This window comes from Chromatium okenii, assembly GCF_016583745.1.
Classification (GTDB): domain Bacteria; phylum Pseudomonadota; class Gammaproteobacteria; order Chromatiales; family Chromatiaceae; genus Chromatium; species Chromatium okenii.
The window spans coordinates 57,672-115,342 of sequence record NZ_NRRQ01000002.1 but is presented as its reverse complement, the minus strand read 5'-3'; the positions used below and the strand labels follow the sequence as shown (position 1 = coordinate 115,342).

At 52.0% G+C, this 57,671-nt stretch carries 45 protein-coding genes, 1 tRNA gene and 1 pseudogene (2 of these 47 cut by a window edge); 29 read left to right on the top strand and 18 right to left on the bottom strand.

Features of this window, described 5'->3' with window-relative positions; all coding sequences use genetic code 11:
- A protein-coding gene (gene glgC / locus CKO12_RS01265) for a glucose-1-phosphate adenylyltransferase (protein ID WP_200152913.1) crosses the window boundary here: on the bottom strand, nucleotides 1–1,090 show its 5' portion. Its footprint begins 182 nt before the window's first position; only the first 1,090 of its 1,272 coding nucleotides appear in the window; the start codon lies at nucleotides 1,088–1,090; the stop codon falls past the left edge of the window.
- Between the two features lie 135 nt (nucleotides 1,091–1,225).
- Here glgC and glgB point away from each other — a divergent pair, with 135 nt between their 5' ends.
- The 7 genes from glgB (at nucleotide 1,226) to dnaE (ending at nucleotide 10,619) form a co-directional block, all read left to right on the top strand.
- On the top strand, nucleotides 1,226–3,496 hold the full coding sequence (gene glgB, locus CKO12_RS01260) for a 1,4-alpha-glucan branching protein GlgB (RefSeq protein WP_200152912.1): 2,271 nt from the start codon (nucleotides 1,226–1,228) through the stop codon (nucleotides 3,494–3,496).
- A complete protein-coding gene (locus tag CKO12_RS01255; protein ID WP_200152911.1) occupies nucleotides 3,483–3,818 on the top strand; it encodes a DUF2288 domain-containing protein in 336 nt (111 codons plus the stop codon). The genes glgB and CKO12_RS01255 overlap by 14 nt, the downstream gene beginning before the upstream one ends.
- Nucleotides 3,819–3,830: 12 nt before the next feature.
- Nucleotides 3,831–4,403 (top strand): NnrU family protein, encoded by a 573-nt coding sequence (locus tag CKO12_RS01250; protein WP_200152910.1) that lies wholly within the window; start codon nucleotides 3,831–3,833, stop codon nucleotides 4,401–4,403.
- Nucleotides 4,404–4,862 (top strand): molybdenum cofactor biosynthesis protein MoaE, encoded by a 459-nt coding sequence (locus tag CKO12_RS01245; RefSeq protein WP_200152909.1) that lies wholly within the window; start codon nucleotides 4,404–4,406, stop codon nucleotides 4,860–4,862.
- Complete coding sequence (locus CKO12_RS14615) at nucleotides 4,846–4,992, top strand: hypothetical protein (protein ID WP_207146203.1); 147 nt, start codon at nucleotides 4,846–4,848, stop codon at nucleotides 4,990–4,992. Before CKO12_RS01245 ends, CKO12_RS14615 begins: the two co-directional genes overlap by 17 nt.
- A 24-nt stretch (nucleotides 4,993–5,016) precedes the next feature.
- Nucleotides 5,017–6,906, top strand: a complete 1,890-nt coding sequence (locus tag CKO12_RS01240; protein ID WP_200152908.1) for a hypothetical protein — start codon at nucleotides 5,017–5,019, stop codon at nucleotides 6,904–6,906.
- Between the two features lie 176 nt (nucleotides 6,907–7,082).
- Nucleotides 7,083–10,619 (top strand): DNA polymerase III subunit alpha, encoded by a 3,537-nt coding sequence (gene dnaE / locus CKO12_RS01235; protein WP_200152907.1) that lies wholly within the window; start codon nucleotides 7,083–7,085, stop codon nucleotides 10,617–10,619.
- Between the two features lie 8 nt (nucleotides 10,620–10,627).
- Here the strand turns inward: dnaE and CKO12_RS14610 are convergent, their stop codons facing one another.
- Nucleotides 10,628–10,765, bottom strand: coding sequence for a hypothetical protein (locus tag CKO12_RS14610; RefSeq protein WP_207146202.1), 138 nt, complete (start codon nucleotides 10,763–10,765; stop codon nucleotides 10,628–10,630).
- A gap of 127 nt (nucleotides 10,766–10,892) precedes the next feature.
- Here CKO12_RS14610 and CKO12_RS01230 point away from each other — a divergent pair, with 127 nt between their 5' ends.
- From CKO12_RS01230 to CKO12_RS01190, 9 genes are read left to right on the top strand one after another with little or no spacing between them, the layout of a single operon-like run.
- Nucleotides 10,893–12,326: a Do family serine endopeptidase gene (locus CKO12_RS01230; RefSeq protein WP_200152906.1), complete on the top strand. Its 1,434-nt coding sequence runs from the start codon at nucleotides 10,893–10,895 to the stop codon at nucleotides 12,324–12,326.
- On the top strand, nucleotides 12,326–14,128 hold the full coding sequence (gene lepA / locus CKO12_RS01225) for a translation elongation factor 4 (RefSeq protein WP_200152905.1): 1,803 nt from the start codon (nucleotides 12,326–12,328) through the stop codon (nucleotides 14,126–14,128). The genes CKO12_RS01230 and lepA overlap by 1 nt, the downstream gene beginning before the upstream one ends.
- A gap of 48 nt (nucleotides 14,129–14,176) precedes the next feature.
- Nucleotides 14,177–15,025, top strand: coding sequence for a signal peptidase I (lepB, locus tag CKO12_RS01220; protein ID WP_200152904.1), 849 nt, complete (start codon nucleotides 14,177–14,179; stop codon nucleotides 15,023–15,025).
- Between the two features lie 28 nt (nucleotides 15,026–15,053).
- The gene (locus CKO12_RS01215; RefSeq protein WP_200152903.1) at nucleotides 15,054–15,449 is read left to right on the top strand and encodes a DUF4845 domain-containing protein; all 396 of its coding nucleotides are present in this window, start codon (nucleotides 15,054–15,056) and stop codon (nucleotides 15,447–15,449) included.
- 42 nt (nucleotides 15,450–15,491) lie between these two features.
- Complete coding sequence (gene rnc / locus CKO12_RS01210) at nucleotides 15,492–16,163, top strand: ribonuclease III (protein WP_200152902.1); 672 nt, start codon at nucleotides 15,492–15,494, stop codon at nucleotides 16,161–16,163.
- Entirely contained in the window at nucleotides 16,160–17,068 is a 909-nt protein-coding gene (era, locus tag CKO12_RS01205; RefSeq protein WP_200152901.1) for a GTPase Era, read from the top strand. Before rnc ends, era begins: the two co-directional genes overlap by 4 nt.
- 25 nt (nucleotides 17,069–17,093) lie before the next feature.
- Nucleotides 17,094–17,834: a pyridoxine 5'-phosphate synthase gene (gene pdxJ, locus CKO12_RS01200; protein WP_200152900.1), complete on the top strand. Its 741-nt coding sequence runs from the start codon at nucleotides 17,094–17,096 to the stop codon at nucleotides 17,832–17,834.
- 25 nt (nucleotides 17,835–17,859) lie between these two features.
- Nucleotides 17,860–18,522, top strand: coding sequence for a DUF2499 domain-containing protein (locus tag CKO12_RS01195; protein WP_200152899.1), 663 nt, complete (start codon nucleotides 17,860–17,862; stop codon nucleotides 18,520–18,522).
- A gap of 44 nt (nucleotides 18,523–18,566) precedes the next feature.
- The gene (locus CKO12_RS01190) at nucleotides 18,567–20,204 is read left to right on the top strand and encodes an ATP-binding protein (RefSeq protein WP_200152898.1); all 1,638 of its coding nucleotides are present in this window, start codon (nucleotides 18,567–18,569) and stop codon (nucleotides 20,202–20,204) included.
- Here the strand turns inward: CKO12_RS01190 and crp are convergent.
- Nucleotides 20,201–20,854, bottom strand: a complete 654-nt coding sequence (crp, locus tag CKO12_RS01185) for a cAMP-activated global transcriptional regulator CRP (RefSeq protein WP_200152897.1) — start codon at nucleotides 20,852–20,854, stop codon at nucleotides 20,201–20,203. The two genes, CKO12_RS01190 and crp, sit on opposite strands and share 4 nt — an antisense overlap.
- 178 nt (nucleotides 20,855–21,032) lie before the next feature.
- Here crp and CKO12_RS01180 point away from each other — a divergent pair, with 178 nt between their 5' ends.
- The gene (locus CKO12_RS01180) at nucleotides 21,033–22,271 is read left to right on the top strand and encodes a GlgC family sugar phosphate nucleotidyltransferase (protein WP_200152896.1); all 1,239 of its coding nucleotides are present in this window, start codon (nucleotides 21,033–21,035) and stop codon (nucleotides 22,269–22,271) included.
- A 129-nt stretch (nucleotides 22,272–22,400) separates the two neighbouring features.
- Here CKO12_RS01180 and CKO12_RS01175 read toward each other — a convergent pair whose 3' ends face one another.
- Nucleotides 22,401–22,886 (bottom strand): cyclic nucleotide-binding domain-containing protein, encoded by a 486-nt coding sequence (locus CKO12_RS01175; protein ID WP_200152895.1) that lies wholly within the window; start codon nucleotides 22,884–22,886, stop codon nucleotides 22,401–22,403.
- Between the two features lie 206 nt (nucleotides 22,887–23,092).
- On the opposite strand from CKO12_RS01175, the gene rpsF reads away from it, so the two are divergent.
- The 5 genes from rpsF to dnaB all read left to right on the top strand — a co-directional run bounded on the left by rpsF (nucleotide 23,093) and on the right by dnaB (nucleotide 27,894).
- A complete protein-coding gene (rpsF, locus tag CKO12_RS01170; protein ID WP_200152894.1) occupies nucleotides 23,093–23,479 on the top strand; it encodes a 30S ribosomal protein S6 in 387 nt (128 codons plus the stop codon).
- A 58-nt stretch (nucleotides 23,480–23,537) separates the two neighbouring features.
- The gene (gene rpsR / locus CKO12_RS01165; protein ID WP_105072465.1) at nucleotides 23,538–23,762 is read left to right on the top strand and encodes a 30S ribosomal protein S18; all 225 of its coding nucleotides are present in this window, start codon (nucleotides 23,538–23,540) and stop codon (nucleotides 23,760–23,762) included.
- Nucleotides 23,763–23,818: 56 nt separating this feature from the next.
- Complete coding sequence (locus CKO12_RS01160) at nucleotides 23,819–24,730, top strand: hypothetical protein (RefSeq protein ID WP_200152893.1); 912 nt, start codon at nucleotides 23,819–23,821, stop codon at nucleotides 24,728–24,730.
- Nucleotides 24,731–24,867: 137 nt separating this feature from the next.
- Entirely contained in the window at nucleotides 24,868–25,317 is a 450-nt protein-coding gene (rplI, locus tag CKO12_RS01155; RefSeq protein WP_200152892.1) for a 50S ribosomal protein L9, read from the top strand.
- Between the two features lie 141 nt (nucleotides 25,318–25,458).
- Nucleotides 25,459–27,894 carry a replicative DNA helicase gene (dnaB, locus tag CKO12_RS01150; RefSeq protein ID WP_200152891.1) on the top strand — a complete coding sequence of 812 codons (2,436 nt, stop codon included), beginning with the start codon at nucleotides 25,459–25,461 and terminating at the stop codon, nucleotides 27,892–27,894.
- A 13-nt stretch (nucleotides 27,895–27,907) separates the two neighbouring features.
- On the opposite strand, the gene CKO12_RS01145 is transcribed toward dnaB, so the two are convergent.
- The 3 genes from CKO12_RS01145 to CKO12_RS01135 are packed head-to-tail and all read right to left on the bottom strand — an operon-like array spanning nucleotide 27,908 to nucleotide 32,229.
- Nucleotides 27,908–30,160 (bottom strand): hypothetical protein, encoded by a 2,253-nt coding sequence (locus CKO12_RS01145; RefSeq protein ID WP_200152890.1) that lies wholly within the window; start codon nucleotides 30,158–30,160, stop codon nucleotides 27,908–27,910.
- Between the two features lie 25 nt (nucleotides 30,161–30,185).
- Nucleotides 30,186–31,232 carry a hypothetical protein gene (locus tag CKO12_RS01140; protein ID WP_200152889.1) on the bottom strand — a complete coding sequence of 349 codons (1,047 nt, stop codon included), beginning with the start codon at nucleotides 31,230–31,232 and terminating at the stop codon, nucleotides 30,186–30,188.
- Nucleotides 31,233–31,266: 34 nt separating this feature from the next.
- The gene (locus tag CKO12_RS01135) at nucleotides 31,267–32,229 is read right to left on the bottom strand and encodes a hypothetical protein (RefSeq protein ID WP_200152888.1); all 963 of its coding nucleotides are present in this window, start codon (nucleotides 32,227–32,229) and stop codon (nucleotides 31,267–31,269) included.
- Between the two features lie 228 nt (nucleotides 32,230–32,457).
- Here CKO12_RS01135 and CKO12_RS01130 point away from each other — a divergent pair, with 228 nt between their 5' ends.
- The gene (locus CKO12_RS01130) at nucleotides 32,458–32,730 is read left to right on the top strand and encodes a ribbon-helix-helix domain-containing protein (protein WP_200152887.1); all 273 of its coding nucleotides are present in this window, start codon (nucleotides 32,458–32,460) and stop codon (nucleotides 32,728–32,730) included.
- Between the two features lie 2 nt (nucleotides 32,731–32,732).
- Entirely contained in the window at nucleotides 32,733–33,020 is a 288-nt protein-coding gene (locus CKO12_RS01125) for a type II toxin-antitoxin system RelE family toxin (protein WP_105074770.1), read from the top strand.
- A gap of 187 nt (nucleotides 33,021–33,207) precedes the next feature.
- Here the strand turns inward: CKO12_RS01125 and CKO12_RS01120 are convergent, their stop codons facing one another.
- From CKO12_RS01120 to smc, 8 genes are all read right to left on the bottom strand, one after another.
- Nucleotides 33,208–35,025 (bottom strand): Lcl domain-containing protein, encoded by a 1,818-nt coding sequence (locus CKO12_RS01120; protein ID WP_200152886.1) that lies wholly within the window; start codon nucleotides 35,023–35,025, stop codon nucleotides 33,208–33,210.
- Between the two features lies 1 nt (nucleotide 35,026).
- Complete coding sequence (locus CKO12_RS01115; protein WP_200152885.1) at nucleotides 35,027–36,856, bottom strand: dynamin family protein; 1,830 nt, start codon at nucleotides 36,854–36,856, stop codon at nucleotides 35,027–35,029.
- Between the two features lie 18 nt (nucleotides 36,857–36,874).
- Entirely contained in the window at nucleotides 36,875–38,512 is a 1,638-nt protein-coding gene (locus CKO12_RS01110; protein WP_200152884.1) for a dynamin family protein, read from the bottom strand.
- A 211-nt stretch (nucleotides 38,513–38,723) separates the two neighbouring features.
- Nucleotides 38,724–38,799: transfer RNA gene (locus tag CKO12_RS01105), tRNA-Thr, on the bottom strand.
- A gap of 28 nt (nucleotides 38,800–38,827) precedes the next feature.
- Nucleotides 38,828–39,088, bottom strand: a complete 261-nt coding sequence (locus CKO12_RS01100; RefSeq protein WP_200152883.1) for a segregation and condensation protein A — start codon at nucleotides 39,086–39,088, stop codon at nucleotides 38,828–38,830.
- Between the two features lie 34 nt (nucleotides 39,089–39,122).
- Nucleotides 39,123–41,162 (bottom strand): NAD-dependent DNA ligase LigA, encoded by a 2,040-nt coding sequence (gene ligA, locus CKO12_RS01095; protein WP_200152882.1) that lies wholly within the window; start codon nucleotides 41,160–41,162, stop codon nucleotides 39,123–39,125.
- Between the two features lie 22 nt (nucleotides 41,163–41,184).
- A complete protein-coding gene (zipA, locus tag CKO12_RS01090) occupies nucleotides 41,185–42,039 on the bottom strand; it encodes a cell division protein ZipA (RefSeq protein ID WP_200152881.1) in 855 nt (284 codons plus the stop codon).
- Nucleotides 42,040–42,113: 74 nt separating this feature from the next.
- Nucleotides 42,114–45,716, bottom strand: a complete 3,603-nt coding sequence (gene smc, locus CKO12_RS01085) for a chromosome segregation protein SMC (RefSeq protein WP_200152880.1) — start codon at nucleotides 45,714–45,716, stop codon at nucleotides 42,114–42,116.
- A gap of 211 nt (nucleotides 45,717–45,927) precedes the next feature.
- Between smc and CKO12_RS01080 the strand changes: the two genes are divergently transcribed.
- Complete coding sequence (locus CKO12_RS01080) at nucleotides 45,928–48,288, top strand: DNA translocase FtsK (protein WP_200152879.1); 2,361 nt, start codon at nucleotides 45,928–45,930, stop codon at nucleotides 48,286–48,288.
- A gap of 109 nt (nucleotides 48,289–48,397) precedes the next feature.
- Nucleotides 48,398–49,018, top strand: a complete 621-nt coding sequence (gene lolA, locus CKO12_RS01075; RefSeq protein WP_242466142.1) for an outer membrane lipoprotein periplasmic chaperone LolA — start codon at nucleotides 48,398–48,400, stop codon at nucleotides 49,016–49,018.
- 89 nt (nucleotides 49,019–49,107) lie between these two features.
- Here the strand turns inward: lolA and CKO12_RS01070 are convergent, their stop codons facing one another.
- From CKO12_RS01070 to apbC, 3 genes and pseudogenes are all read right to left on the bottom strand, one after another.
- Complete coding sequence (locus tag CKO12_RS01070; protein WP_200152877.1) at nucleotides 49,108–49,974, bottom strand: lectin-like domain-containing protein; 867 nt, start codon at nucleotides 49,972–49,974, stop codon at nucleotides 49,108–49,110.
- 363 nt (nucleotides 49,975–50,337) lie between these two features.
- A pseudogene (locus CKO12_RS01065) lies at nucleotides 50,338–50,613 on the bottom strand (P-loop NTPase); the annotation flags it as partial.
- A gap of 110 nt (nucleotides 50,614–50,723) precedes the next feature.
- On the bottom strand, nucleotides 50,724–51,815 hold the full coding sequence (gene apbC / locus CKO12_RS01060) for an iron-sulfur cluster carrier protein ApbC (protein ID WP_200152876.1): 1,092 nt from the start codon (nucleotides 51,813–51,815) through the stop codon (nucleotides 50,724–50,726).
- Between the two features lie 212 nt (nucleotides 51,816–52,027).
- Between apbC and metG the strand changes: the two genes are divergently transcribed.
- The 3 genes in view from metG to CKO12_RS01045 are tightly spaced (each overlapping or abutting the next) and all read left to right on the top strand, a layout consistent with a single transcriptional unit that may run on beyond the window.
- Complete coding sequence (metG, locus tag CKO12_RS01055) at nucleotides 52,028–54,061, top strand: methionine--tRNA ligase (protein ID WP_200152875.1); 2,034 nt, start codon at nucleotides 52,028–52,030, stop codon at nucleotides 54,059–54,061.
- The gene (locus tag CKO12_RS01050; RefSeq protein WP_200152874.1) at nucleotides 54,058–55,140 is read left to right on the top strand and encodes an efflux RND transporter periplasmic adaptor subunit; all 1,083 of its coding nucleotides are present in this window, start codon (nucleotides 54,058–54,060) and stop codon (nucleotides 55,138–55,140) included. Before metG ends, CKO12_RS01050 begins: the two co-directional genes overlap by 4 nt.
- On the top strand, nucleotides 55,137–57,671 hold the 5' portion of the coding sequence (locus CKO12_RS01045; protein ID WP_200152873.1) for an efflux RND transporter permease subunit. 537 nt of this gene lie beyond the right edge of the window; 2,535 of the gene's 3,072 nt are visible here — the first part of the coding sequence; its start codon is at nucleotides 55,137–55,139; its stop codon lies off the right edge, out of view. Before CKO12_RS01050 ends, CKO12_RS01045 begins: the two co-directional genes overlap by 4 nt.

Here is a 57,671-nt window from a genome sequence, read left to right as displayed (position 1 = left end):
CCACATCCGGCAGGATAACTGAATCCGACACGCAGGCAAAAGAATTGACGCGGACATTGGAAAAGAGCAGCGAATGGCGCACGGTAGCACCAGAAATCACGCAGCCACCAGAGACCATTGAATCCACCGCCATTCCCCGTCGATCAATATCATCAAACACAAATTTTGCCGGTGGCAATTGCTCTTGATACGTCCAGATTGGCCAATTCTTATCGTACAAATTGAGCGGTGGCGTGACGCCTATTAATTCCAAATTCGCTTCCCAAAACGCATCCACCGTACCGACATCACGCCAATACGCAGCATCGCCACTGCGCGGATCGCGGAAGGTGTACGCCATCACGCGATGATCTGCCAAAATGCCGGGAATGATGTCTTTGCCGAAATCGTGACTGGAATCTGCAATCGCTGCATCTTTATTCAATTGCGCAAATAAAAATTCACGATTAAACACATAAATTCCCATTGACGCGAGACAGCGATTCGGTTGTCCGGGCAGCGTTTCTGGATCGCTGGGTTTTTCTACAAATCGCTGCACCCGATGCAGCGCATCTACTGCCATCACGCCGAATTCATTAGCGCGTTCAACATCCACTTGAATACAGCCAACCGTCATCTCTGCGCCGCTTTCAACGTGATAAGCGATCATCGCGCCATAGTCCATTTTATAAATGTGATCGCCAGCAAGAATTAACACATATTCGGGGCTGTGATCGCGGATGATGTCTAAATTCTGAAAGACCGCATCGGCAGTGCCGGAATACCACGCCGTTTCTGCAACGCGCTGTTGTGCGGGCCATAATTCCACAAATTCGCCGAATTCACCGCGCAAAAATCCCCATCCTTTTTGAATATGCAGAATGAGTGAATGCGCTTTGTATTGCGTAATGACACCAATTTGGCGAATGCCAGAATTCAAACAATTGGATAACGGAAAATCAACAATGCGAAATTTTCCGCCAAAAGGTACCGCCGGCTTGGCACGCCACGCAGTGAGATGTTTTAACCGCGACCCGCGTCCACCGGCGAGAATTAAGGCGAGGGTATCGCGGGTGAGGCGACTGACAAATCTCGGATGAGAATGGGGCATAGCGTTTCCTGCTCGTTATCGTCGAGTCCGCGTGAGAATGATCGACTTGTCGGATCAATGCTAACATTAAGCCACTTGCAACCCTTGCATCTGTGGATCACAGGTTGCGTCAAATTCGTACAGGTATGAACCCTTATGGCACTCGCTTCCAGCTCTGCATCACGACTCCCAGAACCTCTGTTGCGCATTATCGAGGCGCGTCATTATGACCCATTTGAGGTTTTGGGGCGGCACGTCACCGACAAGCACGCCATCGTGCGTGCCTTTTTGCCGCTGGCGGAAAGCGCCACCCTCGTGGAAGCCAAAGCGCCCTTCACCCGCATCGACGGCACCGATTTTTTCATCTGGGAAGGCGATGCCGCGCTGGTGCCCGCACGGTATCGCATTGCATGGCAAGACGCCGCTGGCAATGAACATTGCACCTATGATCCCTATTGTTTTCCGCTGCAATTAGAAGATTTTGATCTCCATTTATTCGGTGAAGGTCGTCATTGGCACGCCTATCGTTTTCTCGGTTCGCATTTGCGCACAGTCGAAGGAATTACCGGCGTGCAATTCGGCGTTTGGGCACCGAATGCCGAGCGCGTGAGCGTCGTTGGTGATTTTAATAATTGGGATGGACGCGCACATCCAATGCGCGTGCGCGGTGGCGCTGGCGTGTGGGAATTATTCATTCCCGGCTTAGAAACTGGCGGCTTTTATAAATACGAAATTCGGGATCGCGCCACCAACATTCACATTAAAATTGATCCGTATGCGCAGGCATTTCAAGAACGCCCGCAAACTGCCGGCTTAATTTGTCCCGCCACAACCTTTGAATGGACTGATGCGAAATGGCTGCAAGCCCGCGCAGAATCCAATTGGCAACATCAAGCCTTTTCCGTCTATGAAGTGCATCTCGGCTCATGGCAACGCGACGCTGATGGCAACTTTTTGAATTATCGCGTATTGGCAAAACAACTCGGCGATTACGTCACCGAATTGGGCTTCACGCACATTGAACTCTTGCCAATTACCGAGCATCCATTAGACGCTTCTTGGGGCTATCAATGCACCGGTTATTTCGCACCGAGTGCGCGGTTTGGTACTCCTGATGATTTCCGCTTTTTCGTTGATTATCTGCATGAACAAGGAATTGGCGTCTTATTGGATTGGGTGCCCGCGCATTTCCCCAAAGATGCGTATGCGTTAGCGCGGTTTGATGGCACTGCGTTATATGAACATGCCGATCCGCGTATGGGCGAGCACAAAGATTGGGGCACCTTAATTTTTAATTTCGGTCGCAATGAAGTGAAAAACTTCCTGCTGTCTAGCGCCCTGTATTGGCTGGATGAATTCCATTTGGATGGGCTGCGCGTCGATGCAGTGGCGTCCATGTTGTATCTTGATTATTCGCGCAACGCTGGCGAATGGATTCCGAATAAATACGGCGGCAATGAAAATTTAGAAGCGGTCGATTTCATTCGTCAATTAAATATGGTGACGCATGAACAGCACCCCGGTACGCTGATGATTGCTGAAGAATCAACTGCTTGGCCAGCAGTATCGCGCCCCACCTATCTCGGCGGTTTGGGGTTTAGTATGAAATGGAACATGGGCTGGATGCACGATACGTTATCGTATATGCAGAAAGACCCTATTTATCGTCATTTCCACCATGATTTATTAACCTTTGGTTTGCTATACGCCTTCACTGAGAACTTTGTGCTGCCGTTCTCGCATGATGAAGTGGTGCATGGCAAGAAATCCATGCTGGATAAAATGCCCGGCGATGGCTGGCAAAAATTCGCCAGCTTGCGCTTGCTCTATACCGTGATGTTTAGCTATCCCGGCAAAAAACTCCTATTCCAAGGCTGTGAGTTTGGACAGGGTTCTGAATGGGATTTTTCTGCCGCGTTGGATTGGGAGTTATTAGAGCGCCCACAACATCTGGGCTTAAAAACGCTGGTGTCTGATTTGAATCGCTTACATCGGGATTTGCCTGCACTGCATGAATTGGATTTTGATCCCTCTGGATTTGAGTGGATTGATTGCCATGACAGTTCGCAGTCGGTATTGAGTTATATCCGCAAAAATAAGGCTGGTGATGAAATCATTGCCTGTGCGTTTAATTTTACGCCGGTGCCGCGCAATAATTATCGCATTGGCGTTCCTGAACCCGGTTTTTATCGGGAAGCAATGAATTCAGATGCGGAAATCTATGGCGGCAGCAATGTCGGCAATCAAGGTGGCGTCAATTCGGAGCCAATGAGTTGGATGGGGCGTCCGCATTCCATTCCAATTGCACTGCCGCCATTGGGTGGTTTGATTATGGTGTATGCGCCGAATGAAGCGCCGCTGCCCGCTGCTGCCGAGGTTGCGCTTGCTGCGCCAGCAATTGATGAACTGAGCGATGACGACGCTTGAGCGCACGACTTTTGCGCCAACTGAGGCGCTGTACCTGAGTTTGAATCAGGAAGCAGCGCCGCTGGCGTGGTGCGAGTTGCAACGGTTTTTTGCGCAAGGGCGGGTGCTGTGGGTCAGCGAAACGCTTGATTTTATTGCAGTTGCCGCGTTGATCGCGCAGGACGATGTCGCACAGATCGCAGCCCTGACTGCCAACGGAACGCTGGTGCCAGTGTCCGATCAGCAGGCGCGGCAATGGTTGGCGACCGAGGCGCAACTGTGGACGGTGGTCGTTAAGCCTTGGATTTTAGTGCAGGAAATATCTTTGCAATCAGTGAGATAAGGAGAATAACCGATGACGCTCTTTATTATCGGAGTGCTGTTGTTGCTGGGAACCCACAGTGTGACCATCGTTGCCCCGCAGTTGCGCCCGGCGGCAGTGGCGCGACTCGGCGTGCTCGGCTGGCAGGCGCTCTACAGCCTGCTATCACTGCTCGGATTCGGTCTACTGGTGTGGGGTTACGCCGCCGTGCATCCGACCTCGCCGGTGCTGTACACGCCGCCCGCGTGGACGAAACATCTGGCGCTGCTGTTGATGCTGCCGGTATTTCCTTTGTTATTAGCGACTTATCTGCCGGGGCGCATTCAAATCGCCGTCAAGCATCCGATGTTGTTGGCGGTCAAAATTTGGGCGGTGACGCACCTATTGGTGAACGGCACGCTGGTCGATGGGATGTTGTTTGGTTCATTTTTGGTGTGGGCAATCGCAGATCGGATCGCGCTCAAGCGCCACGCCGGGCCGCCAGTGCAAGGTGCGCCGCCTCATGCTTGGAATGATGCGCTGGCTATCGGCGGCGGGATTGGCGCTTACCTGTTGTTTTTATTCTGGTTACATCACGCGCTGATCGGCGTGGCGATTTTGCCTTAAATGTTGCGCGTTCTGATTCAAACTGAACCGCTCGCCATCGCCGCTGAACAGGAACGGCTGTGGCGCGGGCACTCTGGCATCGGTGCCGTCGTGACGTTCATCGGCTTGGTGCGGGATTTCAGCGCCGACGCGGTGGTGACGCAGCTCACCTTGGAACACTATCCGGGGATGGCGCAGCGGGTGCTGGACACGCTGGCGGCGACCGCTACTGCTCGCTGGAATTGTCAACAACTCACGCTCATTCACCGCGTTGGTACCTTTGCCGTGAATGAACCGATTGTGTTGATTGGTATAGCAAGTGCGCATCGCGGCGACGCATTTCGTGCCTGTGAATTCCTGATTGACGAATTAAAAGCTCAAGCGCCCTTGTGGAAACAAGAGCACACCACAACTGGTGCGCATTGGGTCACACCTGCTATTCATCATGCCGCAGCATATCCGGTTGACGCGCAACTATGATGTGCTGATTGATTCAATTAACGCCTGTGTTGTTTATTCCATTCTGCGCATCAACATTCATCTGCATAAACGCTCATTTCTGGTCAATATCGCATCGCACCAGAGCGGCGCAGTGACGGTCGGAGGCTGACCGTAATTTCATTCGGAGCAATCAATGTTTCATCCCGATCCCGATACTATGAGCGAGTTCGATTTGGTGATCGTCCTTGCGGTGCAACGCATTCTCGAAGTCACCGAGCCACAGGACTTTTTGCGCTGGGTACGCGACACCGTTCCCGAAGTGGTGGAGTTTCCCGACCACATGGACGCGCTTGATATTCGGCGGATGGCGACCGTGCTGGGCATCGCCGTGTGGAACGCGACACCGTTGCCGAAATACGGGTTTACGCTGCGTCCCCTCACGCCGCCTGCGCTGCAAGGACGTTGCCACTGCGGGTCGGGATTACGTTACCGCGACTGTTGCGCCAACATCACCAACCTGCCGGAAATGTCCACCGAGGCAATTTGGGGAATCCTGCTCCATGAATTGTCGGATGCGCAGGTGCGCGACGCGCTGGAGCGCAAGGCCGTGCCGCAGCATTTGCTGGCGATGGTGGCAGAACGCTGGTTAGAAGAGCGTCCGCGGCGGGTGTTGACCTTGTTAGAACCGCTGTTTGCGGGCGCACTGGCGGAGTTGGACGGGCGTTATGAGCTGGCGTTTGATATGTTGTGTACCGTCTACGATCTGCTTGATTATCCTCGCAAAAAAGACACCTTGATTCAGCGCATCTGCGCGGAAGGCAGTCGGGAATTGCAGGCGGTGGCATGGCAACAACGCTGCACGATGTTGGCTGATGACCGCGAGTTCGCGCAGGCTGAAGAGGCGTTTGCGATGGCGCTGCGGTGCGATCCTGAAAATACCAACTCGGCGCTGTTAGAAATCACCTTGCTCACCAGTCAACACAAGCTCGCCGTCGCGCAGGAGCGGGCGCAGTTTTGGTTACATCGGCTGCGCCGCGCTGGCTACGATGAGGGGTTGTTGCTGGAGTTTTTGCGCTTGGCAGTCACCGATCCCCAAGCGGCGTTGTTGCGCAGCACGGCGGAGATGGCGGGGCTGCCGGAGTTGACGGCGCTGCGCGATTGGCTGCGTCGACAGTGTCAGCGTCCGGTGCCGGTCTATCAGGCGCAACGGCTCTCGCTGCGACGGGAGCGGGGAAGTGCATCTAAAAGTAAGCACTTCGCACATAAAATGATGCCGCCGTTAGCGATTGCGGCGCTGGAAATGCAATGGCATGAGGTGCTGCCGGTTGGTAAGCCCGTCTCCACGCAGATGGTGCTCAGTGATGAAGATGAAGAGCTGCTGTGGATGCAGATCGACTGGCTGGACATGTTGCTGCAAGAGCCGCTGTTAGCGGACAGCTTGGAAGTGCTGGATGACGTTGCGACCGCAGTGGAGGCATATCCCAACGCGGAAGTGCCTTGGGTGGAAACGGTGTTGCTGTGGCCAATTCTGGAACGGGCGTGGGCGATCATCCTGCGGATGTCGCCGCCGACGGATCAACGCGAATTCCCGTGGCTGGTGGAAGCCAATCGCCCGGCGTTGCGGCTGTTATTTCGCCGCCATGAATTCCAAATTAATCACGATGACGCACCAGGCGCTATCCAAACTTTGGAAACGATGCTGCGCTTAAATGCGCACGATAATCACGGAGCGCGGGCGGAATTGATGAATTTGTATCTGCGCTGCGGACAGGATGCGCAAGCAGCGGCGTTGGCGCAGCGTTATCCCGATGATTTGTTCCCGCAGGTGCTTTACGGCGAGGTGCTGGCGCTGTATCGGCTGGGGCAAAAAGCGCAGGCGCAGGCGATGTTGACGAGCGCGGTGCAGCAATTGCCGCGAGTGCCGACGTATTTAACCCGCAAGCGCATCAAACAGCCGACGCTTGATCCGTTTGGCGTCAGCGTGGGCGGCGATGATCAAGCGTGGTTATATCGTGAGGAAATGCTGGAGGTATGGGCGGCAGAACCCGGCGTGTTGGATTGGTTAAAACGCTTCACTGCTTAACGATTTTTTCAGTTTTTCAGTTGTCAGTGATAAAGCTGTTTTTTAATGACATCCGACAAGGTTTTTCAACTGTTATTGAATTGGTCACAACGCTGTTTTTTACTGACAACTGAAAACCGACAACTTTTTTAACCGCGCCCCTCCTTCATTTTTTAATAGCAGGACACCTTGCCGCTGTGGAACCGCGTTTTATTCATCTGCATCTTCATTCCGAATACGCGCTAGTAGACAGCGTGATCCGGCTCAAATCGCTGGTAAAAGCGGTTGCAGCGGCAGGAATGCCCGCCGTTGCCGTCACCGATCCGGTTAATTTATTTGGGCTGGTGCGGTTTTATAAAGCAGCACTCAGCGCCGGCATCAAACCCATCGCTGGCGCGGATGTGTGGCTGCGCAATCCCGACGATCTCAAACAACCGCATCGCCTCGTATTGCTGGTGCAGGATCAACGCGGTTACGGCAATCTTACGCGCTTGATTTCACGCGCTTATTTAGAAGGACAACACCAAGGCAGCCCGCTGCCGCAGGTTGAATGGACGTGGCTGGAAGCGGCGGCTGACGGGTTGATCGCGCTCTCCGGTGGCGCGGGCGGCGATGTTGCGCAGGCGCTACGCAATGGTCGCCCCGAAGTGGCCGAACGTTTACTTGACCGTTGGCTGGCGCTGTTTGGCGACCGCTATTACTTGGAATTGATCCGCACCGGACGTGACGCGGAAGAGACAGTAGTGGAGTTGAGTGTGGCGCTGGCGCAACGGCGCGGCGTGCCGGTGGTCGCCACGAATGACGTGCGCTTTCTCGCAGGGAGTGATTTTGACGCCCACGAAGCGCGAGTGTGTATTCACGACGGCGCAACCTTGAATGACGCCCGCCGCCCGCATCTTTACAGCACCGAGCAATACCTGCGCACCCCGGCGGAAATGTGCGCACTCTTTGCCGATTTACCCGAAGCACTTGAAAATTCAGTTGAAATTGCCAAACGTTGTAATTTAGAACTCCAGCTCGGCAAGAATTATTTACCGGATTTTCCGGTACCAACGGGAATGACGGTCAATACGTTTTTTAGTGAACAAGCGCAATTAGGATTAGAACAACGGCTCGCGCAAATTCTAAATGCCGCTGCGCCCGAATTCAGCGCCCAACGCCAACAGTATGATGAACGCTTGGCATTAGAATTAACGGTCATTATTCAAATGGGTTTCCCCGGCTACTTTTTAATTGTTGCCGATTTCATTCAATGGGCAAAAGATCACGACATTCCCGTCGGGCCCGGACGCGGTTCAGGTGCCGGTTCATTAGTGGCGTATGCGCTCAAAATTACCGATCTTGATCCGATTGAACATGAATTGTTGTTTGAACGCTTTTTGAATCCTGAACGGGTGTCCATGCCCGATTTTGATATTGATTTTTGCATGGAAGGACGCGACCGCGTTATTGAATACGTCGCCATGAAATATGGACGTGATGCCGTCTCGCAGATCATTACTTTTGGCACAATGGCCGCAAAAGCAGTGGTGCGTGATGTTGGGCGCGTGATGGGACATCCGTATGGCTTTGTTGATCGCATTGCCAAAATGGTGCCTTTTGAATTAGGCATGACTTTAGAAAAAGCACTTGCTGAAGGTGATCTGAAACAAGCCTATCAAAACGATGAAGAAGTGCGCACATTGCTTGATTTAGCGCGGCAATTGGAAGGATTAGCTCGCAATGCTGGCAAACACGCGGGCGGAGTCGTAATAGCGCCTACGCAATTAACTGATTTTGCCCCGCTGTATTGCGAACCGGGCGGCATCAATTTAGTCACACAATTTGATAAAGATGATGTCGAAAAAGTCGGCTTGGTGAAGTTTGACTTTTTAGGTTTGCGCACCTTGACCATTATTAAATGGGCGTTAGACACGATTAACCATCGCCGCGCCGCAGTTGGCGAGCCATTGCTTGCTATTGAACACATTGATGCCCACGATCACAACGCCTTTGATTTATTAAAACAATGCAAAACAACTGCCGTATTTCAGCTTGAATCACGCGGCATGAAAGAACTGATTAAAAAGTTACAACCAGATTGCTTTAATGACATCACCGCATTAGTGGCATTATTTCGTCCTGGCCCGCTGCAATCGGGAATGGTAGATGATTTTATTAACCGTAAACATGGTCGCGCTGCGGTTGCGTATCCGCATCCTGATTTAGAGCCGGTCTTAAAACCCACTTATGGCATCATTTTATATCAAGAACAGGTGATGCAAATTGCGCAGGTATTAGCGGGTTATTCATTAGGCAGCGCCGATATTTTGCGCCGCGCAATGGGTAAAAAGAAACAATCCGAAATGGATCAGCAGCGGGCTATTTTTGAAAAAGGCGCGGTCGCACGCGGCATTGAGCGCAGCGTTGCCAGTTATATTTTTGATTTAATGGATAAGTTTGCCGGTTACGGGTTTAATAGAAGCCACTCGGCGGCGTATGCGCTGGTCAGTTATCAAACACTGTGGTTAAAAACCTATTATCCCGCTGCATTTATGGCAGCCGTTTTATCAGCGGATATGGATCACACTGATAAAATTGTGACGCTGATTGATGAATGTCGCACGATGGACTTAACGATTGAACCACCCAAAATCAACTGTTCTGCATATCGGTTTACAATTGCGGATGAACGCACCATCATTTATGGCATGGGTGCTATTAAAGGTGCCGGTAAAAGTGCGATTGATGCCATCATTGACGTGCGCGAAGCTGGCGGTGCCTTTTCTGATTTATGGGATTTTTGCGGACGCATTGATCTGCATAAAGTGAATCGGCGCGTATTAGAGGCGCTTATTCGCGCCGGGGCGCTAGATGAATTCAATGCGAATCGGGCGTTGTTAATGGCGCAGTTGCCTTTTGCCTTAAAAGCGGCGGAACAGCGTCAAGCCACTAAAACGGCGGGGCAAGTAGATTTATTTGGTACTCAAGAAACGACCGTCACCATTGCGCCTGAATTGCAATTGATCACGGAACAGGATGTCAATTGGGATGATGAACAACGCTTGCTGGGTGAAAAAGAAACCTTGGGGCTTTATCTCACTGGTCATCCCATTGATCGCTACAAAACGGAATTAAAAGCGATGCGCTGCACCCGCATTGCGCGGTTATTAGAATCAGATCAAGAGCTGGGACGACGTGATCGTCGTGACCGTGAAAAATACACGGTGATTGGCATTGTGAATACGGCGCGACACACTAAAACTGGACGTGGTTTTATGGGATCGGTGGTGCTGGATGATGGCAGCGGTCAAGTTGAAATCACGGTATTTTCTGAACTGTATGAAAAAAAGCGTCATTTACTGATTCCCGATCAATTGTTGCGCATTGAAGGAACGTTACATTTTGATGAATTTAGAGATGCGTTTTCACTCCGCGCTGAGGATATTCAACCCTTTGAAGATGCGCGGTTAGTAGAAGCAGAGTATTTATTGTTGATATTAGATATGTCACATCCCGCTGCTTATGCAGAAGGTATAACGCAAGTGCAGAATTTACATCAGACGTTAATGGCATTGCAGGCAAAAACTGGTTTACCAATTCGGTTGCGTTATCGGCGACCGGGGGCAGTCGGTGAGTTAATCTGTGGATCACAGTGGCGGCTGTATCCAGCAGATGCTGCATTAAAAAAATTGCGGCAAATGTTTGGTGCCAGCGCCGTGAAACTCTTTTATAAAAACGGCGCAGTTGTTTGAATCTGTATTTAATTGTACAGGCAAGCAGAACTATTCACTGCCAGCCGCAGAAGAGCTGGACGAGTGAGCGCAGAGCAACGTTTGATGGCGATTGCTGAACGCAGCGGCAGTGGCGGGCGCTCACCCAACCGGCGGCGCTGAATCATTGCAATAAAATTGAATTGAATTACCAAAAAGATTACAGTGACTTAGTTGTTTTTTATCTCAGTACGATTGCGCATTTACCGCTTTGGCGGCAGCGCACCCAACGACCTTAACGCAGCGAATTTAGTTATGACGACAGTTTTTAGAGGGCAACGACTGCATTTGTCGTTGGTATTTACCGTTTTAATGAGTGCTGCGCTGCTGCCGCTGGAGGTGGCGAGTCGGGAATTGCCTGATTTTACGGCGCTGGTGCGCGAGCAGGGCACGGCAGTGGTCAATATCAGCTCGAAACAGGCGGCGGTGCGTCCGCCGGTGCAACGTCCTGAATTGCCAGAATTACCACCGGGCAGCCCGTTGCAGGATTTTTTTCAACGCTTTTTTGGGGAAGAAACGGAAGAAGCGCCGGATGATTTGGCGCAATCGCGCTCGCTGGGTTCTGGCTTCATTATTTCGGCGGACGGTTATGTGTTGACGAATTCGCATGTCGTTGATAGTGCAGAAGAAATTGTGGTGCGCACCAGTGACCGCCGCGAGTTCGTCGCCACCTTGATCGGCACCGATAAACGCAGCGACATCGCCTTGCTCAAGGTCGCCGGCGAAGGCTTGCCAGCGGTGCGCATCGGCACCTCAAAAACGCTGCAAGTGGGCGAGTGGGTGTTGGCGATTGGCTCGCCGTTTGGGTTTGATTCCTCAGCAACGGCCGGCATCGTCAGCGCGTTGGGGCGCAGCTTGCCGACGGAAAATTATGTGCCGTTTATTCAAACCGATGTGGCAATTAACCCCGGCAATTCCGGTGGTCCACTATTCAATTTAGATGGAACGGTAATTGGTGTGAATAGCCAAATTTATAGCCGCACCGGTGGTTTTATGGGACTGTCATTTGCAATTCCGATTGACGTGGTAATGGATGTCGTCAACCAATTAAAAACGAAAGGAAAAGTCAGTCGTGGTTGGCTGGGCGTTTTAATTCAAGACGTGACCCGCGAGCTGGCAGAAACCTTTGGACTGGCGCAACCGCGTGGCGCGTTAGTCGCGCAGGTATTGCCTAATAGCCCGGCGCTGACCGCCGAATTGCGCCCCGGTGACGTGATTCTGCGTTTTAATGGCGAAGAGGTTTTAACATCAAGTGCCTTGCCGCCGTTAGTCGGTGCGACGCCTGTTGGTAAAGCCGTCAAAGTAGAAGTTTTACGCCAAAGTAAAGTGCAATTATTAACGGTGACAATTGAAGAATTGCCCGAAGAAAACACGGCGACTGAAGAAGAAACAACTCCGCCTGCGCCAACCAATCGTTTAGGTTTAGTGGTGCGCGATCTCAGCGCCGAACAACGCAAATTACTTGGCACTGATAATGAAGGCGTTTGGATTGAACATCTTGATGTTGGCGCGGCTGAACAAGCCGGTTTACGCGCAGGTGATTTAATTCTCATGTTTAACAATCAACGCATTACCGATGTTGCCACGTTTAATCGGATTTTAGAATCACTTGCGCCCGGACGTCCGGTTTCTGCATTGATTCAACGGGCGGATAGCCGCATGTTTTACGCCATTCAGATGCCAAAATAATGACTGAGATTAGCCACATTCGTAACTTTTCGATCATTGCCCATATTGATCACGGCAAATCGACGATTGCCGACCGTTTTATTCAAATCAGCGGCGCATTAAGCGAGCGCGAGATGTCAAGCCAAGTGCTCGATTCAATGGACATTGAACGCGAGCGCGGCATTACCATTAAAGCGCAAAGCGTAACGCTGGATTATCGCGCTCGTGATGGTCAGATTTATCAATTAAATTTCATTGATACGCCGGGGCATGTGGACTTTTCTTATGAAGTCTCGCGTTCACTAGCGGCTTGTGAAGGTGCGTTATTGGTAGTTGATGCTGCGCAAGGTGTTGAAGCGCAAAGCGTGGCGAATTGCTACACCGCAATTGAACAAGGATTAGAAGTGCTGCCGGTCTTAAATAAAATTGACCTGCCTTCTGCCGAACCAGAGCGCGTGATTAAAGAGATTGAAGAAATCATTGGTTTAGATGCGCATGATGCGCTGCGCGTGAGTGCTAAAACAGGAGAAGGAATTCCCGATTTATTAGAAGCACTGGTGGCACATATTCCAGCGCCACAAGGTGATCCCGCAGCGCCATTGCAGGCGCTCATTATTGATTCCTGGTTTGATTCTTACGTTGGCGTCGTGTCTTTAGTGCGCGTGATGAATGGCGAAATGCGCAAGCGCGATAAAGTGCTCATTATGTCCACCGGGCGCACCCAACAAATTGATGCCGTTGGTGTATTTACTCCGAAAAAAACTGAGCGCGACGTATTACGCGCCGGTGAAGTTGGCTATATGGTTGCGGGTATTAAAGAGATTGATGGTGCGCCAGTAGGCGATACCATTACGCGCCCCGATCAACCTGCCGCAAAATTGCCGGGATTTAAAGAAATGCGCCCGCGTGTATTTGCCGGTTTGTATACGGTGATTACCGATGATTATGAAGATTTGCGCGAAGCACTGGGCAAATTGCGCTTAAATGATGCGGCGCTGCATTATGAGCCAGAAGTCTCACAAGCATTAGGGTTTGGATTTCGTTGTGGCTTTCTCGGAATGCTGCACATGGAGATCATTCAAGAACGCTTAGAGCGTGAATATGACCTCGATTTAATTACCACCGCACCCACCGTAGTGTATGAAGTGGTGCGCACTGATGGCGAAGTGATTAAAATTGATAATCCGGCAAATTTACCGGAGCCGGGGCAATTCAAAGAAGTGCGGGAACCGATTATCGAAGCGCACATTTTAGTGCCGCAAGATTATCTGGGAGCTGTGATTAACCTGTGCATTGAAAAGCGCGGCGTGCAAAAACAACTGCATTACGTTGGCGGGCAAGTGCAAGCCAGCTATGAATTGCCTCTGAGTGAAGTGGTATTGGATTTCTTTGATCGCTTGAAATCTTGCAGTCGCGGATTTGCTTCTTTTGAATACGAGTTTAAGCGGTTTCAAGCGGCTGATTTAGTGAAACTGGATGTCTTGATTAACGGCGACAAAATTGATTCCTTGTCATCCATTGTACATCGGGCATTGTCACAAAATCGCGGGCGCGATATTACTGAACGCATGAAAGATTTGATTCCGCGACAAATGTTTGAGGTTGCGATTCAAGCGGCTATTGGCGCTAAAATTATTGCGCGTACAACGGTTAAACCTTTGCGTAAAAACGTCACCGCAAAATGCTATGGTGGTGATGCAACGCGCAAGAGAAAGTTGTTAGAAAAACAGAAAGAAGGCAAAAAACGCATGAAGCTCGTTGGCAAGGTAGAGATTCCTCAAGAAGCGTTTTTGGCGGTCTTGCAAGTCAATAAAGACAACTAACATTAGTTGCTGCTGTGTTTAACAACTTCATCGCACAAGGATTCAATAATGACTTTTGATTTCCCAGCCTTTCTTGTTTTAGGATCGGTAGTGACTGGCAGCATTTGGTTGATTGATGCACTGATGTTTGCACCGCGTCGTCGTCGTATTTACGAAGCGATGTTGCTTAAAAATCCTGCTGAAATCTCACCGCAAAATGTCCCGCAGGAATCAGCGTTAGTTGAATACGCACGCTCGTTTTTCCCCGTTATTTTTGCGGTATTGATTCTGCGCTCGTTTTTAGCTGAACCCTTTCGCATTCCCTCGAATTCAATGATGCCAACTTTATTGACGGGAGATTTTATTCTCGTTAATAAATTTGCCTATGGGCTGCGCCTGCCGGTACTGAATCGCAAAGTGGTAGAAATTGGTGATCCACAACGCGGCGACGTGGTGGTATTTAAATACCCACTCAATCCCACCGTTGATTATATTAAACGGGTCGTGGGATTGCCGGGTGACGACATTCATTATCGCAATAAAACGATCTATGTGAATGGCGAACCGGTGGTGCAATTGCCGGTAGGTGCTTTTACTGGCGAAGGTTCGGGCAGTGAAATGACCGGAGCGCGGGAAGCAGTTGAAAAGCTCGGTATGATTGAACATCGCATCCTGACACGTCCTGAAGAACCAAACTTTGCGTTAGGTTGTCAAAAACTCGCATTAGGGCCAGTCATGGTACCGCCCGGGCATTATTTTATGATGGGAGATAATCGTGATAACAGCAATGACAGTCGTTGTTGGGGATTTGTCCCCGAAACAAATTTAGTCGGTAAAGCCTTTGCAATTTGGATGCATTGGGATTCTGAACGGGCGGGGCGGATTGCGTGGTCGCGGCTTGGGCACGGAATTGATTAAATAACCATCGTTTTAGGAGCACAATATAATGCGCACACAATTAAAAGTAGCAACGCATCAACGCGGCATTGGTATGCTGGCAGTGTTATTCACCATTGGTCTACTGGCATTTTTTATGACAGTATTGTTGAAATTGGGACCCGTGTATTCTGAATTTTGGACGATTCGATCAATTATGGTTGACATATCCGAACAGACCGCCACAATTCAAGGTGGAGCGCGGGGGATTTTAGATGCAATTGGCAAACGAATGGAAGTGAATGATGTTAAGGCAGTAACAACCAGTGATTTTGAAGTGAATAAGCAAGATCAAGAGTCTTTTCAGGTTGTGCTGCATTATGAACAGCGCGTGCATCTCTTTTTCAATGTTGATGCGGTTGCTACCTTTGATTATCAAGTCAATATCAAAACGCAATCGCCTTAAAAATGCTGGTAACAACACAATGGTATTAGTAGGACAACACCAGTGAATGCCGAGCTGCGACGTTTGGAGCAGAATTTGGGTTATGTATTCGATGCTCCTGAATTACTTGAGCAAAGTTTAACCCATCGCAGTGCGGGAGCAGTGAATAATGAACGGCTGGAATTTCTTGGCGATGCGTTGATTGGGTTGCTCATTGCAGAAGTGTTATGGGAGTATTTCCCCGATGCAGATGAAGGAACCCTCAGCCGAATGCGGGCTTCATTAGTAAAACGTGAAACTTTGGCGGCATTGGCACGCGAATTAAATCTTGGTGATTATTTGCGTTTAGGAGCTGGAGAATTGCGTACTGGTGGCTATGCGCGTGATTCAATTTTAGCCGATGGTTTAGAGGCGGTATTAGCGGCAGTGTATCTTGATGCTGGATTTGAAGCGGCGCGAGCTGTCGTTTTAACACTATTCGCAGAACGGTTAGAAGCAACGAGTACTACTCATTCAGGCAAAGACCCCAAAACGCGGCTGCAAGAATTATTACAAGCGCACAAACGTCCGCTGCCTGAGTATAGCGTTACGGCAATTGATGGTAGCCAACACAATCAACGTTTTATTGTGCGCTGTCAGCTCGTAGATATGCAATTTCATACCTTCGGTGATGGTAGTAGTCGCCGCCGGGCCGAACAATCCGCTGCAGCAGCAATGTTGGAACATCTCATATGACGCTTAATCAAGAATCCCATGCTGTGCGTTGCGGTTACGTTGCGATTATTGGCCGCCCAAATGTTGGTAAATCAACATTATTAAATCGTATTCTTGGTCAAAAATTAGCAATTACGTCTCACAAAGCACAAACAACACGTCATTCTATTTTGGGAATTAAAACCCGTGCTGAAGGGCAGATATTGTTTGTGGATACTCCCGGGATTCACCAACGCGGCAGCAATGCCCTCAATCGGTATTTGAATCGCGCGGCATTGACCGCATTAACAGGTACCGATCTCGCACTATTTGTAGTTGAGGCTTTGCGCTGGACTGCTGAAGACGCTAAAGCATTGGCAGCAATTGCCGCAGCAGCTGTGCCAGTCATTGCTGTTGTTAATAAAGTGGATCGCTTATCAAATAAACAAGCATTATTGCCATATCTACGCATGTTGGCACAACGTCACGAATTTTTGGCGCTCATTCCTGTGTCAGCAACTAATGGAGATCAAATTGAAACGTTAGAACAGACAATCGTCACTGCATTACCAGAAAGTGAATTTTTATTTGCTGAAGATCAATTGACTGACCGTTCTGAACGTTTTTTTGCTACAGAACTAATCCGTGAACAATTGATGCAGCGGTATGGCGAAGAATTGCCTTATTGTACTTCAGTTGCCATTGAACGCTTTGAACAAGAAAATGGACGTTATCAAATTCATGCGTTAATTTGGGTGGAGCGTCCTAATCAAAAAGCGATCATTATTGGCAAGCAAGGTGAAGCATTAAAAGCAACCGCTAGTCAAGCGCGATTAGAAATGCAAAAATTATTTGCTTGTCCAGTGCATTTAGAAGTATGGGTTAAAGTTAAAAAAAGCTGGTCAAGCGATGAAGCTGCTTTAGCAAATCTTGGTTATCAAGAATAATAATATTTGAATACGGAAGTGTATGATGTCAATAAATGATTCTTCTCACGCTATTCTGCTCGGAGTGAATATCGACCATGTTGCAACCCTTCGCCAAGCGCGAGGTACCCGCTATCCAGAACCAATTCAAGCCGCGTTAGTGGCAGAACAGGCAGGGGCGGACGCAATTACCTTGCATTTGCGTGAAGACCGTCGCCACATTCAAGAGCGCGATGTGTTGTTATTACGCGACATTTTGCACACGCGGATGAATTTGGAGATGGCGGCAACGGTCGAAATGGGCGCACTGGCGGCGCGGATTAAACCTGCTGATGTCTGTTTGGTGCCGGAGCGGAGGGAGGAATTAACCACTGAAGGCGGATTAGATGTCGCTGGTAATCAAGCCTATCTCACTGATTTTTGTACACAATTAGCAGAGGATGGCGTCCGCGTGTCATTGTTTATTGATGCAGACCCTCATCAAATTGATGCCGCTTGCGCGGTTGGGGCACCGGTTATTGAAATTCACACTGGGCATTATGCGGATGCGCCACTTCCCGCCCGCGCCGCAGCGTTGTCTCATATTCGCAACGCCATTACGCATGGTTTGGCGCTGGGATTACAAGTTAATGCCGGTCACGGTCTGGATTATCATAATGTCAGTGCAATTGCTGCATTATCTGGTTTGCGCGAATTGAATATCGGTCATGCCATTATTGCGCGAGCCATTTTTGTGGGTTTAGCACCAGCAGTGCAAGAGATGAAACGTTTAATCAGTTTGCGCTAACTGCTAATTAAAAAGTATAACCATCATGCTGCTATCCTTGCCCACTTGGTTTATTCATATCGCCACAGTTGGAGAATGGTTGGTGGCGATGTTTTTATTCTGGCAGTATGGTCGTTTAATTCAAAATCGTAAACTGCAATTTTTTGCATTGAGTATGACGCCACATTTATGTGCTGGCATATTTATTCTGCTGTTTCATTCCAGTAACGATACCCATGTTCTATATTTAACGGTTGCCAGTTTTTTAACTTTTACTGGCAGCCTGTTATTATTGACAGCCGCATTAACCTTACTGCTTAACCAATACTGGCGTTGGTCTGGTTTAGTAATAGGAAGCGGCTTGATATGGATACTGATGCAGTGGTCACTATTCGGAGAAAACAGCGCCTTATTTTTGCGTGCGGCTAACCTGTATCACATATCATTTTTATTAGTTCTACTCGCTGTTTATCGTCGCCAACCAACGCTTTTTTCACCACTCATCATTAGCGGTTTTTGGTTGTTGCTAGTTTTCGTAGCCGTCACACTCCTCAGCACTCAAATTGCGGTAACGCAACAAGGCTTACCGAGTCTTTCCCACCACGATCTTTTGCATGGTTTAAGTGAAAGTGTTTTATCAGTGAGTAATTTACTGATTGCCATTGGCGTATCACAACGCATTGCCTATTGGCGCTCTAACGCTATCTAAATCATGTTATGGCGCTCTATAATTCAGCGCGGCGCTTATAGTTAATGACCATACTATCTACAACTGCTCTGCAATCCCATTTAACGTGGCGGGCACTACGCTGGTTATTTCTTTTTCGGTGCCTTATTTTGCTTGGTTTAACTTGGGTTTTTTCAGCAACACTATTCGCGCCAACGATTGACAGCCGGTTTATTTGGTTAATCATTAGCAGTTATAGTGTGTTAATGCTTTTGGGTGGCTTAACGCTTGTAACCTGTTGGCCACTTCCCGCTCAACAAGTACAAATTTCTATTTTTATTGATATTATTGCCTACACACTATTGATGCACCTTGCAGGTGGAATTGGTAGTGGTTTGGGAGTATTACTTGCGGTGGCGGTAGCGGCTGCCGCATTGATGATGGAAGGACGGCTATCGTTGTTATTTGCCGCAATTGCTTCGTTAGCTGTTATTGCCCAGCAAGGCTACTCTGCATTACTTAGTATTCAATCTACCGTGAGCTTTACTCAGGCAGGGTTATTGGGACTACTCTTTTTTACAGTTGCAATGATGTCGCATGTTCTCTATCGACGTATTCAATCCGCAGAAGCACTTGCCGCTCGCCGCAAAGTTGATATTGATGATTTATCTAAGTTGAACGATTTTATTATTCACAGCATCAACACTGGCATTTTAGTGGTAGATGGTGAACAGCGATTACGGTTATTTAATCGAGCAGCACTGGCACTATTTACTGCAAAACGCTTGCGCATTGGTGCCCCGCTGGCAAGTTTATCGCGGGAACTCAGCCAATGGTTACAAGAAACATTTATTAAAAACCCAAAAGAACAGGGTTTATCAATACAAGCAACCCAAAATCTCCAGCTTTATCATTCACCACCTGAAGAAAAGGTGGTGCTGTTGAATAATTCTGAAATTCGGGTTTCATTGAAATTACTAGGGGCTGATTATACCAGTGGTATTATTTTATATTTACGCGATAATCAAGAAGCAATGAATGAAGCACAACAAATTAAGTTAGCAGCATTGGGTACACTGACTGCGAGTATTGCTCATAATATCCGCAATCCACTTAGTGCCATGATTCATGCCGGCGAATTGCTTTCTGAAAGTACAGCATTGCATGATGATGATCTTCACTTGCTTGATATTATGCGTCGTAATGGGGCACGAATTGAAGAAACTGTGCAGAGTGTGTTGCAACTATCACGTCGTAATCAGCATCAACCAACCTACATTATGCTTTTAACTTGGCTGGAAGACTTTATTGGTGACTTTCGTGAACAGCATCACTTAAGTGCCAAACAACTTCAATTATTTGTTCCAATTACACCAACGACTATCGAAGTAGATCCGCGTCATTTACATCAAATTTTTGCTAATTTATGTGAAAATGCGTTGATACATGGCTGTATTGATACGGAATCAGCTCACATTGTGGTGCAAGTACACGACGCTATTGCTCCGTGTTCAATTCAAGTAGATATTTCTGACAATGGCCCGGGGATTCCTCCCAATAATGTAGATGATATTTTTAATCCTTTTTATACCACAAAGAGCAACGGCACCGGGTTGGGATTGTATATTGCGCGAGAACTGGCTGATACCAATGGTATTCGTTTGAGTTATACGCCATTAACGCCACATGGTAGTTGTTTTTGTTTGAACTTTAGAACTATCTAATTATTAAATACTACAATCGTTTTGCCTTTAACATTCACAAAACCCTGCTGTTCTAATGTCTTCAAAACCCTGCCAGCCATTTCCCGCGAACAACCCACAATTCTACCAAGCTCCTGCCGGGTAACCCGAATTTGCATTCCTTCAGGATGGGTCATTGCATCTGGCTGTTTACACAAATCAAATAATGTTCCCATAATGCGGTTTGTTACATCAAGAAATGCAAGATCACCAACTTTGCGACTGGTAGTGCGTAACCGTATTGAAAGTTGCAAACCAATGCTATACAGAAAATCTTTTGCTACGCTCTTTAATTCGTTATTTAATAATCGTTCAAGGCGTTGATAAGTAATCTCAGCAACTTTACACTGGGTGCGAGTGCGAATGATCACGCTACGAGTACTTTGCGGAATAAATAACCCCATCTCGCCGATAAACTCACCTTTGTTGATATAGGTCAACAGCAATTCACGTTGCTCTTTTTCGTCATCAATTAAAGCTGCTACCGAACCTTCAAGCAGGTAATACAAGGTTTCTGCCGCTTGTCCTTGGCGAATAAAGTCAACATTTTTATCATAGCTTTTTGTGTGGCAATGAACCAAAAACGGTTCAAGCCAAATTGGAGGTTCTTGTGGAGGTGTCAACTGGATCATATTTTAGACTGACTATTCGCAATAAGTAAATTTTAGTATACCAAACAGTAGTATTAAGTTATACCAACTATTGATAACTACAGATCATGCGTGGTAACTGATAGAATATAGCAGTGGTGTTTCACCCTTGATTCCCGCTAAACTGGACAGTCACACTCTTTCACTTTGTAACAACGCTATGTCTACCGATACGCTTATTCTTGTGCTTGCCATTGATCGTGGTACCGGTCCTGACCCACTGACTTTACATCGCACTAAGGCGGCGGTTCCTTTTGGCGGTAAATATCGGGTAATTGATTTTACCTTGGCCAATTGCCTTCATTCTGGCTTGCGGCAGGTTTTAGTGTTAACGCAGTATAAAAGCCATTCGCTTCACAAACATTTACGTGATGGGTGGTCGTTATTTAATCCAGAGTTAAGTGAATTTATTACTCCAGTTCCGCCCCAGATGCGCGAGAGCCAAGAATGGTATGCTGGTCCTTTTGATGCCATTCGTCAAAACCGTTATCTCATTGAACGGAATCGCGCTAATCATGTATTGGTGTTGGATGGGAATGCAGTTTATCGAATGGATTACGCGGAATTGGTACGCGCCCATCGTGATTCTGCATCACAAATTACGGTTGCGGTGCGGACGACATCTGGTTTAGATACGGGAACGCAAGCGCGGGCAATTGTAAATGATGATGAGCGAATTCAAACGTTTTTACCGCCGGTGACTCCAGAGCAATTGGAAGTAGTTGGTAACACTGAATATCTTACAACGATGGGCGTTTATTTATTTGATAAAAAGTTTTTACTGGAACAATTAAATAAAATCGAGCGTGGTTCGCTGTTAGATGCTAACTTAGCATTGGATTTAATTGCACCGTTGACTTCAGAATATTTAGTTTCTGCATACCGTTTTGGGCAAATGCGTGGGCGCGTAACGCCAGATCGTTATTGGAGTGATCTTGCCTCTATTGATGCGTATTATCAAGCAAATATGGCGCTGTTACGCGCTGAACCGCCATTAAATCTTTATCAAGCCAATTGGACAATTAACACCTATCAAGGGCAGTATCCACCAGCGCGTACTGTGCCCGGTGCAATTAGTGGTAACGAAGGCGTGTTTGTTAATTCAATGCTGGCAGCAGGAACAGTGATTAGTGGTGGCGGGGTGAATCATTCCATTCTATTTCCACGAGTCAAGGTGCAAGATGGGGCGATTGTAGAGGCGTCAATCCTGTTTGATGGTGTGATTGTGGGTGCTGGCGCACATTTGCAAAATTGTATTATAGAAAAAGAAATTGAAATTCCAGCCGGAGAACAAATTGGTCTTGATCTAAAGCGTGATCGTGAACGATTTACGGTGTCTGATTCTGGAATTGTGGTGGTCACCAAGAAGGATTTATTTTTAGCAGGTGAGCATGAATGATGCTGTCATCATGCGCTTGTAAAGTCGGGTAACTGGGTTGTGGTGTGTTCTGGGCAAACGTGCATTTCCAAAAGATGACATTGAATACATCAAGATGGCAGTGACGGTTGCCCAGTGCTATTCCCGCGCTCAATATAACGCGTGAGAACTGCTCACATATTTTGTGAGTTCAACGTGCTGGGCGTTCATTCGCCGCAGAATGTCTTGGCTCACCCGCACAATTGTTTGCATCACCCGATAAACTAACCAAGGATGCGTCATTAAAAGTGATTCAAATGCGTCACGGTCTACACTGCAAATTTGCGTTCTTCCGAGTGAACGCAAGGTGGCGGTGTGTGATTTGCCGCTAATAAAACCCATCTCGCCCGCTAAATCTCCCGTATGCAATACGTGAATGGTGGCGTATTCACCTTTCCCTAAATCACGAGTGACGGCTAACGCGCCTTCAGTAATGACATGTAAATTGTTAGTCACTTCGCCTTCGTGAATCAAAATCTCTCCGTCTGCAAGCCGCCGACAATGCGCAATGCTGGCTAACGCTTGCACCTGTTCGTCAGTCAGACCGCTGCCGAGACTCGAACTGCGCAGTGAAACGAAATCGTGCTCAACGCTCATCGCTATCCCCCAATATTCTAATGTGCTCTTAAGATTATCAGTTTGATCTAGGGCACGGTAGCGATCAAGCCAGATTTCAACTTTTTGTGTGCTTGGGGTGTTCAAAAAACGGTATTTTCAAGTATGATGCGCGATTCCCAACGCTTATTTTGGGAATCTCCTTGCCTCACCGCTTGCGGGGGGCTGTCAATCCGAAGGGAGCAGCAATGCGACATTATGAAGTAGTTTTTTTGGTACACCCAAGCCAGAGTGAACAGGTGCCGGCGATGGTTGAGCGTTATCAAGGCGCACTTGAAAAACGCGGCGGGATCGTACATCGCTTTGAAGATTGGGGGCGGCGTCCGCTTGCTTATCCAATCAATAAGGTACACAAGGCGCATTATGTGTTGATGAATGTCGAGTGCGACCAAGACGCGATTAACGAATTGGAAAGTGCATTTCGTTTTAATGATGCGGTGATGCGCAATATGATTATTGTGCGCGGGACGGCAGTGACGGAACCATCGCCATTAACCAAAGGTGGTGATGACCGCGAACGCCCTGAGATTCCGACCGATGATTTTCGGCGGGATGACTCTGGACGTGACGATTAAAACCCGCATTGGAATGTCATTACTTTCCTATTCACTGAGTTAATTACGGAGCATCACTGTGTCTCGATTTTTTCGTCGTAAACGTTATTGCCGCTTTACCGCCGAAGGTATTGCTGAGATTGATTATAAAGACCTCAATCTATTGAAGGCTTATATCAGCGAATCGGGCAAAATCGTTCCGAGCCGTATCACCGGCACTTCCGCAAAATATCAGCGCCAGCTCGCGCAAGCAGTGAAACGCGCCCGCTTTTTGGCGCTGTTGCCCTACACCGACGGTCATTGAGTGCCCACGCCCCAGCGCGTGATCACGTCTGAGCAACCACCGTTGCGCTAGTCACCATGATCGCCCTTGCCCGTTTCATCATGCGCGGTCGTGCCCAAGCCGCTCTCGTGGCTGCCACAACCGCCATGTTATCGCTGCTGATGCCATTGTTTGGCGTACTCAGCGCGGCCAGCGTCGGCGTCGTCACCTTGCGTCAAGGTGGGCTGCAAGGCGCGATAGTCGGCGCGATTGCGACTCTCGGCACGAGCATCTTGACCCTGTTGATCTTGGGTACGCCGCTCTCCAGCATCGGCATTGTGCTCGTACTCTGGCTGCCGACGTGGTTATTGGCGAGCGTGTTACACCGGTCGCGCTCCCTGCAAGGAATGATGCAGCTTGCCGTGTTCGGTGGCAGCATTTTGGTGCTGGGGTGGCGATTCAGCGTTGCTGATCCAGCAGGTTATTGGTTACATCTGCTGGAACCGGTGCGGCAAACCCTCGTTAGCGACGGGTTATTGACGGCAGAGTTGAGTGTGCAGGTGGTGCAACACGCGGCACAGTGGATGACCGGCAGCGTGGCTGTTGCTTTCGTGCTACAGACGCTGGTGAGTTTGGTGCTTGCCCGTTATTGGCAGGCAGCACTCTACAATCCCGGCGGCTTGGGCGAAGAATTTCGGGCGCTGAATTTTGGGCACCGCAGCGGCATCGGATTCATCATTGTGCTGCTTTGGTTTGGCATCAGTCCGCAAGCGGGTGTCATCGCTGATATGCTGTTGCTGTTGAGCATTTTTCCGATCATTCAAGGACTTGCAGTTGCCCATGCGCTCCACCACCGCTTGCAAGCGGCTGGCGGATGGATGGTCGGCGGTTATGTCTTGCTGCTGTTATTGATGCCACAGACAGTGCTCATCATCGCTGGCGTGGGAATGCTTGATATTTGGCTTGATTTGCGCTCCCGCATGGATCGCATTGCCAAACCTCCTCGCTAACTTTGGTAAGCCGGCGCGGTGCAGAAAACTGTTCAAGATATTAGGCTTGCGTTAGACGCATCAGCGCGTCAACCAAGTGCGGATCAATCCACCTCAATCACGCGTGATTGAGGTTTTTTGGAATAGGAATTTTAGTTGTGGAAATCATCTTGCTAAAAAACGTACCGAACCTCGGCGTGCTCGGGGATAAGGTCAAGGTTCGCGCCGGCTATGGGCGCAATTATCTGGTTCCAGCCGGCTTTGCGGTGTCTGCCACTGCCGCCAATTTGGAAGCATTCGAGGCACGGCGGGCAGAATTAGAACGCGCTGCCGCAGAAATGCAGGCCGCCGCAGAAACGCGCAAAGCCCAACTGGACGGAATGCGCTTAACGCTGGCGCGTAAAGCCGGTGATGAAGGACGCCTGTTTGGTTCCGTTGGCACCGGCGACATTGCTGCCGCAGCTTGCGCGGCGGGGATGACCTTGGATAAAGCGGAAGTGCGGTTGGCTAAAGGCGCACTCCGTGCCATTGGCGAATATGACGTAACGCTGCGGCTGTATACCGACGTCGAAGCCGTCATCAAGGTCGATATTATTCCAGAAGCCTGATTGCTCATCGCCCCGGCTCCGCGCTGGGGTTCTCGCATGTTCTCCTGATTATTCAACCTGTTAGCATCGTATTTGCGGTGATCACGCCGCCGTTCTCGGTCGCATCGTACAATTGCGATTTAATGATGTTCGGCGCTGCCCATGACTGCTGATTACGACGATCTGCGCATTCCCCCCCACAACCTACACGCAGAACAATCCCTGCTCGGCGGGCTGATGTTGGATAACAGCGCCTGGGAGCGCGTGGCAGAAATCGTCACCGCACACGACTGTTATCGGCGCGAACATCGCCATATTTTTGAAGCGATTCAAACGCTTGCCGACGAAGGACACCCCTTTGATCTCGTCACCCTCGCCGAAACTTTAGAACGCTGCGAGCAGCTCACCGCCAGCGGCGGTATGCCTTATCTCACCGAACTGGTTCGCGACACCCCCAGCGCCGCCAACATCCATGTTTACGCCAAGATCGTGCGGCAAACCTCCGTCTTGCGGCAAATCATCACCTCCGGCGTCGCCATTGCCGACAGCGGCTATCACCCCAACGGTCGCAAACCCGCTGAACTAATTGATGAAGCGGAACAGCGGTTATTTGCCATTGCCGAGCAAGAAGCACGCGGTGGCGGTGGTTTTCAACCGCTCAAAGATTTAGTTGCCAATGCAGTCGCCCGCATTGATTTACTGTTTCAATCGGGCAAAAAAATCACCGGCTTATCCAGTGGATTTAAAGATTTTGATGACATGACATCGGGTTTGCAACCAGCGGATTTAATTATTCTAGCGGGGCGACCCTCAATGGGAAAAACCGCGCTGGCGATGAATATCGCCGAATTCGTAGCACTTGATTCTAAACGTCCCGTTGCCGTATTTAGTATGGAAATGCCCGGCGATTCATTAGCCATGCGGCTGCTGTCCTCATTAGGTCATATTGATCAGCAACGGGTGCGCAGTGGGCAATTAAATGATGATGAATGGTCACGCTTAACGATGGCCATGAGCACCTTATCCACCGCGCAACTTTTTATTGATGATACTCCCGCGTTATCTCCCACTGAATTACGCACCCGCGCCCGCCGCTTAAAACGCGAACACGACGATTTAGCGTTAATCGTCATTGATTATCTGCAATTGATGCAAGAACCGGGCAGTGAAAATCGCACCAATGAAGTCTCAGCGATTTCGCGGAGCTTAAAAGCCTTAGCAAAAGAACTTAATGTGCCCGTGATTGCATTATCACAATTAAATCGCGGTTTAGAACAACGCCAAAATAAACGTCCGGTAATGTCGGATTTGCGGGAATGCGTCAGCGGCGACACGCGGGTATTATTAGCTGACGGTCGTGCTATTGCAATTCGTGAACTTGTTGGTCAGCAACCGCAAGTACTTTCTATTAACGCATCTGGACAAATCACGATTGCCCGCAGCGATTGCATTTGGAGCGCAGGAATAAAAGATATTATAAAACTGCACTGCGCCAGCGGGCGAGTGCTGCGCTGTTCTCAACAACATCGCGTATACACGCCAACCAATTGGGCGGCAGCGCATACTTTACAAATTGGCAATACAATTGGCATCGCAGCGCAATTACCAGAGCCGCTGCACACCTATTCTTGGTCAGAACACGCCATTATTCTACTTGCGCATTTGCTAGGTGCGGGGCGCTATTGCACATCACAACCGGGATGTTATGTCATCACACAGCCCACCGATCAGCATGATGTCATCACCGCGATTCACGCTTTTGGTAATACCGTGACTGCGTCTGTGATAACCGGCAATTGGCAGCAATGCGTCATTCACGACGTGGCTGCGGGTCAATTGGGCGTGATGCAATGGCTTGCCACATTAGGTATTGATGGGAAAACGGCAATTGAAATGCGGCTACCAGTTGGCGTGTTTCAACTCCCCAATACGCAATTAGCACTATTTTTGCGGCATCTATGGGCAACACGCGGGCGGATTGATTCATATCAGCACGGCAGTGAAATTGCCTTTACAACTGCCAGTCAACAACTCGCAATTGATCTCACCACGCTATTATTGCGTTTTGGCATTGTTGCTTACCTAAAACACAATACCACTGCTAAAACTAGCCGAGGCTGGTGGACGGTTTTTCTCGCTGAAAATGCGCACAAACGTTTGTTTTTACAACATATTGGCGCTTGTCGCGTACACGCGGAATCCGCCCAACGTTTAGCAACGCAATTGCAATTGTATACAATGGCACCGCTGCGCTCTGAACCCATTTTTTGGGATGAAATCGTTGCAATTACTGCGGAAGATGCTGAAGAGGTCTTTGATTTAACGGTGCCAGATACGGCGTGTTGGTTGGCTGATGGCGTGATCAATCACAATTCTGGTGCCATTGAACAGGACGCGGATTTAATCGTGTTTATTTACCGCGATGAGGTCTACAACAAAGACAGCCAAGATGCTGGCACCGCTGAAATCATTATCGCCAAACAACGCAATGGCCCGATTGGTAGCACGCGCTTAACATTTCTCAATCAATACACTAAGTTTGAAAACTTCATTAGTGACGTATACAACGACGGCGAATCCGAACCACAACCCTATTAAATGCGCCACGCGGTTATAATGGCAATAAACCGCTGTCTCGCAATTGCGCTGGCGTGACTGCCGTTGCAGACAGCAACACTTGTTTTTCAAACGCAGCACGGTTTTGGCACAGTTCATTCCAATTGACTAACGTGCCCGATGCTAACCAATCAGGAAAATTGACTCCTATTTTTAATTGGCGTTGGCGTTGCAATTGGCACAAATAATTGGCGCTGTCACCTCGGTTGCCCATTAACGCATGTAACGCTGCCAACTCAATAAAATAGCGGTCGCGTTCCAGATTAACGCTTATTTCGTCCCACGTTGGTAGCGTATTGGCAATCGTTAAAACTTTGCGCTGTGCAAAATGTAAAAAGCTAAAAATCAATCCCGCAGGTCCCGCATCACCTTGTTGTAAAAGGTTGATTAACGCCGGAAAAAATGGCGTGATGACTGCCAGCGCGTCGGTATCTTGACGCAACCATCCCCACGCCGCCACCGCTCGCAAAAGATATACGCCGGTATCATTGCCGTTGCCAATATCAGTTGGCCTTAACGTCGCTAAAAAAGAATACGCTTGTTGTAGTTCTGCTGGCGGTGATAATTGACACCACGCTGAGATGTAAATCAAGCCTGCAATTTCTCGCAGACCATCACCATTAAATTGCGCAGCAGCACGATATTTTTGTTGATAAAACGCAAGTGCTCGCTTTGCATTCCCATTGCGTAAAGCAGCGCGTGCCCGCCGATCTAATAATTTGTGGCGCTCAAATTCCGTATCGGTATCATGCTGTCCGACGAGCGCAGCATCGAGTTCTTCTAATAATTGTTCAGCAATTGCGGCGTGATTCAAATCCACCAAGATATTGCATAAATGACCAATAACACCCCAACAATTTGAGCGATACAAACCGTTGGCATCATAGAATTCAGCCGCTGAACTGTGCTGCATTCCTAAAATTAAATCTTGTAGCGCGGCGCTGTATTCACCTTTGCGATAATATAACTTTGACCAATAATGCAGCAGTGGCAATGAATGCGTGATTTGTTTCTTATCTAAAAGGTGCCGCACTCGTTTTAATTCTGCAATTTGGTCGTGGGCATAAGCCTCAGTGAAATGCGCCAGCAGTGGTGCCACCCAAGCGCGACTGAGCATTGGCAATGTTGGTTCCAACGGCTGCAATTGCGCCCGCAAGGTACGCCGCGCCGATTCATCGTGAGCCGCAATGCCCAACAGCTTTTTGAAAGCGCGTTCGGCAGCATCAAGCGTTTCCTGTTGCGCGGCGGTGCGACGGGTCAAGCGCGTCACCAATTCTGTCAACGCGCCCGGCTCATGCTGGGCGGCAGCCAATTCTGCGTCCGCGTATTCGCACCAGCGCGGCGTTGTCGCCATCCGCAAATCGCCGCGCCCCAGCAGCAGCAATCGCCCCGAACTGTGGCTCATGCCGCTGGCAACCACCATCTCGCGCAGCAGATCGTCGGGACGTTCGCCCTTGCACCAGCGCGGTAGAAAGGTGCGTAAAAACGCGCCAGCAGCGGTCAATGTCGGCTGTCCCAGCGCGGCCACCACCGTTTGTGCCCCAGCGTTGAGCAACCGCTGCGCTTCGTGGAGCACATTGCCATCAGCGTCACCACACGCCAGCAACAGCACCAGCGGCGGCATTCCGCGCTCCGTCGGCAGCGTCCACGGCGTGCCATCTGGCAAACGCAGTGCTGGCGCGTGGGCGCATTCCGTCCCGTGCGCGATTACGCACAGCGCGGCCGCCGTCGTCAGATCGGCATAAGCGAGATAGGAATTCACCGCTGCGGCACCGGTGATGATCTGCGCTGTGCCGACCGGCAGCAGACGCGCTGGTGAATTGAGCTGTTCAGCGGGCGGCAGCAGATCGCAAATCACGCAATCGCGCTGCGGTGCTAATGGCGGCAGCGGTGCGTGTTCCGCCGCACTCAGGCGATTAACACTGAGCCGCGCATGAAGCGATGTCCCGTCAACCTGCAACCATTCAAAGGGGAAATGCTGCCAACTGGTGGCTAACTGCGGGTGAAGATGCAGGCGCACAGGCTGGCGCTGGACGCTGGCGCGTAACCGTGCCGCGAAGCTCGGCACCAACGCCGTTTCTAGCGCCCAACATTCTTGGTGTTGGCACAGCCGCCGTGCGCGCAGCGGAGCAAATGCTGGGCACACCGGCGCAGTCTGTGGACTGAGATCGGGAAATAAGCAGGTCTCAGCCGCCTGCCACCAGCGCACTGCGCCAGCTTCTGGCCACAACCACACGTCAACTGGCATCGCGCTCTCCGTAAGCGGTGGTGGACTAATTCGGCAACACCTGCGGAAACGGTGCTTCAAATAACAGGCGCTCATCCAGCGCGTATACCCGCAGCGTCAACTGCTCATCGGCACCGATAAACAGATCGCCCTGCGGACAGGTGTGATCTAACTGCCGAAGCTGGCGCACCTGACCATCTGCCGCCACCAATTCCACCCGCACCGGCTGCTGCGGTTGCCAATGCGCTTGAATCAGCACTGCATCGCCGCTCGCCGTGGGGAGGAGGTGCAATTCCAAAAGACCGCCAATGCGCCAACGCTGGCTGGTCAGCGCCGCGCCGAGCGTCGGTTGCAACACCGGCTCCAGCGGCAATTGCCACCGCTGCGCGACATCGCGCCAAGTCGTCAGCATTTGCTCCAACCAACTCGTGGCTGGTGCCACCGGTGCTGGCGCGGCAGCGTGAATTTGCAGAGCAACGGCGTGATACAGCGCCTGATAGCGCCGTCTCGGATCGTGGTCAGCGCCGAGCGGAGTGCCGGTGAGCAACACCTGCCCGCTCGCCGTCACTTGCTGGAGCAGCGCCCCCGGCTCGGCGCGAGCATCACACGCTGCTCCAGCCTGCACCTGCGCCGCCAATTCCATCATCGCCGCCAGCCGTGCCGGTGACAGAGCGCCGATGGCGGCGGCGATCTGCTGCGGATGAACGCGCACGGGATTCCACAGTTGCACCACCGTCGCCTGCGGATCAAAGGGCGCGTCCTGCTCCTCCAAAAACACGTCGGCGGCGGTGGCGTAATCGGTTTCGCCGGCCATGAGATAGCCCTGCCAGTAGTCATCTTGCAGCGCAGTTAGGAGCACGGCGACCGGCTGCGGTTGCTGCAAGCGCACGATCACGCCGGGGCGCGGCGCTTGCTGGGCATGGTGCGCAGCGGCGCTGGTGCGAGCCGCAATCAGCGCGGCGAGATCAGCCGGCAACGCCACCGGCGTGGCCTCAGCTTCCGCATCTGGCCAATCATCAAAATCGACACTGGCATCAATAACGGGTGGAAATAAATTATTTTCAATCACGGTTAAATGAGGGACGAGACGCATGTGATTCTCCAATGTTTGAGGATACGAAAGAACATTAAACCAACGGCGGCGTTACGTTTGTTGTCGATGTCGCCTGCTGGGATAACGCAATCCGACAGAGAATTTTTAATGCGATCCTCATTTCAAGGCGCTGGCTGGTATCCAGTGCAATGCCAAGTTGCGTGAGCCATTGTCCGAGATAGCTTTTGTGGAAGCTGGCGCTGGCATCGGCATTATTTTTAGGTGTATTGATGCCCAATTTCACTGCTTTTTGATAATACGACGGAATATGTTGTTGGCGTGATAATGCCAATAAAGAAACGCGGGCGTCACTGTCTGGACAAAAATTCTGCGTCAAATACAGTTGAATCCAACTTAATTCTTCATGCAACCCTGTCCAAATATCGCTCGCAGTCAAAAACTGTTCAGCCGCAGCCACAATCTGGTTAAGATCAAGATTCAAATGATCAGATGCTTGCGCCAATTGTTGCGAAGATTGCAGCGCCCACTCCACCATATCAACAATGTTTTCCTCAACACCGGTGGCAAATAGCGATTCAAACAAAGTTTCAGGTGTCGATGCTTCATCATCGGCATTTTCAGTTTCTGAAGCCATTTTCCAAGAATCTTTATCCAAAGCGATTTGTTCCGCGTCGTGTTCCTGAGTGTCATCGCTATCGTTATCCTTGCCGCTCAGATTAAAGACTTTTTTGGGTAAGACGCGTTGGCAATCAATGAGATAATTGTAATACCATGCTTTAAGCGCACCAACATGATTGACAGTTGAAGGGCGGTCGGCGGTTGCTAATACCTTCTCAATAAAAAATTCATGCACATAATCCAGATTATCAGCATCACCGGGCAGAGCGCACAATAAACTTCTCACCTTGCCGCTAGGATTGCGTAATACGCTGCAAACGACGTTATACAGTTGTGCCCACTCAGCCTGATTTAAGGTTGCGCGGCGTTGCCATAACGACTGGAGCTGGGCGTTCAATATGTTTGCATTGGATGTCATAACCATAAATCCTATAGTGTAATGGTGACGAGGCGCTGCGGATCGCGTTGAGCAGACGCATTTTTGCAAGATGTGGGATGAAGCTGTTTTGAATCTGCGCACGACATAAGAATCATCGCACCAGCGTCTCCAACTTGCAACATGCACTAAACATCAGTGCCAGCCTGAGCATTTTTTATGCTGCGCCCTTTGTCGCTTGATGGCGGTAGTTGATTCAGAGTAAGCTATATGCTGCTCACAGCATTTGACCACAAACACCAAAGAGCGCAACCAATGCCCACAAAAAATCCGAGAATCAACGTCGTCGTTGAAAAACCGCTTTATATTGCTCTTCAAGACCTCGCTGAAGACGAAGGAATTTCTGTATCAATGTTGATGCGCGATTTGGTGAAAGAGGCGCTTGATATTCGTGAAGATCGCGCTTTGACTGATTTGGCTACGGAACGAGAGCAGAGTTTTGATCGCTCTCAAGCGTTGACTCATGAAGATGTTTGGAACTGAAAATGAATTTTTCTATCATTTATCATCCAGATGTCAAAAAACGAGATATTCCGGCAATCAATAGCAATGTGCATCAACGTTTGAAACAAGCCATTGAAACCCGCCTGATGGTGGCACCTCAAGATTATGGTGAACCCTTACGCAAAACACTAAAAGGATATTGGAAACTTAGGGTTGGCGATTACCGTATTGTTTTTCGGATTGACAAACAAGAAATCCTCATTCTTGGTATTTGCCATCGCAAAGAAGTCTATCCACTCATGGAAAATCGCCAACACAATCCAAGGTAATTTTGTCATTCTGCATTTCAAAAAACCGCGCTTTGATTAGCAACCCAACAACTTGCATCAACATCAATATGATTAAATTGAACCGTCGTTAAAAAATCGGGACATTTTTTCATGCCTCAGCGGTTGGTTATGTTGGGTTGACGGCATCAACCCAACCTACGATTGCTAAAGATCAAAAGAATCAAAATCACTGTCCGCTGCGGACGAGGCGAACGTGGTCGTTGCTGTCCCGACCGTTGTGGCCGGCGTAGCCATTGCCGAAATGCACGTACCACGCGTAGTACGAGCCGTTGGCAACCGGAGAACCGGACCAAAACCACGAACTCGGCGTATTCGGAAAGGCTTGTTGGTCAATGGTTGGTGCTTCTTTTTTAATCACCAGTGTTTTTAATTCATCAATTGTCGGTAGCCGCCAATCGCTGTAGCCAGCATGACGATTTTCAGTAGCTGATTTGTGCGCGTTAACCCAGTCGAATTTTCTAGCCTTACCAACACAGGTTTTTCCATCCCAAGTTTGCCCTAAAGCGCAGCGCATCCATTGCAAACCAGTTTGCGTATCTAATACCGTACCATCGCCCAAATCTCGATAGCGTTGTTCAATTGGAGCTACCGTTTCGCGCACAAGACGAGCGTAATTTGTATCATCCATTTTTGCGGTGTCGATACCACCATCATTAAATTCTACATAATACGACTTGTTTTTTGTTGTGAAAACACCTTCATCTCTCTGGGAACTTGACCAAAACCGCGAATTTGGCGTATTCGGAAAAGCCTGCTGATCAATGGTTGGGTTTTGTCCATGAACAACTAGCTTTCCTAATTCAACTCCCGTTGGCAAACGCCAATCGTTATGCCCAGCATGATGAGTGCTGTTTGCGGCTCCTTTTGCACCTTCCCAAGTGAATGTCTTTGCTTCTTCGGTGCAGGTTTTACCGTTCCAAGTTTGCCCTAATGCGCAACGCATCCATTGCAGATTGTTTAGAATATCAATCACAGTACCATCACCTAAATCTTGATAGCGATGATTGATAATAATCGGCGCATTTGATTGCTGTTGCGCGGCAACATCATTAAAAAACCGTTGCAACTCGGCAATTAACGGCTGGCTGCAGCGTTGAAAACGAATCTTCTCTTGCAACGTGCGATATTGATCAAACAGGTAGTGCTGTAAATAATTGCGCAAATCGTAGAAATAGCTGGCATCTAGTTTGGTTTGATTCTTTTCTGCTTGCCCTTCACTTGCCAACTTTGCCGACAGCGGCAACACTACTGCGACATGTGCATTCAATTTATTCTGCGTTGCAGTTAACGCATCGCGCAATTCATCGTATTCTAATGCGTCCACCTGATTCAAAATCACAATCACCGGACTATCGGGATTGGCTTTACGAAACTGCACAATCTGCTCATAATCCAGTTTTTCCGCGCCCTTATTGTGTAACACCCAAATCAACGCATCAGCATTTTTAACCTCTGCCGCACTGGTTGCGCTATCTCGTGCATTATGATCCAAGCCGGGCGTATCAATTAACGTAAAGCGTTCTAAAAACGATTGATTGGGACAGCAGACGGCAATTTGCGCAATAGTTTTATGCTCAGTTTTCATTAACGCATCAATCTGTTGCTGCGCATCCGCTTCATTTTGATAAGACCGCTGTTCAAGCTGTCCATTACAGCGATGAATAACGAGTTCCCGCCGTGTTCCACCTTGCAATAAATTTACGGTGCAAGTGCTGCGCACCGCTTTAGTTGGCATGATGCGTTGATTCACCAACGCATTCAAAAACGTTGATTTACCAGCATTAAAACCACCGGCCACCACCACGCGCATGGGATCATCAAAACTTTTCAACACTGCATCAATGCGATTGAGCAAATCTTGATGCGGTTGCACCGTTGCTAAAATCGTGCGTAGTTGTTCCCGATAGCCATACAGCGGATTGATGTCTAAATGATAACCGTAGGGTTCATTGCGAAAACGCGGATCAATATGATGGTCTGTCATGTTATACCGTGCAAATACGTTGTAATTGTTGAAGAGAATCAGTCAATGCTTGCCGTTGTTTTTCTGCAATCAAGACCTGACGGTTCAGATTGTCTAAACTGATCTCCCGAATGGTGCTTTGCAAATGTTGCCGCTGTTGCGTGGTTTCCCGCCGCAGCGCGTCTAATTGCGACTCAATTTGGGTGTCAGTGTATTGCTCAATACGTTGTGCAATGTCCTTTTGCATTTCTTTGATGAGCTTTTTAATCTGTTCTCTGCATTCAGTACGCTGGCTGCTTAAATGCTTTTTCTTAAACAAGCGAGCGACACTATATGCAGCCACTGCCAAAGCTGTACCACCAGCAATAAAAGGAAGCCCGATGGTTGCTGTCGCTACAACGCCACTACCAAATAACCAATTCCAACCGGCAACTAAAGCGCCGGTCTTAGCTGCAGCAGTCGTTGCTGCCGTCGTCGCTAAAAGCGATTGCAATCCACCATAACCAGCAAGCAAAACACCTGATGCAGTGCCAGTGTGCGCCACATAACCGCCTATTTTCCAGCCACTAATACCAATTCCTGTCAGGCGTTGTTCCCAAACGTCTGTCTCCAATTGCGGGCGACCTTGACGCAGGCGCTTACCGATTTCTTCGCTAATGCGACGCGCCAAAGTACGCACCACTTTATCCACAACTTTCGCCAATTCATCCACCAAATCTTGATAACCTGCTTGTAATTCCTTAGCGGTATCTATTCGACTGAGATCGCGCAAAGTGCGGTCTTGAACACGGTCGCATTCACTACGAAGATGATCAATCGCATCTTCAATCAAACTGTCTTTCATATCATCGAATTGGCTGGCGCGTTGATTCAATTCTTCTTCGAGCCGTTCAATCGCTTGCAAGGCTTTTTTCAACTGCACTTCATCGCCAGATTTTTTAGCCTGATAATCGCTCAAACGGAGTTCAATCTGGCTCTTATTGCTGGTCAATACGCCGCGCAGTTGTTGCCCGTGCTGTTGCAGCAATTCCTTAAACCGATCATTGGCGACGAATTCAATCAACCGCTGCCGCAATTCCGCCAGCCCAGTTCCCATTTTGGCAGAAGTGAGAAAAATGCGCTCTTCAACGCGCACTCCGTGCTCGGCAAAAAAGCCATGAAAACGGCGTCGAAAATCAGCCAATACTTCGGCTTGTTCTTCCTCAGAACGGACATCAGCTTGCGTGAGCACGAAAAAGAGTTTTTTACCAGTCTGAGACAGGTATTTTTCAATTAAAACCTTCTCCGAATCCGTCCCCGCTTGCTGCACATTAGTTAAAAACAGCACCGCCGCAGCGCGTTCCATTTCCCGATACGTCTGCTGAATATAATGCTCCTCGGTATCTTCCGTGCCGATGGTATCCACCAACACCACGCCCTTTTGTAATAATTCAGCATCTGGCCAGCCCAATTCGATTTCTTGATAACGATCTGGGTCATTGCCATACAGCGCGACATATTGATTCAACGCATCTTTAATTGCGTCATCATCTCCGGTCACACAATCAACGCTGCCATCCGCAGCGCCGAGCGTTAAGCGTTTGCTCTCGTGATAGCGGATATACACCGGATGACAAGTCGTAGGTCTATTTTTATACGGCAGGATGTCTGCCTGTAAAAAAGCGCGATTGATGAGCAATGATTTTCCAGCAGAAAAGCGCCCAGCAATCACGATATTGAATTGCTCTTTATCAAAAGCAGCGGCGCGTTCTTTCAATTGACGAATATCATCAACGGAAAACAAATCGTCATCGTCCTGAATCAAGCGTTGATAGAAAGCCAATAACTGCGGTTTACGCTCAAATAAACTCATGGTGCGGCTCCTGATGGGTTAATTGTTGGCGAGCTGCTGATTTGTAATCAGCGCCTCGGCTTTATCTAAACGCAGCTCCCAATCAATATGGGAGGTTTCATTATTCAATGCAACCAACGTCTTTTCCAGTTCTGCCACCAAATTGATTTGATGCAGCGCCTGATCCGTTGCCTTGTCCATCACATCGCGGAAGTAATCGGAAACTTGGTTGAGATAATCTGACAAGGTACGCGCCAGCGTGATCTTAATCGTTTGTCGATGGACGCTGGCAGCTCCATCTTTAATTTTATCAATCACGGTATCGAGAATGCCGGTTTGATCGCCAAAGCGGGTTAAACCGAATTCACGCGCTTTGAGCGCCAAAAAACCCACCAACAGCGTGGGCACACTAAACCATCCAAACACCAATAAACTGCCCATAAACGCCAGCGGCATAATATGCTCGGCACTCACGCGTGACAATGGCGAACTGTAATCAGGTAAATCAAGCTCCAAATTCAGCTCTTTTAATAACTGATTGGAATGCGTTTGACCTTCCTGTACATCGCCCTGCAAACCGCGCATCAATTCATCCAGCTTGGCTTGCATCTGCGGTTCCAGAGTTTTCATTGCGTCCTCAATGCGTTGCTGGAGATAACCTTTTTTCTGCAATTGCTCAACCGAACTGCTATCAATCGCATCATCCAATTGCTGCTCAGTCTGCTCAATCAATTCGCGCAAACTCTGTAACACCGATTGCAAACGCTGCTGGCTGCGGCGACGCAATTCACTTTTCTTCTGGCTTTCTTTACGCCGCGCCTCTTGAATTTCCGTGCGCAATGCGTCGCGCTGTTCAGTAGTCTGATTGAGCATTTGTTGCAATGCCACGCGCTCTAAAGCAACCTGCTGCCGCAATGCGTCGAAAAGCTGGCGTTGATGCCGCTGCCGCCGCTCATCCAATAAAACGCTGCGGCGTTCATCAATATAGGTATAGAGCGCCTGCTTAAAACCTTGAATTGTCACTGCGTCTTTATTGGACAATAGAAAAATCCGATCACTGCCAACATGTGCGCCAATCCGTTGCCGCAAGCTGGCGGAATCGTCGTCATCTTCCAATACGTCGCTGTGCGTTAATACAAAAAACAAATCTTTCAGATTGGCTTTGCTCAATACCGCCCGTTGAATGAAATCAATCTGGGTTTGATTCAACGCCGACACCCGCGCATTCAACACAAACACGATTAAATCGGCGCGTACTGTTTCCGCTTTTGTGCTGGCTTGTTGATCGGTATCATTAAAGCCGGGCGTATCCACAAATACGGTATGCGCCGGCACATCTAATTGTGGCGCTTGGTATTCAATGCGCGATAAATGCTGCAATGATTGTTGTAAAGCCTCAACCGCCGCCGTTCCTTGATACGCGTGAATTGCGCCACGATCATCTTGAACCTTGGCATGAGGAGCAGAATCTGTATTGCGTTGTAATAACACCAGCGTTTTTGTCGCCGGTGTCGCACGTTCTGGCAGCAGCGGTAAACCAAACAGATTATTTAATAAACTGCTCTTGCCAGAATTCCATTCGCCGACGAAGGCGCAGACGAGATCGCCTTGTAACGGTGACATCTCGATATTAAATTGGCGGGCGGTGTCTAACAGCGTGTCATAAGCAGCGGTCATGGTTAAATCCTCAAAAAGTGCGCGTTACAGTGGTATCGTTTTTTAACAACGGACTCATAAGCTGGTTTTTTAAGGTGGTGCGAGCGCCACCTTTTTTTAGCGGCTATTTCAACAGCAGCAATACTAAACTTGCGCAACAATAAAACAACAATAAAAACAGCCGCGCAATAAAAAACGGCTTGCATCGGAATTGATGCAAGCCGTTCAAATGTGGAGCTGACGGTCGGATTTGAACCGACGACCTGCTGATTACAAATCAGCTGCTCTGCCAACTGAGCTACGTCAGCGTTGGGTGCATTTTAACCATCTTGTGCGTTAATCGCTACGTTTTTCGAGCGCACTCAGCGGAATTTCTACCACCTGCGGTTCATCAACGAAATGCGGGCGGTCGGCGCTGTCACCCGCCAGCGCGTGTTCCCGCGCCGCAATCGCTGCCAAACACTGCCGCACCGCCTCCACCGTCGCCGCCGACAGCGGATGCCGCATCCCCGGCTGCGGCGTCACATCGCGGATGATCGCCGCCAGCGTGTGGCGCATCGTCAGCAAAATCTCTTGTTCTGGCGTTAATTCGCTCATCTTGGCATCCGTGATCGGTTAAAAAATATCCCAGCTATTCAGCATCTTGCAGCGCATTCAGCGCCGCTTCAGTCAGAATCTGCACTCCCAATTCCTGCGCCTTGTCCCATTTCGAGCCGGGCGCATCGCCCGCCACCAGATAATTGGTTTTGCGCGACACACTGCCCGTTACCTTCGCCCCCAGCGCCAGCAACTGCGCCTTGATCTCCTCGCGGGGACGCGACAACGTGCCCGTAATCACCACCGTTTTTCCCGCCAACGGGCGCGTGTCCACCGCCTCAGCCGCCGTCTCCAGCGCCAGCGGCTCGGTCTCCGTCCACTGCACGCCCGCCGCCTGCAACTGCGCGATCACTTCTTGATGATGCGGCTGCGCAAAAAACTGAACCACCTGCTCGGCCACCACCGGTCCCGCGCCTTCCACTCGCGCCATCACCTCGGCGGCATCCGCAGCCATCAACCGCGCCAGCCCCCCAAAACTGCTTGCCAACGCCGCCGCCGTCGTCTCGCCCACTTCACGAATGCCGAGCGCAAAAATGAATCGCGCCAACGTCGTCGTCTTACTTTTATCCAGCGCCAGCAACAACTTCGTCGCCGACTGCGCTCCCATCCGCTCCAGTCGCGCCAATTGATCGTGCGTCAACTGAAATAAATCCGCCGGCTGCCGCACCCACTCCAAATCCACCAACTGCTCAATCAGCTTGTCGCCCAGCCCCACGATGTCCAGCGCCCGCCGCGAGGCAAAATGTTTCAACGCCTCTTTGCGCTGCGCCGGGCAATACAGCCCCCCGCTGCATCGCGCCACCACCACGCCTTCCGTGCGCACCACCTCGGAGCCGCACACCGGACAATGACTTGGCAATTCCAACGGTTGCGCCTCCGCCGGGCGCAGCTCCAGCACCACGCTGACCACTTCTGGAATCACATCACCAGCGCGGCGAATACGCACCGTGTCGCCGACGCGCACATCTTTGCGATGCACCTCGTCGAGATTGTGCAGCGTCGCATTGGCGACGACCACGCCCCCGACCGCGACTGGCGTCAAACGCGCCACCGGCGTCACTGCGCCCGTGCGTCCCACCTGAAAATCAATCGCCTCAACCAGCGTCACCGCCTCCTGCGGCGGAAATTTGCGGGCAATCGCCCAGCGCGGATGATGACTAGTCGCCCCGAGCGCCCGCTGCGCCGTAAGCGCATCGAGCTTGAACACCACGCCATCAATGTCGTAATCCAGCGCGTCGCGGCGTTCACCGAGCGCGGCGAAATACGCCCGACAGCCATCAAGCCCTTCGACCACTTGCAATTCTGGTGAAATTGGAACGCCCCACGCCCGCAGTTGTTGCAACAGCGCCGCTTGGCTCGCGCCCGCGTCAATGCTCAACTCGCCCCAGCCGTAACAGCAAAACGCCAGCGGTCGCGTCGCCGTCATCCGCGCATCCAGCTGGCGCAGCGCCCCGGCTGCGGCATTGCGCGGATTGGCAAGCAATTTCTGACCACGATCAGCCAGTTGCGCGTTGACGCGAGCAAAGCTACAGCGCGGCATGTAGACCTCGCCGCGCACTTCCACCACTTGCGGATAACTGTCGCCCAGCAAACGCAGCGGCACACTAGAAATGGTGCGCACGTTGTGCGTGACATCCTCACCGACGCTGCCATCGCCGCGAGTGGCTGCCTGCACCAGCACTCCGTGTTCATAACGAATGCTCACCGCCAAGCCATCCAACTTCGGCTCGGCGGTAAATAACAGCGGCAATTCCGGCGGCAGCGCGGTGGTCAGCTTGGCGACAAAGGCTGCCAATGCGTCATCATCCATCGCGTTATCCAATGAAATCATCGGCACTTGATGGGTGACGGCGAGAAATTCGGCGCTCGGTGCTGCACCGACGCGCTGAGTGGGCGAGTCCGGCGTAATCAGTTCGGGATAGGCGGCTTCTAACGTGTGCAGCTCGCGCAGCAGTTGGTCATAGTCGGCGTCGCTGATTTCGGGGGCGGCGAGAACGTAGTAACACTGATTGTGGTGACGGATGGCGGCGGCGAGCGTGGCAGCGCGTTGGCGCGTCGGAGATGGGATGGTCACTGCGGAGTTACCTCAAAAAAATTTATGCGCTCTTTGCCCACCGCGCTTGATTAGCGAGCACTGCCTTGCGCATTTCGTCCTGCTTTTTGACGGTCAAGGTGCAGCGCATGTCATCCAATACATCGCCGCGCAGCGAGATCGCCAATTTGCGGGCAGTGGCGATCATTTCATCCAAGATCGTCATGTCTTCAGGGCGACCGCGCAGTTGCGCAAACAACACCAGCCCCGGCGTCGTGAATTCGTCCATCGCTTCAAATGGGAAAGTGCCCGGTTTGACCAGATTGGCCATGCTGAAATACACCCGCGTCTCGTCCTCAAATTCATCGAGACAATGAAAAATATCCATTTCACCCGGATGCAGCCCGCACGATTCCGCCACGTCCAGAATTGAAGTGCCACGAAAACTGTGCCCGCGCCCGCTCATCACGCTGACTTGAATCAACAGCGGTTCCAAACGCGGCGGCGCAGGCGTGGTCGGCTCAGAATCCGGCGCAGCGGTGGCAGGAGTGGCGGCTGGTTTCGCAGATGCTGCGCTCGCTTTAGCGGCTTTTGCTGGTTTGGCGGGTTTCGCAGGTGGGGGCGCAGCGGCTGGCGCTGGAGTGCGTCGTCCCGGCTGGCGCTGCTCAGTCACCTCAACCTCTGCCCCAGCACGAGAACGCGGCATCGGTTCCGGGTGGGGCGGCGCAGCACCAGCGGAATTGCGAATGCCGTAAGGTGCGTCCGTTTGCGCGGCGTCATCTTGATCATCATCAACGCCCCAACGGTCATCATCAGCGGAATCAGGGTCTTTACCGCGCTGACGTTCCCACAGATACAGCAGCAGGATCAGCACGGCACCGATGACAATCAGAATGATGCGAATCGTATTAGCGTCCATTCGATATGAGGTAGCCGTTAATTGAGGATTATTGAAATTTCAAAACATTGTATCAATGCAACGTGTGACCGGTATCACACAATCTGGTCGCGCAATTCAGGCGCAGTCGTCAGCGCCACCGCCGTCGCCATATCCACCGCCACCACCCGCGACACGCCCGGCTCGTGCATGGTGACACCAATCAAGTGCTCGGCGACCTCCATCGTCAGCCGATTATGACTGATAAAAATGAGCTGCACCCGCGCTGACAGCGCCTGCACCAATGCGCCAAAACGGGCAACGTTGGCATCATCTAACGGCGCATCAACTTCGTCTAATAAACAAAACGGCGCCGGATTGAGCTGGAAAATCGCAAAGACCAGCGCGATGGCGGTCAATGCCTTTTCACCGCCCGATAACAAATGAATCGTCGCATTCCGTTTGCCCGGCGGACGCGCCAGCACCCGCACTCCCGCTTCCAATAAATCGCCTTCTGTCAATTCTAACTGCGCTTCACCACCGCCAAACAACTGCGGAAATAACTGTTGAAATTCCTGATTGACGCGCTCAAACGTCTCGCGGAACCGGCGGCGGGTGTCGCGGTCAATTTTGCGGATCGCCTGCTCCAACGTCGCCAAAGCTGCCGCAATATCAGCATGTTGCGTATCTAAATAGCCTTTCCGCGCCGCTAATTCTGCGTGTTCTGCCACAGCGGCGAGATTGACCGCGCCCAACCGCTGCAACCGCGCCCGCACTCGCGCCAATGCCCCGCGCCAGCGCCATTCAAACGATAAATCATCCGCTGCCTCCGCACGCGCAGCGGCACTGTCACCAATCAGCACTTCCTCGCCACCTTTGGGCAACGGCGGCGGATGTGCCAGCGCCTGCGTTGCCAACGGCAGCGGCTCAACGCCCATTTCAGCGAGTTGTTCCGCCAATGTCTGCGCCCGCACCTGCCGCTCCTGCTGCACTGACCGCACGCTGTCCACTTGCTGCTGATGTGCCAGCAGAGTTTGCGCGATCTGCAACCGCTCCTCTTCCACCGCCCGCAGCGCCAGCTCCAGCGTTTCCCGTTCCCGCGTCGCCACTTGCAGCGCCTGCACCAGATCAGCTTGCACCACCCGCTGCTGCGCCAGCCGTTCCTGCTGCGCCAGCACCGGCTCCAACTGCGTCGCCTGCGCGGTCAACAGCGCATCATGCCGCGCCAGCAACTGACGCTGTTGCTCTTCCGACCGCGCCACCGTCTGGGTCAGCGCCGCCAGCGCGACGCGGTGTGATTCCAGCGTCACCTGCCATTTTTGCGCACGATCACGGCACTGCTGCTCCAGCGCCCGCGCCTGCGCCAAATCGTCACGGCGCTGATCGCGCTCGTTTAACAAGATGCCGCGTTGCTCCGCGAGCGCCTCCACCTCCGTCAACAGGTCATACAGCCGCTCACGGGTATCAACACTCTCCGCCCGCACATCCGCCAACTGCTGGGTCAATTCCGCCATCTCTGCTGCCAGCGCCGTCAGCCGCTCCTGCTGATGACCGTAGCGAGCGCGTAAATTGCTCAACTGCACCCGCACTCGCGCCTGTTCCTGCGCCAGCAACACCTGCTGCTGTTCCAACGCCGCCCGCGCTTGTTCAGCCGCGATTCGCGCCGCCCGTGCCGCCGTCAATTCCGTCACCAATTGGGCTTCCCACGCCACGCCATCGGCGATCATCTGCCGCAGTGTCGCAATCGCCTCCACTCGCGCCAGCACACCACCGCCCGTCGCAGCGGGTGGCGTTTGCAGCCAATGGCGACCGACCCGCACCCCGTCTGGCGTCACAAAGCATTCACCCGCCGCCAGCGTCGTCCGCTGTTCCAGCGCGGTGGTCACATCCTCGGCGAGCCGCACCCCGTGCCAAAAATCGTTCAATGGCCAATCACTGTGTACCTGCGCAGCCAGCGTGGCGGGTGCAGCGAGCGGACTGCTTGCCGCCTGCGCATCAATCAACGTCAAGCCCGGCGGCAGCGGCGTGCTGGCGCGGCAGTGCGAAGCTAAGGCGGGAGTCGCCACTGCCCGCAGCGCGGCACCCAACACGGTCTCAGTTGCCAATTCCCAGCCGGGCGCGACTTGTAAATGATTGATTAGCTTGGGAGCCTGTGCCAAACCAGCGCCAGCCAGCCAGTCGGCATGAGCGGCGTCGGGCGCAGCGAGCGCGGCATCTTGCAGCGCGGTCAGTGACGCGAGGCGACCTTTTGATTCTTGCAAACCGCCGCGCAAATGATCCAACGCGGTGGTCAGATGTTGCACGGTCGCCTCGTGCGCGGCGAGGTCGTCACTGCGATATGCCAAAGCCGTGACCAGTGCGGCCTGCTGTTCCTCGCAATCCGCCTCGGCAGTCACCAGCGCGGTCATTTCCGCCTCGGCGTCGTCATCGCGTAACCGCTGGTGTTCATCGTGAAGACGGCGCTGGCGTGATTCATCGCGCACCAGTTGCTGTTCGAGCGCGGTGAGGTTGGCGCGAGCAGATTGGGCTTCCGCAGCGGGCGCGGCGGCGGCGTGATTGAATTCATCCCAGTGGGTTTCCCACGCCCGCAGTTGGTCTTCCGCAGCGCCGACGGCGACGCTGGCGGCGGTCAAATCCTGTTCAGCCTGTTGCCACGCGGGTTCAGCGATTGCCAGCGCAGCGGTGAGTTCGGCGTGACGGCGCTGTTCCGCGTCAAGATGGGCGGTGGTTTCCGCGAGCGTGAGGGTTAATTCCTGTAAATCGGCGCGGTGCTGGCGCTGCATATCGTCGGCAAACGCGAGTGCTTGCTCGGTCTGCGCGATCTCGGCGCTGACGGCATAACTTTGGGTTTGCACGGCGGCGATGTGCGCCACTGCCGCTTGATGAGCATGGCGCTGGGCGCTGAGATCGGTTTCCAACTGGTGCTGACGGGCGCTGGCGTCAGTGCCGCTGGCGTTGAGGTTTTCCAATTGCTGCGCGTAGTGCTGCACTTCGCCGCTCAGGGCGTGCCAACGCAGGGCGATGAGTTCCTGTTCCAGCCGCGCTGCGTCAGCTTGCAACTGGGTGAATTGTTCGGCCTGCTGCACTTGGCGTTCGAGATGATGGAGCTGCGTGTTGACCTCGGCGCGGAGATCGTCAAGTCGCGTGAGATTGGCGCGGGTGTGTTCAATGCGGGTTTCCGTTTCACGGCGGCGCTCTTTGTATTTAGAAATGCCGGCGGCTTCTTCCAGAAAAATCCGCAATTCCTCCGGGCGGGCTTCAATGAAGCGCGAGATCATGCCTTGTTCAATGATGGCGTAGGAGCGCGGCCCTAAGCCGGTGCCGAGGAATAACTCTTGAATGTCGCGCCGCCGACAGCGCACGCCGTTGAGGAAATAGTTGGATTGTCCGTCGCGGCTGAGGTGCCGTTTGACGCTGAGTTGCGGGAAGGCGGCATACGCACCGCCGGCGCGGTTGTCGCGGTTATCAAACACCAGTTCAATGCTGGCGCTGGTGAGCGGTTGGCGTCCGCTGCTGCCGTTGAAAATGACATCGGTCATGGCTTCGCCGCGCAGCAGGCGGGCGGAACTTTCGCCCATCACCCAGCGCACGGCGTCAATCACATTGGATTTGCCGCAGCCGTTGGGGCCGACGATGCCAATGAGATTGCTGGGAAAGGTGACGGTGGTGGGATCGACAAAGGATTTGAAGCCCGCCAAACGGATTTTTTCAAGGCGCATAAAGTTCAGTGACCGGGCGACGGGGTGGGAAGTTGGCAGTTATCGGTAACACGGACAACTTAAAAACCTAGCGTTTGAATCAACAACAGTGGCGATTATAGGGTCAATTCCCAGCGCGACACGCGCATCTCCGCACCATGTCGCAAGCGATAAAGTACACGAAAAAAACGCGATAACATTTAGAATATCCCAACATATTTGGGAGGGAACTATGGCGCAGGCAACCCGTTACGGGCAGTTAACATTTAGCGATCACGTCGAAAACGCGCTGCGCGAAGGCGCGATGTGGACGGTGATGTGCGTGGCGGTTTATTTGGCGCTGTCGCTGATGAGTTATTCCCCCACTGATCCGGGCTGGTCGTCTGTCGGCGAAAGCATGGCAGTGTCCAATGCTGGTGGCCCGACCGGCGCGATCTTTGCCGACATCGCCTTTTATCTGGTTGGTTTTTTCGCCCATTTATTGCCATTCATGCTGGCGTGGAGTGCGTGGACAGTGTTTCGTGGACACGGCGAAGAACCGACGCAGCGGGTGTGGTTATTGCTGCTGCGCTGGTTTGGATTCGCCGTCGTCTTGGCTGCTGGCTGCGGCTATTTCTCGCTGCACGTTGGCACCTTCGGCTTAAAACTTCCCAACGGCGCAGGCGGCGGGTTGGGGCTGTTAGTCAGCAGCTTGATGTTGGAACGGTTCAACGCGCCGGGCACCGATGTGCTTCTCACCGGCGCATTAGCCGTCAGCCTGATGTTGTTTTTAGGCTTTTCGCTGCTGCGCTTGATCGACGCATTTGGCTCGATGGTTTTAGACAACGTCGGGCGCGGCTGGTCATTTCTGACGGGTTTATTCTCCAAACGCCCTACCGCAGCGCCAGCACCGGCTCCCGCACCAGCGCCGCCACCCGCCGCCGTAGTCGAAGTGCCGATTGCTGCCGGTTTACCGCCAAACTTGAATCTGCTGAACCCAGCGGAAGCGCCAGCCGCGTCGCCTACCGCGCCACTTTCTGACGTGGCAGCAGCGGCGGCAACGCTAAAAAAAATTGTCACTGCTGGAGCTGCGCTGACGCCTGCGCCGGAACCAGCGCCGCCAGTCGCTGCCGCGCTGCCGCCAGTGAAACCCGGACGCCCAAGTCTGGAACTGTTGAGCGCCAGCCCCGCCACCAAAGTTGAGCTATCCGCCGATCAGATTGAAGAGCTGTCGTGCGCGGTGGAAATGCACTGCGCCGAGTTGGGTGTGACCGTGCGGGTGGTGGCGGTGTATCCGGGACCGGTGGTCACGCTGTTTGAATTGCAACTGCCGCCCGATCTCAAAACGCCCAAATTAGCCGGGTTGATGCCGAAGCTGGCGCTGGCGTTGGGCGTTGTTGGCGTGCGCTTGGTGGAGATGGCACCGGGTAACGCGGTGATTGGCATCGAAATTCCCAATCAACAGCGCGAGCGGATTGGTTTACGGACGCTGTTGGCTGCGCCGGAATATCAGGAAACGCTCGCGCCGTTGGCAGTCGCCATCGGGCAAAACATTGCCGGGCTGCCGGTGGTGCTTGATTTAGCGCGGCAGCCGCATCTGCTGCTGGCGGGCATGACCGGAGCGGGCAAAACCTCTGCGCTCCATGCGTTGTTAATCAGCCTGTTATACAAATCGGGCCCGAAGATGCTGCGCTTGGTGTTGATTGATGTGCAGCAGCGCAGTTTGGTCGCTTACGCCGAGATTCCGCACCTGTTGACGCCGGTGATTGACGCGCCGCTGCCCGCCAGTCGGATGCTGCGCTGGTGCGCGGATGAAATGGAGCGGCGGTTTCGGGTGATGGCGAAGTTGGGCGTGCGCAATCTCATCAGTTACAACCGGATGATCGCCGAGGCGCAGGACGCCGGGGCGCAGATTCTTGATCCGACCGCACCTGACACCACTGCGCCAGAAGCGGTGCCGCGCTTGCACTATTTGCCGTATGTGGTGGTAGTGATTGCGGAGTTGGCGGACGTGTTGGCGGCGACCACTTACACAGTGGCGGTGCTGACGCAGTTGGCACAAAAAGCGCGAGCTGCGGGCATTCACCTCGTGCTGGCAACCGCATCTCCACAGCCGGAGGTGCTGCCAGAACCGCTGTGTCGTCATTTACCGGCACGGCTGGCGCTGCAAGTGAGTTCACGGGCGGAGTCGCGGCTGGTGTTGGAACAAGCTGGCGCTGAAGACCTGCTCGGCGCGGGCGATATGCTGTATCTCGCGCCCAACAGCAACGTCCCGCAGCGCGTTCACGGTGCCTTCGTCAGTGCGGAAGAGGTGGCGCAGGTGACGGCGTTTTTGCGCCAACAAGCTCCCGCTTTACCGCTGTCCGGGGCGCTCGCACTGCCAGATTTGACGCTGGAGCTGGAAACTGCCGCTGCGCTCGATCCGCTGTTTGCGGAAGTGGTGGCGCAAGTGCGCACCACGCAGCGGGCATCGCTGCCGAGTTTGCAGCGCCATTTCAAAATCAGTTATCAGCGGGCGGTGCGGTTGTTGGAAACGCTGGAACAGCGCGGCATCGTCGGTGCTGCCGCCCCGAATGGCAGTCATCGCGTGCTGCCGCCAGCAGAGGATGATTGAGTTGGCGGTTTTTTAGTTGTCGGTGATAACGCTGTTTTTTTACTGACAACCGCCAACTGACAACTTTTATTAAAACACTCAGGATAAAAACACAATGTGGTTGGATTTTTTGCTCCGTAGTATTTACGGAATTGGCGTGCTGCTGGCGCTGGGAATCAATAGTGCGAGTGCTGCGGAAACGAATTTAGTAGAGCGGTATTTAGCGGATTTGAATACGCTCGTCGCAGATTTTGAACAATACACATTTAATGCTGATCGCTCGCAAATGTTAGAAGCGCGAGGCACGTTTTATTTACAGCGTCCGGGGCGCTTTCGCTGGGAATATGCCAGCCCGACTGCGCAAGTGATTATTGCTGATGGCAAGCGCGTTTATGTGCATGATTTAGATTTGCAGCAAATTTCCCATCAAGAACAAAATGAAGCGTTACGCGGCACTCCGGCGCTGTTATTAGCCAATCGTGAACCCATCGCCACGCATTTTGTTGTCAAAGCAATTGCGAGTACGGATGGACGCGATTGGGTGGAATTGACGCCCAAAGATACCGATACCGATATTGTGCGGATTGAATTGGGTTTTGGTGCCGACACGCTGGACAGTCTCATTATGCAAGACAGCTTTGGGCAGGAAACGCGCTTGAATTTCACCAATGCGCGGCGGAATACCACATTAAAAGCGGAGTTATTCAAAATCGAACAACGCGCTGTTGATGATTTTTTCCAGATGGATTAACGCTAAATCCACAAAAAACGGCGGGAATCATTTCACTGATTCCCGCCGTTTTTTATGTCAAGGCAAGCGCAGCGGTTAGTTGTTTTGAATCACGATGCGCGTTGCTCTCTGCGTTTCATCGCGCCAATTCCAACAAAACCTAAACTCAGCAATGCCAAAATGGATGGCTCTGGAACGTCATTAAATGGATCATAAGAAGATGCCAGTTCCCAACTCAGGATGTCGTGATTACCAAAACCACCACCAGTACCAGAAGTAAAACCAAAATAGGTATTTGTAGAGCCAAGAACAGTTGTTAAATCAACGGTGTAACTCAATGTTGAATTTGTTGATCGCGCTGCATTAGCACCTTCCACTAAACGCACTTCTAATAAATCAGTGACACCATTGTAATCAACCCAAGCAGACCAGATGCTCCCATTGTTAATTAGTGTTGAAACGCCCGCTTCTGTAACCGAATTCATATTGCCATTCAAATCGATGCCAACATGATTGCCATCATATTCCTCGTTTTCCGAGTTATGCCAAGTATCGAATTCTACTCCCACGCTAGAACCAAGCGTTTGATAACCAATCCCGCCACCAACAGCGCCAGCAGTATTAGCAACAGTTTGTGCAACAAAAACGATTCCATCAGCACCCTGTGCCCTGTCTAAACCACCATCGAACATACCGCCAGAATTGGAAATGCGAAATTGAAATGCAGTACTAAAAGACGCATCAGCACCTAATGAAATCAGAGCAGTTGAAAACGCTGATCCACTTTTATTAGTAGAAGCGGGAGTTAAACGCAACACGGAACGACCAGCATCATCTGTTGCAATGGTTGTATTGCCATTCAGTTGCAGCCCAGTGCTATTAGAAAAGTTATCAAAATCAATAACCGACGATTGTGCGAACTGGGCGGAAGCAAACAAAGCGGTTGCGCAAAGGATGTGAACATGTTTTGTGACCACTAGAGTGAATCTCCGTGAAATTGAGGAATTGAGTTCAGGCACCACATTTAAGCATAAAACGCGCCAAAATTATTTTTGTTAATAAAAACAATCTTCTAAAAACGCATCAGGTGATTCAAAACTGCTTTTGTAAAAAATTCTGACATAGAAAACAGTCATATTTGCCAAAAATCGACGGCAAAGGCTTTCCTGTTTTGCAAAAATAACTCATTAAATCATCGTCTCAGCGTAAAAAACTATCGGTTAAGACACGACAGTTGACGCGAGATGAGGTGTCAAATTTTCTGACATCAAACCCACAAAAAACGGCGGGAATCATTTCACTGATTCCCGCCGTTTTTTATGTCAAGGCAAGCGCAGCGGTTAGTTGTTTTGAATCACGATGCGCGGGAATTTCGCCGCATAATCCTTGGCTTGCAGCGATAACTTCGCTGCCGTTTTACGGGCAATTTCCCGATAAATCGCAGTCGCACGGCAGTCTGGCTGCGCCACCACCGTCGGCTTGCCGCTGTCGGTTTCCTCGCGGATGTGCAGCTCCAACGGCAACGAACCCAGCAACTCAACGCCGTATTGATGCGACATGCTCTGCCCGCCGCCGCTGCCAAAAATCGGCTCCTCGTGCCCGCATTTTGAGCAGATACAGTTGACGCGAGATGAGGTGTCAAATTTTCTGACATCAAACCCACAAAAAACGGCGGGAATCATTTCACTGATTCCCGCCGTTTTTTATGTCAAGGCAAGCGCCGCAGTTAGTTGTTTTGAATCACGATGCGCGGGAATTTCGCCGCATAATCCTTGGCTTGCAGCGATAATTTCGCCGCCGTTTTACGGGCAATTTCCCGATAAATCGCAGTCGCACGGCAGTCTGGCTGCGCCACCACCGTCGGCTTGCCGCTGTCGGTTTCCTCGCGGATGTGCAGCTCCAACGGCAACGATCCCAGCAACTCAACGCCGTATTGATCCGACATGCTCTGCCCGCCGCCGCTGCCAAAAATCGGCTCCTCGTGCCCGCATTTTGAGCAGATGTGGATGCTCATATTTTCGACGATGCCGAGCACCGGCACCTCGACTTTTTGAAACATTTTCAAGCCTTTACGCGCATCAAGCAGCGCGATGTCTTGCGGCGTGGTGACGATGATCGCGCCGGAAACCGGCACCTTTTGCGCCAGCGTCAACTGCGTGTCGCCAGTGCCCGGCGGCAAATCAATCACCAGATAATCAAGGTTTGACCAGTTGGTATCGTTCAACAATTGTTCGAGCGCCTGCGTCACCATCGGCCCGCGCCAAATCATCGGCGTTTCTTCTTCAATCAAAAATCCAATCGACATCGCTTGCAGGTGATAGCTCGTCATCGGCTCCAAACTGTTGCCGTCTTTGGATTCCGGTTTACCGCTGATGCCGAGCATTCGCGGCTGCGACGGGCCATAAATATCCGCGTCAAGAATGCCGACAGTCGCGCCCTCCGCCGACAGCGCCAGCGCCAAATTCACCGCCGTCGTGGATTTACCGACGCCGCCTTTGCCGGAAGCAACTGCGATGATATTTTTAACGTTATCAATCGGTTTGAGCGATTTTTGCACCGAGTGCGCCTTGATCTCCCAACCCACCGTCACCTCGGCGCTGGCGACCCCATCCACCGCCAGCACCAACGCCTTGACCGCGTCAGCAATCACGGCTTGCACCCCTTTGGCCGGAAAGCCGAGCACGATCTCCACCCGCACCTGATCGCCGTCGATCTGGATGTGTTTAATCGCGTGCGCAGCCACCAGATCGCGCCCCAAATGCGGTTCAACGTAGCCTTTAATCGCGGCTTCAATCACTTCTTTTGTCACTTCAGACATGCAAACACTCCAATAAACAACAAGATACCCGCAGTAACACGGGCGGAAATCAGTGGTGGCGTTCAGCGCAGCACCGCTGATCGGATGACGTGAATAGCATGGTAGCAGTCACGATCAATTCAATCCGCAGCCGCGCCCGGTTCAGCGATATTGCCCCCGACCGTGCGATACTTTCACCCTTTAAGATCGCGTGTTAGCCGAGCCATTTTCTTATGAGTCAACCTCGCCAGATTCTCATTACCAGCGCCCTTCCTTATGCCAACGGTCCGATTCATATCGGCCATCTGGTTGAATACATTCAAACAGATATTTGGGCGCGTTTTCAAAAGATGCGCGGTCATCAGTGTTGGTACGTCTGCGCGGATGATGCGCACGGTACGCCAATTATGTTGCGAGCGCGGCAGGAAGGCATCGCACCCGAAGCGTTAATTGCCCGCATTGCCGCCGAACATCAAGCCGATTTCGCCGCTTTTCGGATTGGCTTTGATAATTATCATTCGACCCATTCGCCAGAAAATCAACATTTTGCCAACTTAATTTATAGCCGCAATCGTGATGCCGGACATATTGCCCAGCGCACCATTACGCAGGCGTACGATCCAGTTGAGCACATGTTTTTACCGGATCGGTTTATTAAAGGCGAGTGTCCAAAATGTGGTGCTGCCGATCAATACGGCGACAATTGCGAAGCCTGCGGCGCGAGCTATTCACCTGCCGAATTAAAAAATCCGCGTTCAGCGGTTTCTGGTGCCGTACCAGAACAGCGCGATTCCGAGCATTATTTCTTTCGTTTGCGCGATTTTGAAACCATGCTGCGCGATTGGACGCGCAGCGGCAGTTTACAAAAAGAAGTCGCCAACAAATTAGATGAATGGTTCACCGCTGGCTTGCAAGAATGGGATATTTCCCGCGACGCGCCCTATTTTGGCTTTGAAATTCCCGATCATCCCGGCAAATTCTTTTACGTCTGGCTGGATGCGCCCATTGGTTATTTAGCCAGTTTTCAGAATTTGTGCGACCGCACGAGCGGATTAGATTTTGCGCAATTTTGGGCAGCGGATGCCACTGCCGAGCTGTATCATTTCATTGGCAAAGACATCATTTATTTTCACGCGCTGTTTTTTCCAGCGATGCTACATGGCGCTGGATTCCGCACACCCAGCGCCATTTTTGCGCACGGCTTTTTAACCGTTGATGGGCAGAAGATGTCAAAATCACGCGGCACCTTTATTAAAGCCCGCACCTATTTAGATCATCTCAATCCCGAATATCTGCGCTATTATTTTGCCGCCAAACTCGGCTCCGGGGTGGATGATATTGATTTGAACTTGGCGGATTTCACCGCTCGCGTTAATTCCGATTTGGTCGGTAAAGTGGTGAATATCGCCAGCCGCTGCGCCGGATTTATTCAGAAAGGTTTCGATGGGCAATTGGCAGCGACTTTGGCAGAACCGAATTTATTTGCAGAATTCATTGCTGCTGGTGACGCAATTGCTGCTGCGTATGAACAACGCGAATTTAATCGCGCCGTGCGTGACATCATGGCGCTCGCAGATCGCGCCAATCAATACATTGATGAAAAAGCGCCGTGGGTGATTGCGAAACAGCCCGGACGTGAAATTGAATTGCAAGCAGTCTGTGCAATGGGAATTAACTTATTTCGCATTTTAATTGGGTATTTGCGCCCAATTTTGCCCGGCACGGCAGCAGATTCTGAAGCCTTTTTACAGGTCGCACCATTAACGTGGGCGGAATTGGCGACGCCGTTGTTGGCGCACCAGATCGCGCCGTTCAAACCGCTGTTGACTCGCGTCGATCCGGCGCAAATCGCGGCGATGCTGGCGGCGTCAACCGACGATTTAACCGTTGCGGCTCCGGCTGCCGCGCCAGCGCCCGCTGTCGCCGTCGCGCCGCTGGCAGCAACGATTGATTACGATACTTTTGCACAAGTTGATCTGCGCATCGCTTTGATTAAAGATGCGAAATTGGTGGAAGGCGCGGATAAATTGTTGCAATTGACGCTCGACATCGGCGGCGAGACGCGCAACGTGTTTGCGGGCATTCGCTCTGCTTATGATCCCCAAACGTTGGAAGGGCGTTTGACCGTGATGGTTGCCAATCTCGCGCCGCGCAAGATGCGTTTTGGCGTTTCTGAGGGCATGGTGTTGGCGGCAGGAGCGGGCGGTAAAGAGTTGTTTTTGTTGAGTCCAGATTGCGGCGCGGAGCCGGGGATGCGGGTCAAATGAGATGGCAGCACAGTTGTCAGGTGGTGATTGGATTGGCGTGGGCGGTGATGATGCCGCTGGCGCTGGCAGAGGATGCTGCGCCTTGGGTGGTGACGACGCAGGTGAGCAGCATTCCCACGCTGCGCTGGCATCTCACCGGCACCGTACAGGCGCGTCACGAGATTCCGCTGGCGTTTCGGCTGGGCGGTGCCATTCAGGAGCGGGCGGTGGAGATCGGCGATCAGGTGGTTGCTGGGCAGATGCTGTTTCGCCTTGATCCGCGTGATGTGATTCAGCAGCAGATCGCAGCGGAGGCGATGGTTGCCAGCGCCCGTGCTGAGATGGAAAACGCCCAGCGCGAGCGCGAGCGTCAAACCGATTTGTTGCGCAAAAAGCTGGTGAGCCAACAGGATTATGACCGCGCTACCACCACTGCGCGGGCTGCCAGCGAGCAGTTGATTGCTGCGCAAGCGGCGTTGAAACAAGCCGTCAATGCCATTGCTTATGCCACGCTGACTGCGCCAGTCGCGGGCGTGATTGTGGAAGTGAGCGGGCAACACGGGCAGATCGTCAGCGCCGGTCAACCGTTGGCGGTGTTGGCGGAAGCGGGAGCGCGGGAAATCGTGGTCGCAGTGCCGGAAGATCGCCGCGCCAGCTTGCCGTCCACCGCTACTGCGCAACCGTTTAGCAGTACGGCAATGCTGCCGGTGACGTTGCGTGAACTCGCCGCGACTGCCGATCCGCTGACGCGCACTTGGCTGGCGCGGTATCAGGTGGACAGTGCTGTTGGCGAACAGGCGCTGCATGAACTGCCGGTTGCGCCAGCGTTGGCATTGGGCACGACGGTCACGCTGCATTTTGCGGCACCGTCAACCGCACCGCGTTTGCGGGTGCCGCTGGGGGCGATTTTGGAACAGGGACAAGGCGCGGTGCTGTGGCGCATCGCTGATGGTCAGGTGCAGCCGGAGCCGGTGACGATTGTGGGCATTGATGGCGAATTTGCTGAAATTCAAACCACGCTTGCGCCGGGAACGCCAGTCGTGGCGCTCGGTGTGGATCGGCTTTTACCGGGGCAAACCGTGCGGGTGCGGGCACCATGATCAGCTTCAATTTATCGGCGTTAGCCGTCCGCGAACGCTCCGTCACCCTCTTTTTTATTCTCGCCACCGCCGTCGCGGGCGTATTGGCATTTACCCATTTGGGACGGGCAGAAGACCCCGCGTTCACGATGCGCGTGCTGGTGGTGTCGGCGCTGTGGCCGGGTGCCAGCGCCGAGCAGATGCAGCGACTGGTTGCTGATCCGCTGGAAAAGCGCATCACCGAGGTGGAGTATTTTTATCGCGTCGAAACCACCGCCCGCCCCGGTCGCATCGACATGCTGGTTGAATTTCAGGATTACACGCCCTCGCCCCGCGTCCCCGATCTGTTTTATCAAATCCGCAAACGCATGAGCGACGAAGTGGGCAAGTTGCCCAACGGCGTCCTCGGTCCGTTCGTCAATGATGATTTTGCTGATGTCTACTTTGCGCTTTACGCGCTCTCAGCTCCCAAGTTGCCGCCGCGCCAGCTCGTGCGCGAAGCCGAACAAATTCGGGATCGGCTGGCGCGAGTGGCGGGAGTGCAAAAGGCGCGGGTGTTGGGTGAACGTCCGCAGCGGATTTTTATTGATCTTGATGCGACACGTTTGGCAGCACTCGGCATCACTGCGCTGGCCGTCAAGGAGGCGCTGGAGGCACAAAACCAATTGCTGCCAGCCGGCGTAGTGGAAACCGTTGGGCCGCGCTTGGCGCTGCGCTTGAGTGGCGCATTGGACGATCTCGAAGCAATCAAAGCGGTGCCGCTGCGCGTCGGCGAGCGTTTGTTCCAATTGGGCGAGATCGCCGAAGTGCAGCGCGGCTACGAAGACCCGCCCGGTTACATCATTCGAGCGGGCGGTGAGGACGCGGTGCTGCTCGGCGTGGTGATGCAAGCGGGTCAAAACGGTTTAGACCTCGGCGCTCGCTTGGCGGAATTCATTACCCAATTGGAAACAGATTTGCCATTGGGATTTCATTTAACGCCGCTCACCAATCAAGCCGATGCGATTTCCCGCGCTGTGAATTTATTTCAGATTAAATTTTTAGTCGCAGTCGGCGTGGTGATGCTGATTAGTTTTATTGCGTTGGGTTGGCGAGCGGGTTTAATTGTCGGCATTGCGATTCCACTCACGCTGGGTTTAACGTTTTTATTGATGTTAATGCGCGGCGTTAATTTAGATCGGGTGTCGCTCGGCGCGTTAATTATTGCGCTGGGGCTATTGGTGGACGATGCGATCATTGCGATTGAGATGATGCTGGTCAAAATGGAGGAAGGCTGGGATCGGTTGCGAGCGGCAGCTCATGCGTGGACGGTAACGGCAGCGCCAATGTTGAGTGGCACGCTGGTGACGGTGGTGGGATTTGTGCCAATTGGTTTTGCACAATCTGGCGTCGGTGAATACGCGGGCAATATCTTTTGGGTATTGGCGTTTGCTTTGCTGGTGTCATGGCTGGTGGCGGTAACTTTCACGCCATATTTAGGAACGTTGCTATTAAAAAGCCACCCGGTTGTAAAGAGTGATGCAATAGAAAAAGATGCTCATTATTTATCCATCTACGCCACGCCGTTATATCGCCGCCTCCGCCGCCTGATTCGCGGCTGCGTCCGCTACAAAATTCTCATCGTGACCGGCACCTTCGGCGTGTTGGCGCTCGCCATCGCCGCGCTGGCTGGACCGGTGCAAAAGCAATTTTTCCCCAGCTCGGATCGCCCTGAAGTGTTGGTGGATATTTATCTGCCCGAAGGCAGCAGCGTGGCGCTCACCACCGCCGTGACCGACCGCGTGGAGGCGATTGTTCACAACGCGCCCGGCGTGCGTTCGCTGTCCACTTATATCGGCGCAGGTGCGCCGCGCTTTTTCCTCGCGCTCAATCCCGAACTGCCCAATCCGGCGTTCGCCAAATTGATCGCAGTCGCAGACGATCCGGCCGCCCGCGATGCCCTGATGACGCGGCTGCAAACCCATATTGATGCCGGTGAATTCCCAGAAGCGCGGGTGCGGGTGCAGAAATTGCTGTACGGCCCGCCGGTGATTTGGCCGGTGAGTTTCCGCGTGCTCGGCCCTGATCCGGTGCGCCTGCGCCAGCTCGCTGAACAGGTACGCGCTCAGGTCGCCGCGCATCCCCACACCGCCGACGCGCATCTCGAATGGGGTGAACGGGTGCCGGTGGTGCGGCTGCAACTTGATCCCGCCCGACTGCGCCTGCTGGGACTGACGCCGCGTGATCTCGCCATCCAACTCCAGTACGAACTCTCCGGCGTGATCGCTACCGAAGTGCGCGAGGACATTCGCGCCGTGCAATTGGTGTTACGCGGCACTGCGCCGCCGCCGAATTTGGCGGATTTGCCGCTCAAAACCCAAGACGGACGCACGGTGACGCTGGCGCAGGTCGGCGAGTTGACGCTGGAATTTGAAGACCCGGTGCTGAAACGCTACAACCGCGAGCCATTTATTGGCGTTAATGCCGAAGTTCACGCCGCGCAGCCGCCAGATGTGACCGCCGACATTTGGACGCAATTGGAACCGCTGCGGGCGCAGTTGCCGCTCGGCTAT

What these genes read in the sequence shown, in the direction of transcription:
- CKO12_RS01190 (WP_200152898.1), top strand. Translation starts at nt 18,567, where the DNA reads ATGACCATACTATCTACAACTGCTCTGCAATCCCATTTAACGTGGCGG.
- metG (WP_200152875.1), top strand. Translation starts at nt 52,028, where the DNA reads ATGAGTCAACCTCGCCAGATTCTCATTACCAGCGCCCTTCCTTATGCC.
- CKO12_RS01230 (WP_200152906.1), top strand. Translation starts at nt 10,893, where the DNA reads ATGACGACAGTTTTTAGAGGGCAACGACTGCATTTGTCGTTGGTATTT.
- crp (WP_200152897.1), bottom strand. Translation starts at nt 20,854, where the DNA reads ATGATCCAGTTGACACCTCCACAAGAACCTCCAATTTGGCTTGAACCG.
- CKO12_RS01135 (WP_200152888.1), bottom strand. Translation starts at nt 32,229, where the DNA reads ATGACATCCAATGCAAACATATTGAACGCCCAGCTCCAGTCGTTATGG.
- CKO12_RS01115 (WP_200152885.1), bottom strand. Translation starts at nt 36,856, where the DNA reads ATGAGTTTATTTGAGCGTAAACCGCAGTTATTGGCTTTCTATCAACGC.
- lepA (WP_200152905.1), top strand. Translation starts at nt 12,326, where the DNA reads ATGACTGAGATTAGCCACATTCGTAACTTTTCGATCATTGCCCATATT.
- CKO12_RS01250 (WP_200152910.1), top strand. Translation starts at nt 3,831, where the DNA reads ATGACGCTCTTTATTATCGGAGTGCTGTTGTTGCTGGGAACCCACAGT.
- CKO12_RS01195 (WP_200152899.1), top strand. Translation starts at nt 17,860, where the DNA reads ATGCTGCTATCCTTGCCCACTTGGTTTATTCATATCGCCACAGTTGGA.
- lepB (WP_200152904.1), top strand. Translation starts at nt 14,177, where the DNA reads ATGACTTTTGATTTCCCAGCCTTTCTTGTTTTAGGATCGGTAGTGACT.
- era (WP_200152901.1), top strand. Translation starts at nt 16,160, where the DNA reads ATGACGCTTAATCAAGAATCCCATGCTGTGCGTTGCGGTTACGTTGCG.
- CKO12_RS01080 (WP_200152879.1), top strand. Translation starts at nt 45,928, where the DNA reads ATGGCGCAGGCAACCCGTTACGGGCAGTTAACATTTAGCGATCACGTC.
- CKO12_RS01175 (WP_200152895.1), bottom strand. Translation starts at nt 22,886, where the DNA reads ATGAGCGTTGAGCACGATTTCGTTTCACTGCGCAGTTCGAGTCTCGGC.
- CKO12_RS01255 (WP_200152911.1), top strand. Translation starts at nt 3,483, where the DNA reads ATGACGACGCTTGAGCGCACGACTTTTGCGCCAACTGAGGCGCTGTAC.
- CKO12_RS01160 (WP_200152893.1), top strand. Translation starts at nt 23,819, where the DNA reads ATGATCGCCCTTGCCCGTTTCATCATGCGCGGTCGTGCCCAAGCCGCT.
- rpsF (WP_200152894.1), top strand. Translation starts at nt 23,093, where the DNA reads ATGCGACATTATGAAGTAGTTTTTTTGGTACACCCAAGCCAGAGTGAA.
- CKO12_RS01140 (WP_200152889.1), bottom strand. Translation starts at nt 31,232, where the DNA reads ATGCGTCTCGTCCCTCATTTAACCGTGATTGAAAATAATTTATTTCCA.
- dnaB (WP_200152891.1), top strand. Translation starts at nt 25,459, where the DNA reads ATGACTGCTGATTACGACGATCTGCGCATTCCCCCCCACAACCTACAC.
- CKO12_RS01100 (WP_200152883.1), bottom strand. Translation starts at nt 39,088, where the DNA reads ATGAGCGAATTAACGCCAGAACAAGAGATTTTGCTGACGATGCGCCAC.
- CKO12_RS01050 (WP_200152874.1), top strand. Translation starts at nt 54,058, where the DNA reads ATGAGATGGCAGCACAGTTGTCAGGTGGTGATTGGATTGGCGTGGGCG.
- glgB (WP_200152912.1), top strand. Translation starts at nt 1,226, where the DNA reads ATGGCACTCGCTTCCAGCTCTGCATCACGACTCCCAGAACCTCTGTTG.
- CKO12_RS01120 (WP_200152886.1), bottom strand. Translation starts at nt 35,025, where the DNA reads ATGACAGACCATCATATTGATCCGCGTTTTCGCAATGAACCCTACGGT.
- smc (WP_200152880.1), bottom strand. Translation starts at nt 45,716, where the DNA reads ATGCGCCTTGAAAAAATCCGTTTGGCGGGCTTCAAATCCTTTGTCGAT.
- CKO12_RS01240 (WP_200152908.1), top strand. Translation starts at nt 5,017, where the DNA reads ATGTTTCATCCCGATCCCGATACTATGAGCGAGTTCGATTTGGTGATC.
- zipA (WP_200152881.1), bottom strand. Translation starts at nt 42,039, where the DNA reads ATGGACGCTAATACGATTCGCATCATTCTGATTGTCATCGGTGCCGTG.
- CKO12_RS01145 (WP_200152890.1), bottom strand. Translation starts at nt 30,160, where the DNA reads ATGCCAGTTGACGTGTGGTTGTGGCCAGAAGCTGGCGCAGTGCGCTGG.
- CKO12_RS01245 (WP_200152909.1), top strand. Translation starts at nt 4,404, where the DNA reads ATGTTGCGCGTTCTGATTCAAACTGAACCGCTCGCCATCGCCGCTGAA.
- CKO12_RS14610 (WP_207146202.1), bottom strand. Translation starts at nt 10,765, where the DNA reads ATGATTCAGCGCCGCCGGTTGGGTGAGCGCCCGCCACTGCCGCTGCGT.
- CKO12_RS01130 (WP_200152887.1), top strand. Translation starts at nt 32,458, where the DNA reads ATGCTGCTCACAGCATTTGACCACAAACACCAAAGAGCGCAACCAATG.
- CKO12_RS01110 (WP_200152884.1), bottom strand. Translation starts at nt 38,512, where the DNA reads ATGACCGCTGCTTATGACACGCTGTTAGACACCGCCCGCCAATTTAAT.
- CKO12_RS01180 (WP_200152896.1), top strand. Translation starts at nt 21,033, where the DNA reads ATGTCTACCGATACGCTTATTCTTGTGCTTGCCATTGATCGTGGTACC.
- apbC (WP_200152876.1), bottom strand. Translation starts at nt 51,815, where the DNA reads ATGTCTGAAGTGACAAAAGAAGTGATTGAAGCCGCGATTAAAGGCTAC.
- pdxJ (WP_200152900.1), top strand. Translation starts at nt 17,094, where the DNA reads ATGTCAATAAATGATTCTTCTCACGCTATTCTGCTCGGAGTGAATATC.
- CKO12_RS01215 (WP_200152903.1), top strand. Translation starts at nt 15,054, where the DNA reads ATGCGCACACAATTAAAAGTAGCAACGCATCAACGCGGCATTGGTATG.
- CKO12_RS01125 (WP_105074770.1), top strand. Translation starts at nt 32,733, where the DNA reads ATGAATTTTTCTATCATTTATCATCCAGATGTCAAAAAACGAGATATT.